Source organism: Pseudomonas sp. CF161 (genome assembly GCF_000416215.1).
GTDB lineage: Bacteria > Pseudomonadota > Gammaproteobacteria > Pseudomonadales > Pseudomonadaceae > Aquipseudomonas.
In genome coordinates this window covers 1-56,591 of the sequence record NZ_ATLP01000089.1, presented here as the reverse complement: position 1 = coordinate 56,591, position 56,591 = coordinate 1, and the positions used below count along the sequence as shown (strand labels likewise).

Below are 56,591 nucleotides of genomic sequence, written 5' to 3'. Positions count from 1 at the left end.
GCCGACGACGACAGCCGCCAGGCGTTGGAACTGACGTTTTTCGATTCCTTGCTGGCGACCCCGATTCTGCAAGCGCTGGCCCAGCAGCAGGGGGTGGATGTGAGCGTGCTGGCCAGTGGCGTGGAATCGATCGGCGGGCAGCGGGTAGGGCGCCTGCGCGTCGCATTTCGCCAGCCCCACGATGCGCTGAAGCTGGCGCAGGTGGTGGACTTTCTCAAGCAACGCGGGGTCAGGGCTGAATCCTCATGAACAAAACCACTGACTGGAATGAAATCGCCCAACTGCTGTTCAACGCCACCGGGGAAACCCTGTACATGGTGTTGCTGGCCGGGCTCTTTACCCTGCTGATCGGCCTGCCGCTGGGGGTGTTGCTGTTTGTCAGCCGCGCCCGCGGCCTGTATCCGCTGCCCCGGCTCAACAATGCCCTGGGGGCGCTGGTCAACCTGGGGCGCTCGCTGCCGTTCGTGGTGATGCTGATTGCCCTGATCCCCCTGACCCGGCTGGTGGTGGGTACGACCCTGGGCAGCACGGCGGCGGTGGTGCCGATCACCATTGGTGCCTTTCCGTTTTTTGCGCGAATCGTCGAGAACGCCCTGGATGAAGTCGACAAGGGGCGCATTGAAGCGATCCTGGCCATGGGTGGTGACATTCGCCATGTGATCTTCAAGGTGCTGCTGCCCGAAGCGCTGCCGGCACTGCTGGCGGGGATCACCCTGACCCTGGTGATGCTGATCGGCTTTTCCTCGATGGCCGGGGTGATTGGCGGCGGTGGCCTGGGCGACCTGGCGATTCGCTACGGTTACCAGCGTTTCAACAACCAGATCATGGTCGCCACCGTGGTGGTGCTGGTGATTCTGGTGCAGGGCGTGCAGAGCCTGGGGGATCGCCTGGTGCGCTCGCTGGCTCACCGCCGCTGAAACCGTCACGCCGCACAGCAAGCCCGGAGCGAAGGGTCGCGCCGGGCTTTTTCGTGGGTGCCTGGATCTGCCCCCTGGCTGCCGCAGTCGCTGCAATCAGCCCCTCGTGGCGCGGTGAAAAGCGCCGTAACAATCAACGGGCTTTGCAGGGCGGCTGATTGGAACTATGCTTTTTCGACATTTTAGTGACTGTTTTTCATGTGCGGGCCAAATGAAAATTGATGATATCGATGCCTTTGTCGAAGTGATTCGTTGCCAATCGATCAGCCATGCGGCCGAGTCGCTGCAACTGACTCAACCGGCGATTACCCGGCGTGTACAGAACTTCGAGCAGGCCCTGGGGGTGGAGCTGTTCGACCGCAACACCAAACCCCTGAAACCCACCGTGATCGGCACCCGAGTCTATGAGCAGTGCCGTTCGATCCTGCGGGAAATGGACGCCCTGCGTGAGCTGGTGGCCAGCGACACGCCGCCCACCGGGCTGTTTCGCCTGGGCGTGCCACAAACCATTGGCGATGTGGTGCTGCTCGATGCGCTCAAGCACCTGCGCAGCGAATACCCCGACCTGCGGGCCCAGGTCGCCACCGGCTGGGGTGGCCAGTTGGTGGGCAAGATCGAAAGCGCCGAACTCGATGCGGTGGTGGCCTTGTTCCCGGCGGGCAAGGTGTTCCCGGAAAACATCATTGGGCAATCCATCGGCAAGATCGAACTGGTGGTGGTCTGTGCCCGCGATCTGGTGCCCAAGCGCCCCTGCAAGCTTGCCGACTGCTACCACAACGGCTGGGTGCTCAACCCCGATGGCTGCGGTTTTCGCGCCGGCCTGCAACGCACCTTGTCGGACCAGGGCCTGGCCTTGCGCGTCAACCTCGAAACCTTCGGCACCGAGTTGCAACTGGGCCTGGTGGCCGACGGCCTGGGTCTGGGCCTGGTGCCGCGACCGTTGCTGGAGCGCAGCGTCCACCGCGACCAGTTGGCGGTGGTGCCGCTCAAGGACTTCAAACCGGTGATGGACCTGTGGCTGGTGTACCCGCACTTTTTGGGCAATCTGCAGGGGCCGGTGGAATCCTTTGGCCGGCTGGTGGCCGCGTCATTGAAGAAGATCGGCGACGCAGCCTGAAGCTCGCCGCAGAGCTCGGGGCAGGGTGCCTGCCAGCAGCGAAGGGGCAGGGCCGGGCGAGGGCGCGGAGGAATAAACCTGAGCCTAAGCTAATTCCTAAATGATATTGGATTGTAGTTTTTAAGATCGTTTAGCTTTATGTCGCAAGGGCCGGGGCCTGCGTACCAGCGCAGCCCCCGGCCTTTGCGTCAGGCGTCCGTCTACAGGAGTTGGCCTGATGTTCAGTCCATTTTTCCAGCCCCGGCGCCCAGGCTCACATGAGCGGCGCCGCCGGGGCCGCTTGGCGGAGCTGTCGTGTCAATCATTCAAACTTCTGTGGCGCAATCGCGGCTCGCTTCCGGGCTGCCGATCTCCCTCGACGATCCCGCCGGGGCGACCGACGTGGTGCTCGAACTGCGTGATATCACCAAGGCCTACGGGCGTGATCACGCCGGGTCGAAAGCACCGGCGGTGAGCAACGTCAGCCTCAAGGTGCGGCGCGGTGAAGTGCTGTGCCTGATGGGCACCTCCGGCAGCGGCAAGTCCACCTTGCTGCGCCATATCAACCGCTTGATCGAACCCAGCAGCGGCGAGGTGCTGATCGATGGCCAGGCCATCAGCGGCCTGAGCCCCCAGGGCCTGCGTGAGCTGCGCTCGCGGCGCATCGGCATGGTGTTCCAGCACTTCGGCCTGCTGCCCCATCGCAGCGTGCTCGACAACGTGGCCTTGCCCCTGGAACTGCGTGGCGAACCCGAAGCCCTGCGCCACGCCGCAGCCGCCGTGCAGTTGCAGGCCGTGGGCCTGGAAGGCTGGGGCGAGCATTACCCCCATGAGTTGTCGGGCGGCATGCAGCAACGGGTCGGCCTGGCACGGGCACTGGTCAGCGAGCCGGACATCCTGCTGATGGACGAACCCTTCAGCGCCCTGGACCCGACCATCCGCCGCGACCTGCAAAGCCATTTCCTGTCCCTGGTGCGCGAGCGGGGTATCAGCACCTTGCTGGTCACCCACGACCCGGTCGAAGCGGTGCGCCTGGCGGACCGGATCGCCGTGCTGCGCCATGGCCAACTGGTGCAGGTCGGCACCCCGCAGCAGTTGCTGGAACAACCGGCGGATGCCGAAGTAGCAGACTTTTTCCGTGATTGCGGCCCGTCGCCAGTGGCCGCGCCCAAGGCCGCCGAGCCCCCTCGGCCGGTCGCCAACAGCGCCGGCGCAGTGGCCTACACCCAGGGGCTGCCCGGCTGGCAAGCCTTGCTCCTGGGGCCCGCAGCCCTGGCTGCCCGTGGCCGTGGCGGGCTGTTCTGGTTGACCTTCGGCGCTGAGCTGGCGGCCCTTGCGACCTTGGCCCGCGGGGTACTCCAGGGCGCCTGGCTGCCGGCGCTGCTGGCCGTGGCGATACTGGCCGTCAGCCGCTTTATTGCCATCAGCCAGAGTGCCAAGCCGCTGCGTCGGGCCCAGGCCGGCTGGGGCCTGGCGCTGCTGGTGCTGCTGATCAGCCAGGCGCTGGTGATATGGCGGGTGGTGACGCCGGACACCAGCGGAGCCCTGTTGCAGTTCCCGGCCAACCGCCAGGCGCTGCTGCTGACCGCCGACAGCATCGATCAATTCATCAGTTGGTCCCAGGTCAACTTCGAAAGTGCCTTTGTCGGGGTGATAGTCGCCGTGCGCAGCGTGATCGAGGGCGTGGAAAACGTCCTTGGCTGGCTGCCCTGGCCGGTTGCGGCCCTGGCCCTGGTGTTGCTGGCCTGGCGCTCGGCAGGCACCGCCCTGGCCCTGACCAGTGCCGTGGCCCTGCTCTATATCGGCCTGTTCGGTTTCTGGGAACGCACCATCGCCACCCTGGCTCTGGTTGGCTCCTCGGTGCTGATTGCCTTGGCCATCGGCGTGCCCACCGGGATCATCCTGGCCAAGCGCCCCCTGGCCCGACGCCTGATCACCCCCTTGCTGGATGTGATGCAGACCCTGCCGACCTTTGTGTACCTGATTCCGGCCGTGGCGTTTTTCTCGGTGGGCAAGACCCCGGCGGTAATCGCCACGGTGATTTTCGCCCTGGCGCCGATGATCCGCCTGACCTCCCTGGGCATCCAGGAAGTGCCCAAGGACGCGGTTGAAGCCGCCGTCGCCCACGGCGCCAGCCCCTGGCAGACCCTGCTCAAGGTGCAACTGCCCCTGGCTCGCCGCTCGCTGCTGCTGGGGGTCAACCAGACCATTGTCATGAGCCTGTCGATGGTGGTGGTCGCGGCGCTGATCGGCGCCGGCGGCCTGGGCTACGACGTGATGACCGCGTTGCGCAACATCAAGGGTGGCGAAGGCATGTTGGCCGGCGCGGCGATTGTGCTGTGCGCGCTGATCCCGGACCGAATCATTCAGTCGAGCCTGCGCAAGCAAGGCTCCACCTCTAACCAAAAGTGAGACATACCGTGAACACACGCCTTTCGCGCACCCTGGGTGCGGCTGCATTACTGGCTACCCTGAGCCTGCCGGCCACCGTGCTGGCCAAGGACAAAATCGTCATCGGCGAACAGAACTGGACCGGCGCCATCGCCATCCAGCACATCCTCGGCGAGGTGATCAAGACCCGCCTCGACGGTGATGTGTCCTACCTGGCCGGTGACGTCGCGGTGCTGCTCAGCGCCGCTGCCAAGGGCGACGGCTCGGTGGATGTGCTGACCGATATCTGGATGCCCAATCAGTCGGCGGCCTGGGCCAAATATGTGACCGGCGACAAACATTCGCTGGTGCCCAACAAGCAGCCCTATGCCGGCGAACAGGGCTTCTACATCCCGGGTTACCTGCAAGACAAATACGGGGTCAAGAGCGTCTACGACCTGAAGAAACCGGAAGTGGCCAAGCTCTTCGAGCCCCTGGGCGGCGGTGAAGCCCAGTTGCTGGTGGGCCCGGCAGGCTGGGAGTCGACTTACATCGGCCAGGTCAAAGCCAAGGATTACGGGTTTGCCGACAAGTTCGAGGCCGTGTCCACCGAAGCGTCGGTGACCTACGCCAAGCTCTCGGCGGCCTACAAGGCCGGGCGCGGCGTGGTGTTTTATGCCTACACCCCGGACTGGATCTTCTCCGCCTTCGACCTGCGCCGCCTGGAAGAACCGGCATTCGACGGCTATGCCCAAGACAACAAGAAGGGCGACCCGCTGTACAAGGCCGACGGTTGCTGGAAGTTCATCAGCCCGACGGTGGACCCGGACTGGCTGAACAAAAGCACGATCACCTGCGCCTTCCCGGATGCCAGGGTCTACGTCCTGGCCTCTGCCTCTTTGCAGCAACGCGCGCCACGCATCGCCAGCTTCCTGCATAACGTGGCCCTCGACTCGGCCGTGCTCAATGGCCTGATCCTGCAGATCGAAAAAGAAAAGCAACCGGCTGACGTCGCCGCCAAGGCCTGGGTCGATGCCAACCGGGCAACGGTCGACCAATGGCTGGCCGAGCCGCAGCAGACCGTAGGGGCCATTCAATGACCACTGCCAGCCTGCGTCTGCTCGATGGCGGCATGGGCCGCGAGCTGCAGCGTATCGGCGCGCCGTTTCGCCAGCCGGAATGGTCTGCCCTGGCGCTGATCGAAGCCCCCGAGTTCGTGCTCCAGGCCCACCGCGCCTTTATCGAGGCCGGGGCACGGGTGATCACCAGCAACAGCTACGCCCTGGTGCCTTTTCATATCGGCGAACAACGCTTTAACCAACAGGGCCGGGCCCTGGCCGAGCGTGCCGGGCAGGTGGCGCGCCAGGCCGCTGCCGACAGTGGGGAAACGGTGATTGTTGCCGGTTCCTTGCCACCGGCCCTGGGCTCCTATCGCCCGGACCTGTTCGATCACTCGCGCTCGGTGGCCATCCACCGGGTACTGATCGACGGCCTGAGTGCCCACGTCGACCTGTGGCTGGCGGAAACCCAAAGCTCGATCGCCGAAGTCCGCGCCGTGGCCGAGGCCCTGGGCGGCGACGGCAAGCCGTTGTGGCTGTCGTTCACCTTGCTCGATGTGCCGGGCGCCGACGGCGTGGCGCGCCTGCGCTCCGGCGAAGCGGTGGCCGACGCGGTGCAGGTGGCGGCGCAACTGGGGGCCAGGGCGGTGCTGTTCAATTGCAGCCAGCCCGAGGTCATGGCCCAGGCCTTGCGCGATGGGCGGCAGGTGCTCGACGCCCTGAGCCTGGACCTGGAGCTGGGGGTGTATGCCAACGCGTTCCCGGTGGTCAGCAGTGATGCCAAGGCCAACAGCACCTTGTTGCAGATCCGCGATGACCTGGGCCCGGAGTCGTACCTGCACTGGGCGCGGACCTGGGTTGAGGCCGGGGCGAGCATTGTCGGCGGTTGCTGCGGCATTGGCCCGGAACATATCGCGGCGCTGCACCGGCACTGGTTCGCCGCAGAGGTGCAGCAGGCGACCTTTGGTGCCGGGTGTTTCTGGGGCGCCGAAGCGGCCTTTCGGCAATTGCCCGGGGTGCTCGACAGCCGCGTCGGCTTTGCCCGACCTGCCAGTGGCGAAGCACTGTCGATAGAGGTGGTGCAGGTTGATTTCGACCCCACTCAGATTGCCTACAGCCGCCTGATCGAGGCGTTCTGGACCCTGCACGACCCGACCTCGGTCGACCGTCAGGGGGCGGATGTCGGGGTCAAATACCGCTCGGCGCTGTTCGTCAACGGTCCCGAACAGGCCGCCACTGCCGAAGCTGCCCGCGAGCAACTTGACGCCAGCGGGCGCCTGGCCAAACCGGTGGCGACCGTGGTGCTGCCCCTGGGCGAGTTCGAACGGGCCGCAGAAGAACACCAGCGTTACCTGGAAAAACACGGCGCCAGCGCTTGCTCGCTCTGACCCTTGAGCCGGTCGCGGTCAGCGTGCCGCGCCCGACTTGCCCTTGATGATTGTTGCGAGGTCTGCATGAAATTCTCCCGACACCTGCGCGCGCTGCTGGCCGGCGCCGTACTCGCCGCGCCCCTGGCGCACGCGGCCGACAAGCCGGTGCTGCATATCGGCGATCAGAACTACTACAACATCCGCGCCTCGGTCGAAGCCTCCGGAGTGCTGGAAGGCGCGCCCTATAGCGTGGACTGGAAACACTTCCAGGCCGCCGCACCCCTGGCTGAAGCCCTGAATACCGGAGCCCTGGACCTGGGCTTTCTCGGGGATTCCGGGTTCCTGTTCCTGGCGGCCAAGCAGGCGCCGGTAAAACTGATCGGTGTTTCGCGGCAAAACCCCGACACCATTGCCTTGCTGGTGGGCAAGGACTCCACCGCCAAGAGCATCACCGACCTCAAGGGCAAGAAAGTCGCCTACTGGCCCGGCGCCTGGAGCCAGCAGCTGACCTTGCGCGCCCTGGAGCAGGCCGGGCTGCCGGAAGATTACGTGCAGTGGGTCAAACTGATGCCGATTGACGCCGCGGCGGCCTTGCCCCAGGGCAGCATCGATGCGTTTCCGGTGTGGGAGCCCTATATCTCGCAGCAGATCCTGTTTTCCGGCGCGCGTCCGATTGTCAGTGCCAACGGCCTGATGCCCGGTCTCAGCGCAATTGCCGCCTCCACGCCGTCCATCGACAGCAAGCGTGAGGCCATCGCCGACTTCCTGCAGCGCCTGAAAAAAGCCCGGGCCTGGGTCGATACCCACACGGACGAGTACGCCGATCTCTGGGCGAAAAAAGCCAACCTCGACCAGGGCGTGTCGCGCCACTGGTTGCGCCAGGCGCACCTGACCCTGGGCCCGGTGGATGCCCAGGCCGCCGCTGACCTGCAAGGCACGGCGGACTTCCTGTTCAAGGTCAAGACCCTGCAGGCGCCCTTGAACACCGCGCCAATCATCGATCAGTCGTTCCAGAAGGCCTTGGCCGACTGAGCCCTCGCGCACGGCGCGGTCAAGCAACGGCAGACAAGGAAAGGTCCCGATGCAACAGCTCAGCCCGGATCCCGGCGCCCGTCAGCGCTGGGCAGCCCTGACCCGGATCAACCTGTTGTCGGTGCTGTCGCAGATCGTGCAGATCGGCACCGTCACGCCGCTGCTGTCGTTGTCCCTGGAGCAGCGCGGCGTTGGCGCGACCGGGATCGGCCTGATCGTCAGCGCGGCCTGGCTGGCGATCCTGCTGCTGTACAAGCAGGTGCCGAGGATCCTCGCGCGGCTCGGGCTGGTCCGGGCCAACCTGCTGAGTGCCCTGCTCAGCGTGCTGGCCCTGGTGGGCATGGCCTTCAGCGAGCACCTGGTGCTGCTGTTTGTGTTGAATTTCCTGTTGGGCATCGGCCTGATCCTGCGCTGGATCGCCTGCGACACCTGGATTGTCGCGGTGGCCAGCCGCAGCGAACGCGGCCGGGCGATTGGCGTGCACGAAACCCTGATGGGCCTGGGTATCGCCGCCGGGCCGTTGCTGCTGGTGGCGCTGGGGGTGGAGGGGAGGCTGCCGTACCTGGCCTGTGCCGCAATCATTGCCCTCAGCGCTGGCCTGGCCCTGAGCCTGCTGGGCCATGACGGTCGCCCGCAAACGCCCCTGGCCAAACACCATGCGCGGTTGTTTGCGCTGATCCCCCTGGCCCTGTGTGGGGCCTTCGTCGCCGGCTTCTGCGAAACCTCGTCGGTGGCCTTTCTGGCCGGTTACAGCGTGTCCGTCGGTTATCTGCTGACCGCCGCCACCTTGTTTATCGCCGTGTTCGGTGCCGGCGGCACCCTGTTGCAACTGCCCCTGGGCTGGCTCGCCGATCGCACGTCCAGCCGCAGCGCACAACGGGCCTGTGCGCTGCTGGTGCTGGCGGGCACCCTGGCCATCCCCTTGAGCCAGCCGTGGCCGTGGCTGGCGTCGTTGCTGGTGTTTGTCTGGGGCGGGGCCATCGGCGGCCTGAATACGCTGGCGGTGATGGAAGCCGGCGAGCGGGTGGCGGAGCATCAGGTGTCGACCGCCATGACCGCGATTGCGCTGTTCTACACCCTGGGCAGCGTCCTCGGACCCATTGCCACGGGGCTGGCGGTGTCCGGCATCAGCGCCAGTGGCTTGATGCTCACGGTGGGGGCGGTGGCCCTGTTGTTTCTCGGCCTCCTGGCCTGGCACCGGGCGCCGCGCCCCTAACTCCTTGGCGTGTGATGCACGGCTGGGGTCAATGCCCCACCAACTCTTCGAGCAACTGCTCCTTGTAGCCTTGCAGCACGCTTGAGGAACGGTCCCGCGGGTGCGGCAGGTCGACTTCGATCTGGTGCTTGATCCGCCCCGGGTGAGCGTCCATCACGATCACCCGGTCACCCAGGTACAGCGCTTCCTCGATGTCGTGGGTGACCATGATCACTGTGCAGCGCTGCTGGACCCAGATGCGTTGCAGCTCGTGTTGCAGGTGCACCCGGGTCAGGGCGTCGAGGGCGCCCAGGGGTTCGTCCAGCAGCAGCACCTTGGGTTTGTTGATCAGCGCCCGGGCGATGGCCGCGCGTTGCGCCATGCCGCCGGACAACTGATGGGGGTAGGCATTTTCAAAGCCCTGGAGATTGACCAGGGCAATGTGCTCGGCCACCAGTCGGTCTTTTTCCGCCTGGGGCAGGGGATGGTTCTTCAGGGCCAGGGCGATGTTCTTGCTCAGGGTCATCCAGGGGAACAGGCGATGGTCCTGGAACACTATGCCTCGTTCCAGGCTGGTGCCGGAAATGGCCTGGTCGTCGAGCAGGATCTGGCCCTGATACTCGGCTTCAAGCCCGACAATCAGCCGCAGCAGGGTGGATTTACCGCAGCCGCTGGCGCCCAGGATGCTCACGAATTCCCCGGGGCGAACCTTCAGGTTGATCTCTTGCAGCACCGGCAGGGGTTTGCCTTCGATCTTGTAGGCCTTGCTCAGGCCGCGGATCTCAAGGGCGCCGCTCGCCAGTTGCTGGCTACGGGACGGGGCGTGTTGGGCGATTGCGTTCATGGGGTGGCCTTTCAACGAATGGAGCGCCAGCGCAACAGGTGGCGGCTCAACAGGGTAAACAGCAGGTTCATCAGGTAGCCGCAAAGGCCGATGCACAGCACGCTGAGCACAATCACTTCCATCCGCGAGCCGGCCTCGGCGTTCATCATCAGGTTGCCCAGGCCAGCCCCGGAAGACAGGAACAATTCACTGCCCACCGCCGTGACCCAGGCGAATGCCAGGGCGTGCAACACGCCGGTGGCGATGCTCGGCACGGCGGCCGGCAGCAGCACATGGCAGAACTGCTGCCAGCGACTGAGCACCAGCACCTGGCCGACCTCGCGGTAGCGCTGCTCGACGTGACTGAAGCCCTGGTAGGTGTTGAGCACCATCGGGTAAAAGGCGGCGAGGCTGACGATCAGCACCTTGGAGAACTCGCCATTGCCGAACCACATGGCAATCAGCGGGATCCAGCCCAGCATCGGCACCTGGCGGATCGAATGAAACAGCGGGCCGATCAGGCGGTTGGCCAGGCTCGACAGCGCCATCAGCACCCCCAGCAGCACACCAAACACAATGCCCAGGGCCAGGCCGCTGCTGGTGCGCGCCAGGCTCGCCAGCAGGTTGACCAGCAACTCGCCGTTGCCCAGCAGTTCGAGCAGGGCGCTGCCGATGGTCGACAGTGGCACAAAGGCATAGGCGCCGGCGGCGTCCTGGCGCGACAGGTACTCCCAGGCGCCGATCAACAGCAGCGGCAGCAACAGGCCACGGGTTTTTCCGAGCAATTGCAACATGGGCGGCTCCTAGCGGGTCTGCCAGCGGAACAGGTGCTGTTCTAGGCGGCGAAAGGTGAAGTCCAGGGCAAAGCCGATGACCCCGGTGACCAGGACCCCGACCATCACCACGTCAATGCGCAGCATTTGCCGGCCCATTTCAATCATCTGCCCCAGGCCGCTGTCGGCTGCCAGCAACTCGGTGGCCACCAGCACCACCCAGGCCCGGGTCAGGCTGATGCGAAAACCGGTGATGATCGGCGGCGTGGCAGCCGGCAGGGCGATTTCGCGGACCAGGGTCGGCCAGCGCAGGCGATACACGTCGGCCACCTCGAAATAGCTGCGGGGGATGGCCTTGACCCCTTCGCTGGCAGCCAGGGCCACGGGGAAAAAGGCGGTCTTGGCGACGATGATGATCTTGAAGGTTTCGTCGATGCCAAACAGCAGCACGAACATCGGGATCAGGGCGATGCTGGGAATCTGGCGCAGGGTATGGAACAGCGGGCCGCAATACACCTCGACCTGCCTGGACAAGGCCATCAACACGCCAAAGGCCAGGCCGCTCAGGGAACCGATGGCAAACCCCAGGCCCAGGCGCGACAGGCTGTTGCCCAGGTGCTCATACAGTTCGCCACTGGCCAGCAGCCCGGCAAACGCCTGCACCACCTGGGCCGGCGGGATCAGCAAATTACGCGGGAAAATCCCGGCCGCGGCCACCGCCGCCCAGACCGCCAACAGCGCGATGGGCGAGATGAGCCAGGTCAGGGCAGTCAACACAGAACGGGTACGAAAGGCCATGGCGAGTCTTAATTCAGCGAAGTACCCCAGTGCCTTCGCAAGACCTGTGCCACCACGCTCCGAAGGCTGCGCTGGCCTCTGAGAGCAGCGTGGTTTTCGGAAATGCAGAGAAGGGGTGGTGCCTGGCCAGCAGTGACTGCTGCCTGGGCAACACCCCGTCAGCAGTCAGAACTCGTAGCTGACGCTGGTGTAGTAGAACGCGCCCTGGGCGCCTTCGGGGCTGGTGGTGGAATACTTGGGAACGCCGTACAGCTGCACGCCATCGGACTTGTCCGGGTGGCTGTCGAACAGGTTGATCGCCCCCACCGACACTTTCAGCGCCTTGTCGAAGGTGTAGGACAGGTCGAGGTCAGTGACCCACTGCGGGCTGTAGGTCTGGTCCAGGGTCGGGTTGGTCGCGTTCAGGCTTTTCCATTCGCCGTAACGCCGCTGGGCCAGCGTCAGGCCCCAATTGTCATACAGCCAGTTGGCGCTGAGGATCAGCTTGTTTTTCGGCGTGCCGTCTTCGATCAGGCCCTGGGTGGTGCGGCCGATGATCTGCGAGCCCTGGATACTGCCGACATCGCGCAAGGCGGTGATTTTGGTGTTGTTCTGGCTGATCCCGCTGCTCAGGTTCAGGCGCCCCCATTGCGCCAGGTCCAGTTGATAGTTGCCGGTCAGCTCGACGCCATCGGTGCGGGTATCGGCCACGTTGGTGTAAAAGGCGGCGCTCTGGATATTGGCGTAGGGCGTGCCGGCGAAGATCGGCGAGACCACCGAGGCCGGTAGCTGGTCGGAGAGGGTGATGCGATTGTCGATGTTGATCCGGTACGCGTCCAGGGTCACCGAGGCGTTGGGCAGTGGCCGCCAGACCAGGCCCAGGGAGTAGTTGGTGGACTCCTCGGGCTTGAGCGCCTTGCCCCCGAGCAGCGCGGCTTCCGGGCTGTTGGCGCGCAGGGTGCGTTGCTGCACCTCGACATAGTTGCCGCTGCCCGGCGGCTGTTCGACCACCTGCACGCTGAACGAGGACATGCCGCTCTGCACCAGCGACGGCGCCCGGTAGCCGGTACTGGCGGTGGCGCGGGCGGCGATCTGCGGGGTGAAGTCGTAGCGCAGCGACAGCTTGCCGTTGGTGGTGTCGCCAAAGTCCGAATAATGCTCGGTGCGCACCGCGACACCGGCCTGGAACTTCTCGGTGACCTGGCCCTCGACGTCGATGTAGGCCCCCAGCACCTTGCGGTCCAGGGACGCGGCGTCGACCTGGGTGATCCCCGAGTAGTAACCCGGAATTCGCCGGCCGGTGATCGGGTCGATGCTGTTGAACAGCGGGCCGTTCTGCCAGCCCGCGGCTTCACCGGCGCTCAGCTCGTAGTTCTCTTTGCGCCAGGCCAGGCCGGCGGACAGGGTCAGCGGTTTGAACAGCAAATCGGTGGGGAAGTCGCGTACCCAGTCCAGGGTGATGTTGGTCTGGTCGGCCTCGCGCTCGCCGGTGTAGATCTTCTCCGGGCTGTTGACCCCCCAGCTCGGGTTGATCGCATTGCGGTCGGTGGATTTGACGCTGTTGTCACCGTGGTTCAGCGCCAGGTCGAACTTGCCCAGTTGCTCGGTTTCATAACGCAGGCCGCCGGTGACCGCGTAGTCCTCAAGGGTGTAGCGGGTAATGGGCACGCGGCCGTCGGGGAAGCGCGCCAGGGCGACGCTGCCGTAGTTGTTGCGCAGGCTGGTGGGCGGGTCGAAGAAGTTCTCGGCGTCGCTGTTTTTGTGGGAATAGGTGGCAAAACCGTAGGCGGTCAACCCTTCGCCCACGCCGATTTCGCTGTTGGCGGTGAAGTTGTACTGGTCCGAGATATTCGCCGCGCCCCAGCGCCAGGTGCGGTTCGGGTTGTTCTGCTCGCGCGGGGTGTTGATGCTGGTGGAGCCGGGGTAAAAGATCCGGTTGTCGGGGTTGGTGTCACTGGCCGGGTCCTGGCTGCCGGCGTCGAAACTCAAGGTCAGGAAGCCGTCGTTGGGCAGGGCGAAGCCTTTCCAGCCGCTGAGCTTGCGCTGGATGCCGTCGCCCTTGTCATAGCCGCCAAAGCGATAGCCGAGGTTGCCACCGTCGTCCTTTTCCTTGAGCACGATGTTGATCACCCCGGCAATCGCGTCGGAGCCGTACTGGGCGGCCGCACCGTCCCGCAGGATCTCCACCCGCTGGATGGCGCTGATGGGGATCAGGCTGAGGTCGACCGCCGCCGCGCCCCGGCCGTTGACCAGGCTTTGACGGGTGACGTTGGCACTGGTGTGGCGGCGCTTGCCGTTGACCAGCACCAGCACCTGGTCGGAGGCCAGGCCACGCAGCGAGGCGCCCTGGGCGATGGACCCGGCGAAGGCGCCCTGGGGCGACTGCGGGAAGCTGAAGGACGGCGACAGTGCGGTCAGCGCTCCGGACAGATCGCTGGCCCCGGTCTGCTGCAGTTGCTCGCCGGACAGCACGTCCACCGGCGCTGCGCTTTGCAGGGCGGTGAGGTCGCTGCGGCGGGTGCCCAGCACCACCACCGTGTCCAGGTGGTCGCCGCTGGCGGCGGGTTTACTTGAGGTTTCGGCAGCGAAAGCAGGCACGGCAAGGCTGCCGATGACCAGCGCCACGGCGCCGGCCAACGGATTGCGATGGAACATGGAAAAATTCCTTTTTGCTGAGAACGGGCGTGTGCAGGAACCGGCCGTCGGTAGCGGCCTTGCGAGCGGCATCCCGCCCGGCTGCTCCTGCAGGGTTATGTGGATGCCGGTGGCCCGGAAATCGCGGTGTGCTGCTGGAGCGGGCAGGCCTTCAAGCCGATGCGCGACGTGAGGGCCCGCTCCAGCGGGGTGTATCGCCGCCGAATCAGAAGCGGCTGGTGACGCTCAGGCCGACGGTGCGTGGGTCGCCGTAGGTGATGACGTATTGACCCAGGGTGCCGTTCGGCCGGCCATGCACTTGGTAGCGGCGGTCGGTGAGGTTGTTCACAAACCCGGTGACGCTGAGTTTTTCATCCGGGCTGTACCAGGTCAGGCGGCTGTTGGCCAAGGTGTAGTGAGGCTGGCTCAGGGTCTTGTCGGCGCTGCTCTGGCGATCCGCGAGGAAGTACTCCTTGTCACGGAAACTCACGTCGCCACCGGCCACCAGCTTGCCGCCGATTTCCAGGGGGAAGGTGTAGTCCGCGCCCAGGGACACCACGTTGCGCGGCGAGCGCACGAAGCTGTTGCCGCTGTAGTCGCCAGTGACCGCGCCGGTGGTGGGGTTGGTGTTCTTGAAGTCGGTGTATTGGGTGTCGAGGAACGACACCGCCGCCCGCAGGTGCAGGTAATCGGTCGGCTGGCCTTCGAGTTCGAGTTCGGCGCCCTTGACCTTGCCCGAGGCGCCGTTAGTCAGGGCGGTGGTCAGCACCCCGTTGTTGACGGTCAGCAGATTGACCTGAATATCCGAGTAGTCGTAGTAGAAAACGTTGGCGTTGGCGGTCAGGCGGTGGTTGAACCACTCCGACTTGAGGCCGATTTCATAGGCGTCCAGTTGTTCCGGATCGACCGTGGTCAACTGCGCCAGGCTGGTGGAAAGGCCCGTGTTGAAGCCGCCCGAGCGGAAGCCATGGGCATAACGGAAGAACACCCGCACATTGTCATTGATCCGGTATTCCGGGGTCAGATCGTAGGTCCAGGCTTCCCAGGTCTTGTCTTCCTGGCGGTTGCCGTTGGTGCCGCTGCCGCCCAGGGCAATCAGCGGGCCGTTGGCGGTGGCGCGGGTCAGCTGGGTCAGGTCGAGGTCGATGTTTTTCTTTTCCTGGGTCCAGCGCAGGCCGCCGGTGACGCTGAAGTTGTCGGTGAAGTCGTAGGTCAGGTTGCCGAACAGCGCGTAACTGTCGGTCTTGTGGTCGTAGTTGAGGTCGCGGAAATCGGTGACGCCGCCGGTCTGGTTCGAGCCGCTGCCATTGGGCGTCGGGCCCGGGGTGATGATGCGCTGGGCCGAGCTGTCGAGGTCTTCGTGGAAGTAGTGCGCACCGAGCAGCCAGCGCAGGGTTTCCTGCTGGGGCGAGGCCAGGCGCAGCTCCTGGGAATACTGGGTGTACTTGTTGTCGGAAATCGCCGCGCCGTTGACCTCGTAGGGCGTGTAGTCGGCGTCGCTGGTGGAACGCCCGCGAATGTAGTCATAGGCGCTGATCGAGGTCAGGGTGTAATCGCCCAGGTGCCAGTTCAGGGTCAGGGACGTGCCGTCATGATCGAGCTTGGCATCTTCGTGGGTATTGAGCGCGATATTGCGCCCGTTCGGCCGCTGATAGCCGACGTTGTAGTAACGCCCGACCGGCAGCGAACCGTTGCTGCCGTCGCCCTTGAACTCGCGGCTGTGGATCTTCAGCAAGGCGTCGAGGTCAGGGTTGAGCTGGGCCAGGAACTGCAGGCGCACGGCTTTCTTGTTGACGTCGCCATAGGTGTGATCGTCGGTGAGGTTTTTCTGGAAACCGTCACGCTCCTCGGAGTACAGCGAGATCCGCGCCGCCAGCTTTTCGTCCACCAGGGCACCGCCCAGGGCGCCGCTGAGGATGCGTTCGTTCTTGCTGCCAAAGCCGATGGTGCCGAAGCCATCAGTGTCGAACGTCGGCTTCTTGGAAATCACGTTGACCGCGCCTGCGGTGGTGTTCTTGCCATACAGCGTGCCCTGGGGCCCGCGCAGGATCTCGATGCGCTCCAGGTCGAACAGCGGGCCGCCACCGGCAATCGGCGCGTTCAAATACACGTCGTCGGCATAGATCCCCACCGGGAATACGGTGGCGGCGCCGGTATCGCCGGTGCCCAGGCCACGGATGTACCAGCGCGGACGGCCGTCGCCATCGGGGTTCTTGGCCGAGGCGTTGGGAATAAAGGTGGTGATGTCGCCCATGGCGCGCACGCCGTCGGCGGTGATGCTGGTGCCCTGGACCGCCGACACCGCCACCGGAACCTCTTGCAGGGTTTCTTCCCGGTGTTGGGCGGTGACGGTCACGGTCTTCAGCGCAGGTTCGCTGCTGGTCTTGCTGTCGGCCTCGGTGCTCTCGGCCGCCAACGCCAACTCGCTGACAGCACCGCCTGCGAGCCATAACGCAAGCCCGATGCTCTTGGTAAGCGGATGAAGTTTATGCATGTGAATCTCCCCCGAAAAAGTTGTGCTACAGGGGCTAGAGCAGAGATCGTGCCAAGAGATTTTTGAGACCGGTTAGTTTTAATAAGCTATTGATAATTAAGGGTTTAAATATTCTGTCCGGGGCTTTAAACGTTGTTTTTCAATAGCCGGATCAGGGCGATCCAGTCAGGCCGAAACAGCATGCCGATTAATCAGCAGAAGTTGCGTGGAGGCTGCTGCTGGGGCAGCAGCAACCGCGCTCGAGAATGCTGCTCCAGCAACAGCCGAGTCGGCAGCGGAACAGCAGGCAGGCCAGTCATCTTTGCGGGGGCGTTACATAAGCAACAGGTCAATGGTTGCCGGAAAACCACCGGAGCGCCTTGCGCGCACTCCGGCAGGGGGGAGGGGGTCAGACGGCGACGCGGGAGGTGGAGCCTATGACTTTTTCCAGGACGCTGAAGTCGATCCAGTCGCGGACGTCGAAGCGGCGCGGGATGAAGTCCCAGCGGTGGAGGAAGTCGGTGAAGTCTTGCAGTGCCTCGATCGAGCGCGCATCCAGGGTGGTGCGCAGGCGCCGGTGTGCATCTTCGCCGTAGGCTGCGGCCACCCAGTATTCGCTGGTGTTCAGCTCGCGAGCGAGAAAACGCCGGGTTTCCTCGGGGTTGGCCCAGGCCCATTGCTCGGTGCGCAGCACGGTGTCGACGATTTTCACGCTGGCATCGAAGTGTTCCTGCAACAGGTTGATGTCCACGGTCAGGGTCCGTGGCGTGCCGTTGTTGCTGCGGATCAGCGGGTCCGGGTGGGAGCCGGTGTCGACCACCACTTGCAAGCCGAACTCGTTGGCCAGGTGCACGGCATGGGCGCCCTTGAGGAAGATCGCGTCGATATCGCCGCGCAGCAGGCCGATCAGCTCGTTGTTGCGCCGGCTGAAGCGGCTGACCCCGAGGCTGACTTCCGAGCCATACACATGCTGCTTCTGCTCATCGCTGTAGGTGCCGCCGTAGGGGTAGTCCACCCGTTCGACGTCGGACACGTTCAGGCCTTCGAGCTTGAGCGCGTTTTCCAGGCCGCGCAGGGCCTGGGCACGGGTGAAGTCGATCTGCACGTTGGCCCATTTCGGCAGGCCGAAGCGGCGGTTCTTCAGGTCGCGGATGCTTTTGACCCCGCTTTCGGCGGTGGTCAGGATCAGCTGCACCTCGTCGCTCCAGGACAGCCCCAGGACCCGGGTCTGCACGCCGCTGGCGTAGGCCCAGATCGCCGGGATATTGCCGCCGTGGCGCACCGAGTTCTGCAAGTGGTGGTCGTAGTGCGCTTCGCGAACTTCCCGTTCGCTGGATTCACGCAACGACTGGATATTGGTGCCGAACGGCAGGAACGCTTCCGCCAGGCGGCCGGACTGCACCGCGATGCCAAGCCCGGTGGGGACCGGGCTGTGGGTGTACCAGAGGGTATCGAGTGGTTTGCTCATAAGGGTCTTCAGTTCGAATCCATGAAACCCGGCGGGTTAGCCCGCCAGTGCGGTAGGGGTGGCCAGCAACGCTTCCAGCGGCCGACGGTCGATCCAGTCGCGAACATCGAAGCTGTGGGGGATAAAGCGCCAGCGATGCAGGAACTGGGTGAAGTCCTGCAACGCGGCGATGGCCTGTTCATCGAGGGCGGTGCGCAGGCGCAAATGGGCGTCTTCGCCGTAGGCGGCATTCACCCAGTACTCGCTGCTGTTGGTTTCCCGGGCCAGGTAGCGCCGGGTCTCTTCGCCGTGGGTGTGGGCCCACTGCTCGGCGCGCAGCACCGAATCGAGAATCGCGCTGGCCACCTCGAAATGCTCGTCGAGCAGGGCCAGGTCCACCGCCAGGGTGCGCGGCGTGCCGTTGTTGCTGCGGATCAGCGGGTCGGGATGGGAGCCGGTGTCGATCACCGTGTGCAGGCCGAAATCATGGGCGTGCTGGGCGGCGCTGGCGCCCTTGAGGAAGATCGCATCGACCTCGCCACGCAGCAGCCCCACCAGCTCCAGGTTGCGCCCGTTGCCCGGCTGGGCGCCGACCAGGGTGCCGCTGACGGTGCGCACCGGGGCGTCGCTGAAGGTGCCGCCGTAGCGGAAGTTCACCAGTTGCAGGTCGCCGACTTGCAAGCCTTCGAGCTTGAGCGCGTTCTCCAGGCCGCGCAGGGCCTGGGCCCGGGTGAAGTCGATCTGCGCACCGGCCCAGTCCGGCAGGCCGAAACGCCGGCCCTTGAGGTCTTTGACGGTTTTGATGCCGCTGTCAGGGCGGGTCAGAATCAATTGCACTTCATCGGCCCAAGACAGGCCGATCACCCGGGTCTCGCGCCCCTGGGCCCGGGCCCAGATTGCCGGGATGTTGCCGCCATGGCGCACCGAATGGCGCAGGCTGTGATCGAAGTGGGATTCGCGTACCGCCTGGTCGCTGGACTCGCGCAGCGACTGGACCTGGGTCCCGAGGGCGCCGAGGGTGTCTTGCAGCCAGCCTTTCTGCACGGCGATGCCCAGCCCGGTGGGGACCGGGCAGCGGGTGTACCAGAGCGTATCGAGGGGTTGGGTCATTGCGGGCTCTCCGGTGGCGCTCAGGCGCTGGCTTTAAGGTGGGGGGCGGGCGCGGGTTGCGCGACCGGGCGCTGGTGCACCAGGGGCAGGACTTCCTGGCCGATGCGCAGGGCTTCTTCCAGGTGCGGGTTGCCGGCCAGGATAAAGGTCGAGAACCCGGCATCGCGGTACTCCACCAGGCGTTCGGCGATGTTCTGGTGGCTGCCCACCAGGCCCACGGTCGGCCCCGGCTTGGCCTTGGCGAAACCGGCCCAGAGGTTGGGGCCGATGATCAGGTCGTCGAAGCGGTCGATGTTCTGGTGGTAGGCGGTCTGGCGCGCGGCACCCACCGAGTCGGAACCGCTGGTGAAGCCCTTGGCCACCACGCTGCTCTTGCCTTCGAGCTTGTCGAACTGGCGGCGCAGGTCGGCCCAGGCCTGTTCTTCGGTTTCCCGGGCGAACAGGTCGACCCGCAGGCCGAAGCGCACGCTGCGTCCCTGTTTGTCGGCCAGCTCGCGTACGCGCTCGATGTGCGGCTTGAGCTTGTCCACCGGCTCGGCCCAGTTCAGGTACACATCGGCGTGCCTGGCGGCCACGTCCAGCGCGGCGTCGGAGAACCCGGAGAAGTACACCCCCGGCTTGCGTTCATGTTGCAGGCCCGGGGGCAGGGCGCCGTTTTCCAGCTGGAAGATATCGCCGTCATAGGAGAAGCGTTCGTTCTCCCACAGGCCCTGGATGATGTCGAGGAACTCGCCGGTGCGCTTGTAGCGCAGGTCATGTTCGAGGAAGTCGCCATTGGCGCGCTGGCTCGCCGGGTTGCCGCCGGTGATGATGTTCCACTCCAGGCGCCCGCGGCTGAGGTTCTGCAGGATCGCCGCTTGCTGCGCGGCGTAGGCCGGCAGGGTCCAGGTGGCCTGAAAGGCGATCAGGAACTTGATGCGGCGGGTCTCCCGGGCCAGGGCTGCGGCCACCACCCAGGGCTCGGGGCCGGTGGGCAGCAGGGCGCCTTCGAAGCCGGCCAGTTCAGCGGCCTTGGCCACCTGGGCGATGTAGTCGATGTAGGTGAAGTCGTCGGGCTCGCCATTGGGCAAGCGGCCCGGGGCAATATTGCCGGGGCGATACTGCGCGCTGCCCCGGTTGTGTTTGTCGGTGCTCAGCTGTGGACCGTCGGTGCCCAGCGGCAGGCGCCAGAAAAATTCAGTGCTCATGGATGCTCCTGATTCAGTAACGCGTTGCGCCGCGCGGGTGCGAGGTCGCCGTGCCAGGGTGAGTGCAACGGCCATGCCATGGGCTGCCCGTAGCGGTTTCGGCCAGCAGGGCCGTAGGTTTCAAGGCCGTGCCGGCAACGCCTGCCGGCCGGGGTGCGTCTGTAGCAACAGCCCGTCAGCAATCGCTGCTGGGCGTGCAACAGCCTGATCAATCCTCGCCGCAGATGCGGACAGCGCAGCCTGCGGCAGCGATTACAGCTGTAGCCGCTGCCGAGCCCGCGAGGCTGTGCTGGCCCGAACAGGCGCCTTGCATCAGCGGCTACGGGGTTTCAGGCGGTACTGGCGCTGATTTCGTCGATGCTGGCTCCGGTTTCGGCGCTGCGCAGGTAGGTCTGGTACAGCGCCGCGTAGGCGCCGCCCTGGTCGATCAGTTGGTGGTGGGGGCCTTGTTCCACCAGGCGCCCATGGCGGATCACGGCGATGCGGTCGGCATCGCGGATGGTCGCCAGGCGGTGGGCGATGATGATGGCGGTGCGCCCCTGGCACAGGCGGCGAAAGGCCCGCTGGATGCGGCGTTCGGTGTGGATGTCGACCGCCGAGGTGGCCTCGTCCAGCACCAGCACCGCCGGGTCTGCCAGGTAGGCGCGCACCAGGCACACCAGTTGCCGCTGGCCATGGCTCAGGTGGCTGCCCAGCGGCCCGACTTCGGTCTGGTACTGATGGGGCAAGCGCTCCAGCACCTCGTCGGCGCCCAGCTCCCGGGCCGCGGCAATCAGCGCGGCATCGTCGGCATGGGGCGCGGCCAGGCGCAGGTTGTCGAGGATGCTGCCGCTGAACAGCACGTTGTCCTGCAACACCACGCCCACGCTGCGCCGCAGCTCGTGCTGGGCCAGGTCGCGAATGTCGATGCCATCGAGTTTCACCGCCCCCGACTGGACCTCGTAAAAACGCGTCAGCAACTGCACCAGGGTGCTCTTGCCATGGCCCGAGGGGCCGACAATCGCCAGCACTTCGCCGGCCGCAATCTCCAGGTCCAGGTCATTGATCACCGGGTTTTTGGCCCCAGGGTCATAGGCAAAGCACACGCGCTCGAAACTCACCGCGCCCCGGGCCCGGCCCAGGTTGCGCGGCTCCGGGAGGTCGTTGATCTGCGGCTGGGTGTCGAGCAGCAGGAAGATGCGCTGGGCCGAGGCTGAACCGGTGGCGTAGCGTTCGAACAGGTCCGACAGCTCCTGCAACGGCCCCAGAAACAAGAACACGTAGAACAGGCTTTCCGCCACCTGGCCCACCGTCACATCCGCCTGCGCCAGGCCGTAGCCGCCCACCAGCAACAGCACGGCCATGCCCGCCGAGCTGAGCAGCGCGGTAAACGGCGCGAACCAGCTGGAGCGCAGGCTGCCGCGAATCAGCGCCTGGTTGAAGTCGTCCAGCAGGCCACGGTAGCGCCGCAGGTTCGGTGTTTCCTGGGCGCACTGTTGCAACATGCGCGCGCCGCTGACGCTTTCCACCAGGTGCGCGGTAAAGCGGCTGCGGTTTTCCGCGACCTTGGCCCAGTTGCGCTGGGAAATCCGCTTGAAGCTCCAGGTCGCCAGCACCAGCAAGGGCACGGTGGCCGCCAGGCTGAGGAAGAACCGCGGCTCGATGCGCCACAACATGATCGAGGCCAGGCCGCAGCGCAGCAGGGCCCCCAGCAGCTCCGGCGGGCCCTGGATCAGCAGCGGTTCGAGGGCGTCAACATCGCGGTCGGCGCGGGAAATGATGCGCCCGGCCTTGGTCCGGTCGAAGTAGCTGACGCTCAGCGACTGCACATGGGCAAACACCCTGACCCGCAGGTCGTTGAGTACGCGGATCGCCGCGCTGCCGGCCACAAACTGCGACAGCCCGGCCAGCAGGAAGCGCCCGAGCCAACTGGCCGCCAGCCCCAGGCCGAGCCACAGCACCAGGCGCTCATCGAGCAACCAGTGCTGCTCGTGCAGCACCAGCCCCCGGTCCAGCAGTTCGCGCACGAACCACGGCCGCAGAAACACCGTGAGCACCAGCAGCACTTCGATGCCGATCACACTGAAGATCTGCCCACGGATCGGCCCCAGCAATGGCAGCAGCCGACTGAACATGCTGCGGTCCAGGGCTTTCCTGGCCAGCAGTTCTTCGATTTCGATATCGCTCAAGGCCTTGCCGGCGATTGGATTAGCCATGGTCGATCCCCAACAGGTCGCGGTAGTCCGGATTGCTGCGCAGCAGTTCGGCGTGGGTGCCGCTGGCGGCTATTTTGCCGTGTTGCAGCATCAGCACCCGGTCGGCCAGGAGAATGGTCGACAGCTTGCTGGAAATCACCAGCAGGGTGGTGGCACGCCCCTGGTCGCGGCGCAACTGACGGATATTGTTCAGCACCTGGCGCTCGCTGATGGCATCCAGGGCACTGGTGGCGTCGTCAAGGCAGAGAATGTCCGGGGTGCCGAGCAGGGCCCGGGCCAGGCTCAGGCGCTGACGCTGGCCGCCGGACAAGGTCACCCCGCGATCGCCCAGGGGCGTGGCCAGGCCCTGGGGCAGGCGTTCCAGCACATCTTCGGCCGCGGCCAGGCGCAGGCCGTGGCGCAGCTGCTCGTCGCTGGCCTGGGGCGCACACAGGCGCAGGTTGGCAGCCAGGGTGTCGGAAAACAGAAAGCTTTCCTGGGGCACCACGTGCACCCGCCGGCGCAGCTCACTCAGCTCGAGCTGGCGAATGTCGTGCCAGCCGGCGCTGTCGGAGCCCAGCAGCAGGCGCCCGGCGCTGATGTCGCTGAGGCGCGGCAACAGGCTGGCGAGCAGGCTCTTGCCAGTGCCGGTGGCGCCGACCAGGGCCACGATCTCTCCCGGCTGCAAGGTCAGGCTGCACTGCTCGAGGATGTTCAGCCCGCCCCCCGGGGCGCTGACGCTGACCTGTTCCAGCTTCAGGCCCAGGGCGCTGTCGGGCAGGCGCGCGCTGCCGCTGCGGATGGCCGCGGGCTCGTCCAGCAGTTGCCAGATGCGTTCGGCGCTGGAGCGGGCGTCGGCGAAGGTCTGCATTACCCGGCCGATGCCTTCGATGCGAAACACCAGGGTGGTGGCGATCAGCAGCGAGGTCACCAGCTCGCCGATCCCCAGTTGCCCGGCGGCCACCAGGTGCGCGCCGTAGACCAGGATCCAGACATGGCCCAGGGCGACCACCGCCTGGGGCAGGGGGATGCGCGAACTGGAGTAGGCCAGGGCCTGGCGCGCATGCCCGGCAAACAGCGCCACCTGGCCGGCGAAGCGCTGCACACGGCTGTGTTCGAGGCCGAACGACTTGATCACCCGCACCCCGCCGATGCCTTCGCTGAGGTCCTGGTTGACCCGGTCGTAAGCGGCGCCCACTGCACGGTCCAGGCTGACCAGGCGCTCGGTCTGCAACACAAAAATCCCCAGGCCGAACACCGTCAGCAACAGCGGCACCAGCCCCAGCAGCGGGTTGTACCAACTGAGCAGGCCGACCGTGGCCAGCACCACCAGCGGGGTTTCCACCACCTGGCGCCAGAAGCTGATCAGGGCATCACGCACCTTGTCGGCGTCACGGGTGGTGCGGGTGATCATCTCGCCCATGCCGTGCTGCCAGTGATAACCCAGGTGCAGGCCCTGGACCTGGGCCAGGATCCGCTCGCGCAGGCGGGTCAGCAGTTCCTGGCTGAGCACCAGGGACAGCACGCTGGCGGCGTATTGCAGCACGCCACGGCCCAGGGCCACCGCCAGCATCAGCCACAGCCAGTACCAGCCAAGGCTGGCGTCCAGGCTGCCATCGGCCTGGCGCAGCACCGCACGCCCGGCGCTGACGTCATTCACGGCATGGCCGATCAGCCATTGCTGCCAGACCAGTCCCAGGTTGACGGCGATGTACAGCGCGGCCACCAGGGCAAAGCGCCAGGGCATTTCCCGGTAGATCGCCAGGCTGCGCAAAAGAGGGTGTTTTTCGATCATGAAAGGCTCGTTGCAAGGAGGAGGGGCAAAATCGGTGGCCAGGCGTGACGCGGGCCGGATCCCGCGCCACACAGGGTCGGCAGGTCAGCTGCGGGTGGCGCCCTGTTTTTCCTTGGCATTGAGGATTGCGGTGTATTCGCCAGGGTCGACGCCGTTGAGGTAGTAGTTGCCCACATGGTGCAGGCGCCAGCGGATCGGGTCATGGGTGGTGTGGACCCGGGCGTTGCGCCAGAAGCGGTCGAGGTTCCATTTGCTCAGTGAAGAACTGGCCCCGAGCAGCGAGAAGATGTCGCTGGAGATCTTCAGCGAGGCGCTGTCGGAATGGGCACGAGCGGTGGCCACGGAAAGAATCAGCTCGTCTTGCAGCTCTTTGTTGTCCGGGTCCAGCTCATGCTGGTCGAAAACCCGCGCCGCATCGCGCAGCAGGGATTCGGCAGCGCGCAGCGCCACGGCGTATTCACCGACCTGCTTGATGATGTGCGGCTCTTCATTGGCGAAATCCACACCGCTCTCGACCCAGGGCCGGGCGTGGTGCTTCAGGTACTCCACCGCTGCGCCCAGGGCGCCGGCGGCGATCCCGGTGTCGATGGCCGCGTGCAGGATCTGCGGGAAGGTCAGGCCCGTGCGTTTCATCGGCCCCTTGCGCTGGGAAACGAAGCGCTCGTCCAACTCGATGTTGTCGAAAATCACCGTGCCGCTGACCGAGTTCTTCTGGCCGAAGGCGTCCCAGTCGTCGACCAGGGTCAGGCCCGGGGTATTGCGGTTGAGCAGCACCCCGGCGCCGCCGTCTTCGCTGGCGGCGGTGAGGGAGATCCACTCGGCCAGGTACGAGCCGGTGGAGTAGAACTTGCTGCCATTGAGGATCAGCTTGCCGTCCGCGCGGCGCTCGACCCGGGTCTTGAGCGCAAACTTGTTCTTGCCGCCGATTTCCGCCAGGGCGTTGCCAAAGCGCTTGCCGGCCAGCACATCGCTGATCAGGCGGTCTCGGACCTCATCCGGGTAGCCGTTGAAGATCCCCCGTAGCATCACGTTATGGATCTGCAGCAACTGGCCGACACCGCCGTCGGCCACGGAAATCAGGCGCACGGTTTCCACGATGGTCTGCACCGAGGCGCCCAGGCCGCCAAAGGCCTTGGGCACGCCGATGGCGGTCAGGCCGCTTTCCGACAACAACTGGGCCTGGCGCCGTGGCAACTGGCCGTTGGCCTGGCTGTCGGCGGCGATCTCGGCAATTTCCCGGGCAATCTCCCGGGCCACGGCAATGGCCTCGGCCTCGCTGTGCAGGAGGCGCACGGGGGCCTGTTCTTGCAACGGTTGCGTGGCGGGGTTGGGTTCGACGGTGCTCATTGCATTACCTCTGTTAAGGGATCTGATGCCGCCCTGCGGGCGCTTGATGCCTGCGCCCGCCCAGGGCGGCTGGGTGAAACAGCCTTGAGCAAGTTCTGCGCCAGGGCGTTTTTAAAGCCCCGAAAAACCCCTGCAAGCCACGGCCAGCGGGGCCTTGAGCCTGGGCCCAGGGCGCCTGTCGGGCCTCGGTTGCTGCTGGAGCAGCAGTGCCCGGCCGGCTGCTGCTCCGGCAGCAGCAGTCGGTATGCAAAGCTGCTGGCAGACCAGCAATCGGCAACCGGGAGTGCCCGGGGGCAGGGCGCCAGGCCTTGTAAACCGGGGCTTTGCGCTCTTGGCACGGGCGCTGCAATAGCCCTGGCAAGCCATCCACCTTGGCCAGCAGTCACCGCGACTGCCTTGACCCGCCACAGGAGCTCGCCATGACGCTTGCCGCCACACTCGCCGAACCCGTTGCCCAGTCTGCCCTGGAACAGATCTGGTTCACCCGTTGCCCGGTGCCGACCGCCTCCGGGATCGCCTACAAACTGGGCTGGCTCAGCGAAGAATTCGCCGCCGACGGCCTGCCGGTCTCGACCCTGCAGGAGGCCCGCCAGCTGGGCCATCACCACTACGATCACCAGTTGCCCGGGCTGTTTCGCGAAGGCGGCAATGTCCCGGCCCTGGCCGCGCGTGCCGCCGGTTCACCGAGCCGGCTGATCGGCCTGACCTGGATCGAGGAGTGGCAGACCATCCTCGTGCGCCCCGACTCCGGGATCCGCAGCGCCCAGGACTTGAAGGGCAAGCGCCTGGCCCTGCCGGCGTGGGGCGATAGCCGTCCGGGCAGCATCGCCCGGGCCATGAGCCTGCACGGTTACAAAGGCGCCTTGAGCCTGGCCGGCCTGGGTTTCGACGACGTCGAGCTGGTGGAAGTGGCGTTGCAGAACCAGGAGCAGGCCGCCAACCCCCAGGAAGGTTTGCAGCGCCTGTGGTCAGGCCTGGACTACCTGGTGCGCGGTGAAGTCGACGCGGTGTACGTCAAGGGCGCTTCGGCCGCCGACGCCGCGCGGCGCCTGGGGCTGGTGGTGGGCATCGACCTGGACCTGATCGCCGACCCGCGCTACCGCATCAACAACGGCACGCCACGGCCAATCACCGTGCACCAGAGCCTGCTGGACAACCATTTCGAGCTGGTGGTGCGCTTTCTCGCGCAGACCCTGAACGCCGCCGACTGGGCCGCCAACAACCGTGAAGCGCTGAACGCGATTCTCGAGGAAGAAACCCGCGCCGGCAGTGCCGGGGTGGCCGAGGCCTATCGCGGCGCCTTCCACACCACCCTGGCCCCGGACCTGTCGCCCCAGCGCCTGGAGTTCCTCGGGGTGCAAAAAGACTTCCTGTACTTGCACGGCTTCCTCGAACGCGATTTCGCCATCGCCGACTGGGTCGACCCGCGCCCGCTGCAAGCGGCCCATGCACTGCTGGCCAAACGCCGCGCCTGACCCTGAACCCAGCCTTCACCTCAATCCCTATTGGAGAACTGCCATGACCGTGCTTATCCATGAACAACCCATCAGCCAGGAACTGCAGAGCTTTATCGATCAGGTACTGATCGACGCCGAAGAAGCCTTCACCGTGTTCCGCGAAACCCAGACCATCACCGCCAACGGCACCGTGGGCTTTATCGAGCGGGTGCCGGGCCAGGAATTGCTGGTCTCGGTCAACTACGGCGGGCCGTGGAACTACCGCAAGCCGCTGCAGGCCACGGTCACCGACTTTGCGGGCAAGGTGATTTCCGGCAAGGGCAAGGGCGGCCTCGGGCGCTACACCAAGCTGTTCCAGACCCACCCGGACGTGACCACCGTGTCCCACGTGCACTCGCCGTACCTCGGCGCCTGGGCCCAGACCCACCGCACCCTGCCATTCCACTACGTGCCGGTGCAGCGCTACCAGTTGGCCCGGGAACTGCCGGTGTACATCGATCGTCGCCAGCCGGAGGTGGATTTCATCCTCGACAAGATCGCCGAGAACCCCTTCAACCTGGCGATTCTCGAAGCCAACGGCGGCTCCACCGTGTGGGGCAAGCAGGGCCTGCGCGCCACCGCCGAATTCATCCTGTTGCTGGAGGAGGGCGCGCAACTGCAACTGCTGGCCGATGCCCTCGGCGGCTCGCGCCCTTACGGCCCCGGGGTGCTGACCCAGCAATGGAAAATGAGCGGCCTGTTCGAGCGCGCCACCGAACTGGGCCTGGTGCCGGCCATCGACCGCCGCAACTGATCGCGGTCGTCCACTCACTTCAAGGAAGCATGACCATGGCGGTAAAGATTCTCTGGTACCTCACCACCCCTGACGGCCCCTATCCATGGGAGCCCGAAGGCCGTTGGAAGACCGATTTCGAACACCTCAAGCAACTGGCGGTGGCCAGTGACCGGCTGGGCTACTACGGCTCGTTGCTCGGCTCCAGCCCCAATGAAAGCCTGGCGGTGTCGGCGGCCCTGATCGACGCCACCCAGCGCCTGCGTTTTCTGGTGGCGCAACACCCGGGCGAGCTGTCGCCGGCGGTGTTGGCCAAGTGGGCCCTGACCTTTGATCAGTTCTCCAACGGCCGCCTGCTGTTCAACGTGGTCAATGGCAATGACGCGGGCCTGGCGACCCTGGGCGTGCATTACCCCCATGACGAGCGCTACGACTTCAGCCTCGAATACTGGCGTGCTTTCCAGAGCATCTACGCCGGTGAAACCGCAGGCTACGACGGCCGTTACGTGAAACTTGCCCCGCGCGCGCCAGGCGCCGCCAGCCATCCCCTGGGCGGCTGGCATCCGCCCCGGCAGAAGCCGGGCATCCCGTTGTGGGGCGCCGGCACCTCCGGCCCCGGGGTGGCGCATTCGGTGCAGTTGCTCGACGTCTACCTGAGCTTTGCCAACACCCCGCCCAAGCTCGGCGACAAGTTCCGCAAAGTGGCTGCCGAAGCGGCCAAGATCGGCCGTGAGCTGACCTTCGGCACCCGCCTGCAAATCATCGTCCGCGAAACCGCGGAAGAAGCCTGGGCCCACGCCGAGAAACTGCTGCAACGCACCTCGCTGCAAACCGCGCGCAACGCCATCGAGCGCCAACTGCCGCCCGGTGAAACCCTGGACAGCTTCCACAGCGACGACCCGCAGACCCAGCGCAATGTCGAGACCATCCGCGCCGGGCGCCTGCCCAAGGCCCGGGACCTGGAGATCTACCCCAATGTCTGGCTCGGCCCGAGCCTGTTCGGCTTCAACATCCTTGGCCCGGCCGCCGGCACTTACCTGGTGGGCAGCGCGGAGCAGGTGGCTGAGCGTATTCGCGAATACGAGGCCCAGGGCACGTCGGCCTTTATTCTTTCGGGCTTCCCGTTGATCGATGAAGCGCACCGGGTGGCGGACCTGCTGTTCCCGCTGCTGGACCTGGACCACGGCTTCGAGGTGCCGCGACTGGGCGTCACCCCGCGGGCCAAGGCTCAGCCCAGCGCCGTCGAAGCGGTATAGGGGAGAGGGCCATGAGTGAGGCATTTTCGCGGCGGATTTTTCTCGGCAACAGCCTGGCCGTGGGTGGCGGGCTGCTGCTGGGCAGCAGTCTGCTCAGCGGTTGTGACGGCGGCGCGGCACCTGCCGATGGCGCGGCGCTGCTCAGCAGCACACCGGTCCAGGGCGGGCGCTTGCGCATCGGCATTATCGATGGCGACCAGTCCGGCAACCTCGACGCGCACAAGCCGGTGGGCGGCGGGATCATTCGCGGCTGGGCGCTGTACAGCAAGTTCTGGGAGTGGAACCGCGACGTCAGCACGCGCCTGGCCCTGGCCGAGTTCGCCGAACCCAATGCCGATGCCAGCGCCTGGACCATTCGCATCAAGCCTGGGCTGGAGTTCCACCACGGCAAGAGCATTGGCGCCGATGACATGCTGTTTTCGATTCTGCGCCTGACCGACCCGAAACTCGCCTCACCCTTTGCCGGGCTGGTGGGGGCCATCGACCGCACGGCCCTGCGCAAGCTGGATGCGCGCACCATCGAGATCCGCTTCAAGCAGGGCCAGAGCTTCTTCCCCCTGGATGAAACCCTGATCAGCTTTGGCGGCATCGTGCCCACCGACTATGACCCGGTGACCAACCCGGTGGGCGCCGGGCCGTACAGGCTCAAGAGCTTTATCCCGGGCCAGCGCTCGCTCTACAGCCGTTTCGAGAACTACTACAAACCCGGCCAGCCCTATGCCGATGAACTGGAAATCATCGAATTCAAGGACCAGGTGTCACGCGCCGCCGCCCTGCGCGCCGGGCAGATCGACGTGGCCAGCGGGGTCCAGGCCGAGCACAGCGCGCTGCTCAAGGCCGATACCCGGCTCAAGCTCTACGTGTCACCCAGTACCTCATTCACCGGCTTCAACCTGAACCTGGCCAAGGCGCCGTTCCAGGATGAGCGGGTGCGCCAGGCATTCCGCCTGCTGGCCGACCGCCAGGAACTGGTGGACCGCGGCCTCAACGGCTTCGGGCGGATCGCCAACGACCTGTATTCGCCCCACGACCCGACCTACAACCATGCCATCGCCCAGCGCCCCCATGATCTGGACCAGGCGCGCTCCTTGCTGCGCCAGGCCGGGCAGGACGGGTTGCGGGTCGAGCTGACCACCACCCCGGGGCCAGGGGTCAATGCCGCGCTGGTGTTCGCCCAGCAGGCGAAAAAGGCCGGCGTCGAGATCAAGGTGACCCAGGTCGACGGCTCGGTGTTCAACGGCCCGCAGCGGGAAAACTGGCAGCTGTCGCCCGGTGCTACGCCGGCCCGGGGCTTTCTCGCTTCGGCGTTGCACAACGATGCCCCCCAGGCGATCTACAACCGCAGCAACTTCCACGACCCGCGCTTTACCGCGCTCTACCAGCAAGCCCTGGCTCAGCCCGACCTGGAACTGCGCAAGCAGTTGGTGCACGAGGCGCAGGGCATCCAGCACCAGCGCGGCGGCCTGCTGATCTGGGGCTTCAATGATGTGCTGGATGCAGCCTCGACCCGGGTCGGCGGCTTGCAGCCGGAACAGACCACCTTCGCCTCCTGGCGTTTCGACGAGTTGTGGTTGAACCATGCCTGAGCCGACTGTTGCCAACGCTTCCTGCAAGCCCCCACGCACCCCGGCCTGGCTGGCCTGGTTTATCGGGCGCCTGGGCTATGGCCTGCTGACCGCCTGGGTCATCAGCCTGGTGGTGTTTATCGCCACACAGGCGCTGCCCTCGGACCCGGCACGGGTAATCCTCGGTCCCGATGCGCCCCTGGAGAGCATCCTCACCCTGCAACGCCAACTGGGCCTGGACCGGCCGATTCTGGAGCAGTACCTGCGCTGGCTGGGCTCGGCCCTGAGTGGCGAACTGGGGGTGTCTTTGGATTCCAATGCGCCGGTGGCCGATATCCTGTTCGGGCGCTTCGGCTACACCCTGGCCCTGCTCGCCGGGGTCATCGCCCTGGTGGTGCCCCTGGCGTTGCTGCTGGGGGTGGCACTGGCCTTGCGCCGGGACAGCCGGGTCGATCGCTGGAGCCTGTCGCTGCTGATCTTTCTCAAGGCCACCCCGGGCTTTCTCTTGGCCATCGGCCTGGTGCTGCTGTTTTCCATGCCGCACATGGACCTGCTGCCGGCGGTGTCGATCCTCGACCCGGACCAATCCCTGCTGCGCCAATTGCAGTTCCTGGTGTTGCCGGTGCTGGCCCTCGGCCTGTCCGCGCTGCCGTACCTGACGCGCATGGTGCGCGCCTCGATGATCGAGGCCCTGGAGTCGGACTACGTGGTTGCCGCGCGGCTGCGGGGCATTCCGGAGTGGCGCATCGTCTGGCGCCATACCTTGCCCAATGCCCTGATCCCGGCCATTCAGGGCGTGGCCCTGACCCTGCGCACGCTGATTGGCGGCGCGTTGCTGGCCGAGGTGATTTTCAGCTACCCGGGGATTGGCACCTCCCTCAACTCGGCGATCCAGATGCGCGACCTGCCGATGATCCAGGCCATCGTGCTGCTGATCACCCTCGGTGTGGTGCTGATCAACCTGCTGGCCGACCTGTTGACCGTATTGCTGACCCCGAAACTGCGCACCGCGCGCCGGGTGACCATGATTCGCCGCAATCGCCGGGGCATTCAGCCCTGGTGGCGGCGTTCGCCCTCCAAAGCGCCTTGAGAGGTGACCCATGACTGACGTATCAAGTGCCCGCTGGCAGCGCTGGCTGGCCGAACCGCAGACCCGCAAGGGCGCGCTGATCACCCTGTTGCTGGTGGCCCTGGCCTTGTTCGGCCCCTGGCTGGCGCCCCATGCGCCGACCGACATGCTCGGCCAGGTGTACGGCGCGCCGTCGGTCGCGGCGCCCCTGGGCTATGACTTTCTGGGGCATGACGTGCTGTCGCGGCTGCTCAGCGGCGGCCTGTCGGTGCTGTGGATGTCCCTGGCCGCGGCAGCCATCGCCTTGCTGGTGGGCAGCGCCCTGGGCCTGCTGGCCGGCTTTTCACGGCGACGCCTGGACCAGTTGATCACCTGGCTGGCGGATGTGTCCCTGGCGTTTCCGGACCTGATCCTGGTGCTGTTGATTGTCTCGATGCTGGGCCGCGCGCCCTGGCTGATTGTGCTCACCGTGGCCATTGCCTTCACCCCCGGGGTGATCCGCCTGGCCCGGGGCAGCGCGGTGGCGGTGGCCGGCCAGGAGTTTGTCGAGGCGGCGCAGATGATGGGGTATTCGCGGCGGCGGATTCTGCTGCGCGAGATTCTGCCCAACATCCTCACGCCGCTGCTGGTGCATTTCGGCAACATGCTGACCTGGGGCGTGGGCATGCTCTCGGGCTTGAGTTTCCTGGGTTACGGCGTGGCTCCGCCCACCGCCGACTGGGGCTTGATGATCAATGAAAACCAGGCCGGGCTGCTGGTCCAGCCCTGGGCGGTGCTGGCGCCGGCGGTGCTGATCGGGATCTTCGCCTATGGCACCAATATCCTCGCCGAAGGCATCGGCCGCAGCAGCTCACGGATCGGAGACAAACAACCATGAACGCCATCGCCGGGATCGAGACGCCGCGCAGCCTTGTCAGCACCCGAGTGCTGCACGTCACTCAACTGCGGGTCGAACTGCGGGACCAGGTGGACGTGCTGTCGGGGGTGTCCTTCAGCCTCGACGCCGGGGAGATTGTCGGGCTGGTCGGGGAGTCGGGGTCGGGCAAGACCACCCTGGCCACCGCCTTGCTGGCCCATGCCCGACGCGGCGCGCGGATTGTCAGCGGGCGGGTTGAAGTGGCCGGGCAGGCGCTGCTGGAACTGCAGGGCGAGGCCCTGCGCCAGGCCCGGGGCAGCCTGATCGGCTACGTCGCCCAGGACCCGGCCACCGCGCTCAATCCGGCGCTGCGCATTGGCGGCCTGCTGCGCGAAACCCTGGCCGTGCACCAGGTGCGTCTGGACCGCGCGGCCCAGCAACAGCGGATCGTCGAGACCCTGCGCGATGTCGGCTTGCCGGATGACCCGGAGTTTCTGCGGCGCTTTCCCCATCAACTGTCCGGCGGCCAGCAGCAGCGGGTGATGCTGGCCCTGGCATTTGTCCTGCGGCCACGGCTGATTGTGCTGGACGAACCGACCACGGCCCTGGACGTCACCACCCAGGCCCATATCCTCGCCACCCTGCGTCGGCTGTGCAAAAGCCTGGGGGTGGCGGCGGTGTACGTGTCCCACGACCTGGCGGTGATCAAGGACCTGGTGGACCGGGTGATGGTGATGTACGCCGGCCGCCTGGTGGAAATCGCCAGCCGCGAGGCGCTGTTTACCCGGCCCGCGCACCCGTACACCCGGGGGTTGCTGGCGGCGATCCCGGATGTTGCCCAGCGCCGCGAGCTGCTGGCGATTCCTGGGCACGCCCCGGCACCTGGGCAGCGACCGGCCGGTTGCGCCTTCGCTCCCCGCTGCTCGCGGCGACGGGCCGAGTGCAGCGCAGCCGAGCCGCCGCTGCGCGAGCTGTTGGCGCAGCAGCAGGTGGCCTGTGTCGAACCCTATGTGCAGGGCCTGCAACTGACGCCCCAGTTGCCGCTGCTGGCGATTGACGAGCGTGCGCCGCGCCCGGCGTTGCTGGAAATCAACGGCCTGAACCTGGCCTACGACCGCCAGGTGCTGTTCGACGTTTCGCTGCGCCTGCTACCCGGGGAATGCCTGGCGCTGGTGGGCGAATCCGGCTCGGGCAAGACCAGCCTGGCGCGGGCGGTGGCCGGGCTTGGGGAAAATGCCGAGGGCGAGCTGCGCTACGCCGGGCAGCCGCTGAAACTGGCGGCGCGCCAGCGGGCTGCCGGGTTGCGGCACCAGATCCAGTACATCTTCCAGAACCCGTACCGCGCGCTGAACCCGCGGCAAAGCGTGTACCAGACCCTGAGCGCACCCTTGCAGCACTTCTTCGGCATCAAGGGCGCGCCAGCCCGGGAACGGGTCGAGGCGGTGCTCAAGCGGGTGTCGTTGCCGGCCTCGGTGGCCGACCTGTATCCCCACAGCCTGTCCGGTGGCGAGCGGCAGCGGGTGGCCATCGCCCGGGCCCTGATCTGCGAGCCGAAGCTGCTGATCTGCGATGAAATCACCTCGGCCCTGGACGTCTCGGTGCAAGCCTCGATCCTGGCCCTGTTGCGCGAGTTGCAGGCCCAGGGCCTGACCCTGCTGTTTGTCACCCACGACCTGGGGGTAGTGCGGGCCATTGCCGACCGGGTGTTGGTGCTCAAACTCGGGCGGGTGGTGGAGCAGGGCCGGGTGGACGAGGTGCTCGACCGGCCCCAGGCGGCCTACACCCAGACCCTGCTGGAGAATTCGCCGACCCTGGCCTGAGGCGCGCGCCGGGGTCGCCGCCTTGGCCAAACCAGTCACACAACTTGATGGCTTTGACCATTGCCGCAGCAGGCCTGCAGCGCCAGTATTTCCTCGCTTTTATGGTGTTCCCATCCTAATAAGAACAGCGAGGGATTCTGGCGATGCGCGATTACTTGTCTGCCACAACACAGTTCAACTACCAGCACACCGTCGACGCTGCCCTGGCGGGCAACCTGTCGGCACTCAACGCCTGTATCGAATGTTGTGACCGGCATGCCTTGCCGGGCCGCATCGCCCTGTTCTGGGAGGGCCGCGACGGCGCCAGCGCGACCTACACCTTCAGCGAACTGCAAGACAAGGCCGCGCGTTTCGCCAACTTTCTCGTGGCCCAGGGGGTGGGCAAGGGCGACAAGGTCGCCGGCCTGTTGCCACGCAACGTCGAATTGCTGATTACCGTGCTCGCCACCTGGCGCATCGGCGCGGTCTATCAACCGCTGTTTACCGCTTTCGGCCCCAAGGCCATCGAACATCGCCTGAGCAGCTCCGGCGCCGCCCTGGTGGTGACCGATGCGGTCAACCGGCCCAAACTTGCGGAAGTGACCGGCTGCCCGACCATCGCCACCGTCGGCGGGGCCAAGGGCCAGGGCATCGTGCGCGGCGATTTCAGTTTCTGGGCCGAACTGGCCAATTACCCGGCCCGGCATGAGCCGGTGATGATGACCGGCGAGGACCCGTTCCTGCTGATGTTCACCTCGGGCACCACCGGCCCGTCGAAAGCCCTGGAAGTGCCGCTCAAGGCCATCGTCGCGTTCCAGAACTACACCCGCGACGCGGTGGACCTGCGCCCCGAGGACGCGTTCTGGAACGTCGCCGACCCGGGTTGGGCCTATGGCATTTATTTTGGCGTCACCGGGCCCCTGGGCCTGGGCCATCCGATCACCTTCTACGATGGCCCGTTCACCCTCGAAAGCACCTGCCGGGTGATCAACAAGTACGGCATCAGTAACCTCACCGGTTCGCCCACCGCTTACCGCCTGCTGATTGCCGGCGGCGACGACTTTGCCCGTTCGATCAAGGGCCGCCTGCGCATTGTCAGCAGCGCCGGCGAGCCGCTGAACCCGGAAGTGATCCGCTGGTTTGCCGACAACCTGGGGGTGGTGATCCACGACCATTACGGCCAGACCGAGCTGGGCATGGTGCTGTGCAACCACCACGGCCTGGACCATCCGGTGCATGTCGGCGCTGCTGGCTTCGCTTCGCCGGGGCACCGCATCGTGGTGCTGGACGACGATTACCAGGAGCTGGGCGTCGGCCAGCCGGGGATTCTCGCGGTCGACCGCACGCAGTCGCCGATGTGCTGGTTCGCCGGCTACCAGGGCGCGCCGACCAAGGCCTTTGTCGGCAACTATTACCTGAGCGGCGACACCGTTGAGCTCAACCCCGACGGCAGCATCAGCTTTGTCGGGCGCAGTGATGACGTGATCACAACCTCCGGTTATCGGGTGGGCCCGTTCGACGTCGAAAGCGCGCTGATCGAGCACCCGGCGGTGGTCGAAGCTGCGGTGGTGGGCAAGCCGGACCCGGAGCGCACCGAACTGGTCAAGGCCTTTGTCGTGCTCAGCAATCAGTACCGCGCCGCGCCGGAGCTGGCCGAGGAACTGCGCCAGCATGTGCGCAAGCGCCTGGCCGCGCACTCGTACCCCCGTGAAATCGAATTTGTCAGCGAGTTGCCGAAAACCCCAAGCGGCAAATTGCAGCGCTTTATCTTGCGCAACCAGGAGATCGCCAAGGCTCAAGAGGCCGCGGCGCACAACGCTCAAGCTTGAACCCAAGGAAATAATGATGCAGATCGAAAACAAGGTTTTTCTCGTCAGTGGCGGTGCTTCCGGCCTTGGCGCCGCCAGCGCCGAGATGCTGGTGGCCGCGGGTGCCAAGGTGATGCTGGTGGACCTCAATGCCGAGGCCGTGGCGGCCCAGGCGCAGAAGCTCGGCTGCCACAGCGTGGTGGCCGACATCAGCCAGGAAGCCGCTGCCGAAGCGGCGGTGCAGGCGACCCTGAAAGCCTTTGGCGCGCTGCACGGCCTGATCAACTGCGCCGGCATCGTGCGCGGCGAGAAGATCCTCGGCAAACACGGGCCCCATGCCCTGGCCAGCTTCAGCCAGGTGATCAACGTCAACCTGATCGGCAGCTTCAACCTGCTGCGCCTGGCCGCTGCCGCCATCGCTGAAAGCGAAGCCAATGCCGATGGCGAGCGTGGAGTGATCATCAACACCGCCTCGGCCGCCGCCTTCGACGGCCAGATCGGCCAGGCGGCCTACGCGGCCTCCAAGGGCGCGATCGCCAGCCTGACCTTGCCCGCCGCCCGCGAATTGGCGCGCTTTGGCATCCGGGTGATGACCATCGCCCCGGGCATTTTCGAAACCCCGATGATGGCCGGCATGAGCGATGACGTGCGCGCCGGCCTGGCGGCGGGTGTGCCATTCCCGCCACGCCTGGGCAAACCCGCGGAATACGCGGCGCTGGCCCGGCATATCATTGAAAACAGCATGCTCAACGGTGAGGTGATCCGTCTCGACGGTGCCTTGCGCATGGCCGCCAAATAAGCAGGAGATTGCCCCATGAACACCTCTCAGGATCCCATTGTTATTGTCAGCGCCGTCCGCACCCCCATGGGCGGCTTTCAAGGTGAACTCAAGAGCCTGACCGCGCCGCAACTGGGCGCTGCGGCCATCCGCGCCGCCGTGGAACGCGCCGGCGTGGCCAGCGACGCAGTGGACGAAGTGCTGTTCGGCTGTGTCCTGCCGGCCGGCCTCGGCCAGGCTCCGGCGCGCCAGGCAGCCCTGGGCGCGGGGCTGGATAAAGCCACGCGCTGCACCACCCTGAACAAAATGTGCGGCTCGGGCATGGAGGCCGCGATCCTGGCCCACGACATGCTCCTGGCCGGCAGCGCCGAGGTGGTGGTGGCCGGGGGCATGGAAAGCATGTCCAACGCGCCATACCTGCTGGACCGCGCCCGCAGCGGCTACCGCATGGGCCACGGCCGGGTCATTGACCATATGTTCCTCGATGGCCTGGAAGACGCCTACGACAAGGGCCGGCTGATGGGCACCTTTGCCGAAGACTGCGCCCAGGAACACGGCTTCAGCCGTGAAGCCCAGGACGCGTTCGCCATTGCCTCCACCACCCGCGCGCAACAGGCGATCCAGGACGGCAGCTTCAAGGCCGAGATCGTGCCGCTGAGCGTCACCGTCGGCAAAGAGCAGGTGCTGATCAGCCATGACGAACAGCCGCCCAAGGCCAAGCTGGACAAGATTGCCTCGCTGAAACCAGCGTTCCGCGACGGGGGCACGGTCACCGCCGCCAACTCCAGTTCGATCTCCGACGGCGCGGCGGCCCTGCTGTTGATGCGTCGCTCCCAGGCGCAGAAACTCGGGCTCAAGCCGCTGGCGGTGATCCACGGCCACGCGGCATTTGCCGACACCCCGGGGCTGTTCCCGGTAGCCCCGGTGGGTGCGATCAAGAAATTGATGCAGAAAACCGGCTGGTCCCTGGATCAGGTCGACCTGTTTGAAATCAACGAAGCCTTTGCCGTGGTCAGTCTGGTCACCATGAGCAAGCTGGAAATCCCCCACGACAAGGTCAACGTGCACGGCGGCGCCTGCGCCCTGGGCCACCCGATCGGTGCCTCGGGGGCGCGGATCCTGGTGACCCTGCTGTCGGCCCTGCGCCAGAAAAACCTGAAGCACGGCGTTGCGGCCATCTGCATCGGCGGCGGTGAAGCCACGGCCATGGCCGTTGAATGCCTGTATTGAGGACGTGCCATGTTGCCCAATGACGAACAACTGCAGATCAGCGAAGCGGCCCGGCAATTTGCCCAGGAACGGCTGAAACCGTTCGCCGCCGAGTGGGATCGCGAACACCGCTTCCCCAAGGAGGCCATCGGCGAGATGGCCGAGCTGGGCTTTTTCGGCATGCTGGTGCCGGAGCAGTGGGGCGGTTGCGACACCGGCTACCTGGCCTACGCCATGGCCCTGGAAGAAATCGCCGCTGGCGACGGTGCCTGCTCGACCATCATGAGCGTGCACAACTCGGTGGGTTGCGTGCCGATCCTCAAATTTGGCAACGATGAGCAGAAGGAGCGTTTTCTCACGCCCCTGGCCAGCGGCGCCATGCTCGGCGCCTTCGCCCTCACCGAACCCCAGGCCGGCTCCGATGCCAGCAGCCTGAAAACCCGGGCCCGGCTGGCGGGCGATCACTACGTGCTCAACGGCTGCAAGCAGTTCATCACCTCCGGGCAGAACGCCGGGGTGGTGATTGTGTTCGCGGTCACCGACCCGACGGCGGGCAAGCGCGGGATCAGCGCGTTTATCGTGCCCACCAACTCGCCGGGCTATAAGGTGGCGCGGGTCGAGGACAAACTCGGCCAGCATGCCTCTGACACCTGCCAGATTCTGTTTGAAGACGTGAAGGTGCCGCTGGCCAACCGCCTGGGCGAGGAGGGCGAGGGTTATCGCATCGCCCTGGCCAACCTCGAAGGCGGGCGCGTGGGCATTGCCTCGCAATCGGTGGGCATGGCCCGCGCCGCCTTCGAAGCGGCCCGGGACTACGCCCGGGAACGGGACAGCTTCGGCAAGCCGATCATCGAGCACCAGGCGGTGGCGTTCCGCCTGGCGGACATGGCGACCCAGATCGCCGTCGCGCGGCAGATGGTGCATTACGCCGCCGCCCTGCGCGACAGTGGCAAGCCGGCCCTGGTCGAGGCGTCGATGGCCAAGCTGTTCGCCTCGGAAATGGCCGAGAAAGTCTGTTCCTCGGCATTGCAAACCCTGGGCGGTTACGGTTACCTGAGCGACTTTCCGCTGGAGCGCATCTACCGCGACGTGCGGGTTTGCCAGATCTACGAAGGCACCAGCGATATTCAGCGCATGGTCATTTCGCGCAATCTTTGAGAAGGAGCTGCTTCATGAGTTACGAAACGATTCTGCTGGACGTCCAGGGCCGCGTCGGCCTGATCACCCTCAACCGTCCGCAGGCGCTGAACGCGCTCAATGCGCAGATCGTCAGCGAACTGAACCAGGCCCTGGACAGCCTGGAGGCCAACCCGGGTATCGGCTGCATCGTGCTCACCGGCTCGAAAAAAGCTTTTGCCGCCGGCGCCGACATCAAGGAAATGGCCGAGCTGAGCTACCCGCAGATCTACCTCGACGACCTGTTCAGCGACAGCGACCGCGTGGCCAACCGCCGCAAGCCGATCATCGCTGCAGTCAATGGCTTCGCCCTGGGCGGTGGCTGTGAACTGGCGCTGATGTGCGACTTTATCCTGGCCGGCGACAACGCCAAGTTCGGTCAGCCGGAAATCAACCTCGGCGTGCTGCCGGGCATGGGCGGCACCCAGCGCCTGACCCGCGCCGTGGGCAAGGCCAAGGCCATGGAAATGTGCCTGACCGGACGCTTTATCGACGCCGTGGAAGCTGAACGTTGCGGCATCGTCGCGCGCGTCGTGCCCGCGGATGAACTGCTGGATGAAGCCCTGAAAGTCGCCACCCTGATCGCCGGCAAGTCCGTACCGATCAGCATGATGATCAAGGAAAGCGTCAACCGCGCCTTTGAAGTCAGCCTTTCCGAAGGTGTACGCTTCGAGCGCCGGGTGTTCCACGCGGCGTTCGCCACCCAGGACCAGAAGGAAGGCATGGCGGCGTTTATTGCCAAGCGCACGCCTGAGTTCAAGGACCAGTAACCCACGCCACCGCTCAAGCCGGGGGCAGACGAGCCCCCGGCTTGAGCGTTTGTGGCCAGGCAGTGGCAGCGCTAAAGGCCTTCAAACGCAAGTACAAGGAGAGCATGGATGAGCGCTACCGCCCCCCAATCCTTCGCTTTCGCCGTGCGCTCCTATTCCGGTCAGGTGGAGCTTCACCAACACGATTTTCATCAAATCGTCCTGCCGCAGTCCGGCTCGATGGAAATTGAGGTCGATGGACGAGGAGGCAAGGTCGATGCAAGCCAGGGGGTGGTGATCGCCGCGGGCGCCCGCCATACCTTCCTGGCCAACCACTGCAACAGCTTCCTGGTACTGGATGTGCTGACCCAGGAGTCCCAAGGGCCGAAAAGCGCCGCGCCATTGTTTGACCCGCTCAGTGACAAACGTTTTTTCGCCGTCAGGCCCGATATCCGGCATCTGCTGGATTACGCGAGCAGCTACGGCGCAGGGTTAACCCGTTCGCCGGCGATGGTCGAGCCATGGAGCCGATTGCTGCTGTGCTCTTTGTTGCAGCCCGATGCGGCACCGAACAATCCCGGGCAATTCATCCTCGCCAGGGCGCAGGCCTACATTGAGCGGCATCTGAGCACCCCCATGACGGTGCGTGACATCGCCCGAAATGCAGGCGCCAGCGAGCGGCGCCTCTATGTCCTGTTCGGCCAGCACCTGAAAACAACCCCGTTTGCCCATATCGCGACGCTGCGCCTGAACCTGGCCATCGACCTGCTGCGCCAGACCTCGTTGTCGATCATTGATATTGCCCATCGCGCGGGTTATGCCGACCAGAGTGCGCTGACCCACGCCCTGAAAAAAGCCCGCAACCTGACCCCCGCCTCGGTGCGTAAACAAGCGCGCGAGCACTGAAAACGGCAGCCCCGAACAAATTGCTGGCAGCCTCTATCAATACCCAGTCGCGCAACCTCTCTATTGTTCGCCGATGAGGATCATCCGCAGACGGGGCTTGCATGAACACTTCCAATCCATCCATCACCCTCGCCAAGGGGGCCGCAGGTGCCACCTTGATTGGGGTGATTGCCGTGTTTTTATGGGCGTGCCTGGCGCTGCTGACCACCCTGACCGCAGGTATCCCGCCGTTTCAGCTGCTGGCATCGAGCTTCGCGGTCGCGTTCCTGGCCAGCCTGTGCATCCTCGGCCTGCGCGGTGCGGGAGGATTCAGCAGCTGGCGCCAGCCTGGGTCTGTGTGGGCAACGGGGTTCGCCGGGATTTTCGTCTATCACGCCTTGTATTTCTTTGCCCTGAAAGTCGCTCCCGCTGCTGAAGCGAGCCTTATCGCCTACCTGTGGCCGCTGCTGATGGTGTTGCTGTCGAGCTTTTCAAGCGGCGAGTCGCTGGGCAAGCGCCAACTGCTGGGCGCCTTGCTCGGCCTTGGGGGAACCGCCTTCATCATGCAACAGCGCGCCCACAGTGAAAGCGTGGCGATGCCGGTTCTCGGCTACGCCGCGGCCTTTGCCTGCGCCTGGGTCTGGTCGATTTATTCGGTCGTCAACCGACGTTTCAGCGATGTCCCGAGCAGCATCATCGGTGGTATCTGCGGTTTGGTAGCGGTCGCCGGGTTGCTCTGCCACCTGGCCTTCGAAACCACGGTCAAGCCTGATGCGGCCCAATGGGCGGCGACTATCGCCCTGGGGCTGGGCCCGGTAGGCCTGGCTTTTTTTGCCTGGGATCACGCCACCAAGCACGGCCACCTGGCGATGCTCGGGGCCTTGTCTTACCTGGCGCCATTGTTCTCCACGCTGCTGCTGATTGCCGTGGGCCAAAGCGATGCCAAGCCGATCCTGATAATCCCTGCGGTGCTGATCATCACGGGGGCGGTCATTGCCACTTCACGCTCAGGCAAGACCTCGGGGTGATTTTGAGCGCTGGTTGGATAGCGGCCCCCATGAAAAATCGCAGCCGTGGCTGCGATTTTTTTGCTTCGGGGATGGCCGATTACAACTGATAGTGCTTCAACTCCCGGGCAATCAGCATGCGCTGAATCTCGCTCGAGCCTTCGTAGATCTGGGTAATCCGTGCATCGCGGTAGTAGCGCTCCACCGGATAGTCCTCCAGGTACCCGTAGCCACCATGGATCTGCATCGCCGAGGAGCAGACTTTCTCGGCGATTTCCGAGGCGAACAGTTTGGCCTGGGACGCTTCCGACAGGCACGGCTTGCCGGCGCTGCGCAACCGCGCGGCATGCAGGATCAACAGGCGCGCCGCGTTGAGGCGGGTCTGCATGTCGGCCAGCATATTGGCGATGCTCTGGTGTTCGATGATCGGCTTGTCGAACTGCACCCGGTCGCGGGAGTAGGCCAGGGCGGCTTCAAAGGCGGCGCGGGCGATGCCCAGGGCCTGGGCGGCAATGCCGATGCGGCCGCCTTCAAGGTTGGACAGGGCAATGGCCAGGCCCTTGCCGCGTTCTCCCAGCAGGTTGGCTTCGGGGATGGTGCAGTTGTTGAGGGTCACGGCGCAGGTGTCGGAGGCGCGGATGCCCATCTTGTGTTCGGTGCGATCGACGATAAAACCCGGGGTGTCGGTGGGCACCAGGAACGCCGACAGGCCTTTCTTGCCCAGTTCCGGGTCGGTCACCGCAAACACGATGGCCAGCTTGGCGCGCTTGCCATTGCTGACGAACTGCTTGGCGCCGTTGATCACCCACTGGCCGTCGCGCAGTTCGGCGCGGGTGCGCAGGTTGTGCGCTTCGGAGCCGGCCTGGGGTTCGGTCAGGCAAAAGCAGCCAATGCTCTGGCCGCTGGCCAGTTGCGCGAGCCAGGTCTGCTTTTGCGCTTCGCTGCCGTAATTGAGGATCGGCCCGCAGCCCACCGAGTTGTGGATGCTCATCAGCGCGCCGGTGGCGCCGTCGCCGGCGGAGATTTCTTCGACCGCCAGGGCATAGGCCACGTAGTCGACGTACGTGCCACCCCATTCCTCGGGCACCACCATGCCCAACAGGCCCAGCTCGCCCATCTTCGCCACCAGGGCGTCGTCGATCCAGCCGGCCTTTTCCCAGGCTTGGGCGTGGGGGGCGATTTCACCGCGGGCAAAATCCCGGGCCATGTCGCGGATCATCACTTGTTCTTCGGTCAGTTCAATGTCGTGCATGGCTCAGCTCCCGCTGGTGTCGAAGCCGCTGAAGAAACTCGCCACGTGCCCGGCGTCGAGCGCCTGCAGGGTCGGCGGGTTCCAGCGCGGAGTCTTGTCTTTGTCGATCAGCAAGGCGCGCACGCCTTCGATCAGGTCGCCGCGCTCGAACCACTGACGGTCCAGGTGCAGTTCCAGGGCGAAGCAGTGTTCCAGGCTCAGCTGGCGGCCGCGGCGCAGCATCTCCAGGGTCACGGCCATGGCCAGGGGCGAGCGGCTTTCCAGCAGGTCGGCGGTGGCGTGGGCCCATTCGCGGCTGTCGCCGAGGCTGACCTCGCGCAGTTGCTCGACGATGCTCGGCACGTCGGGCAGGGCGAAGTAATGGTCGATGGCCGGGCGCAGGGCGGCCAGGGGCGCATCCGGCAGTTGCTGCACACCGAGCTTGGCCAGCACCCCTTGCAGGTCCTTGAGCGGCATATCGCTCCATTGCAGGTGGTCGAGGCGCTGGTCAAGCAGGCCCAGCCGGTCGCTGTCCAGGTGCCAGTCGGCGAGCCCGCAGTACAGGGCATCGGCGGCGCGAATCTGCACACCGCTCACGCCCAGGTACAGGCCCAGCTCCCCAGGAATGCGCGACAGGAAGTAACTGCCGCCGACGTCAGGGAAGTAGCCGATGGCCACTTCCGGCATCGCCAGGCGGCTGCGTTCGGTGACCACCCGCAGATCGGCGCCTTGCACCAGGCCCATGCCGCCGCCGAGGACAAAGCCGTCCATCAGCGCCAGCACCGGCTTGCGGTAATGGTGGATTGCCAGGTCCAGGGCATATTCCTCGACGAAGAAGTCCTGGTGCAGGGTCTGGCCGTTCTTGAAGCTGTCGTACAGCGAGCGGATATCGCCGCCGGCACAAAAGGCTTTTTCCCCGGCGCCGCGCAAGACCACCGCGTGCACCTGCGGGTCCTGGGCCCAGGCATCGAGTTGCTGCTGCAAGGTGCGCACCATCTGCAGGGTGATGGCGTTGAGACCGGCGGGGCGGTTGAGGGTCAGGTGGCCGATGTGGTTGCGGACCTCGACCAGCACTTCGTTGCACGTGCTGTCGATGTCCCGTGTCGCCTGGGATGAAACCTGAGCAGTCATCACTAACTCCCTGCTTTTATTGTTCTTTATAGGACGCTCGCGCGCGAGCGATGGCGGATCGTAACAGTGCAAATTTGCCAAGTACAACCGGGATAACTGCAGGTTGCCTGTGCATTTTTACCTTATGGGTGCGCCCGCAACCCGCCAGCCGACGTCTGCTGCGCAGGGCACAAAAAGCGACGCATTCTTGATTTACAAGCCCGATCCTGAGCCATGACGACAGAATCGGCTGTCAGACGGCTGCGTTCAGCATGGTTCGGCTGTCTGGGCGGGGCCTTACGACACCTGGCCGACCCCGGCTATTGGCATTCTGGCGGTCCGTTACAGCGCACCCAGGTGGTGACTGAGGACGGATGGCACGTTCGACGACCGGTCACAGCCGGTCGAAAACAACAATAAGACACCCCTGCGATGGACCTCGCAATAACTCTCTGCCCCTGTCGAAAAGTGTGGTTCGGTGCCTGCGCCGGCCGCGATAAATCCAAATACTCCGGGACTCTGAAGATGAACAATAAATGGCTGGCTTTGCCTGCACTGGCGTTGGCGTTGTGCGCGACCAGTGCCAGCGCCAAGGAATGGAAAGAATTGCGATTCGGCGTCAACCCCAGCTACCCGCCGTTTGAATCGACCACCGCCGATGGCGGCGTGCAGGGCTTCGGCGTCGACCTGGGCAATGCCATCTGCGCCGAGCTCAAGCTCAAGTGCGTGTGGGTCAGCAATGACTTCGACGGCCTGATCCCGGCGCTGAAGGTCAAGAAAATCGACGCCATCCTGTCGTCGATGACCATCACCGACGACCGCAAGAAAAACGTCGACTTCACCATCAAGTACTACCACACCCCGGCACGCTTCGTGATGAAGCAGGGCATCGAGATCAAGGACCCGCTGACCGAGCTCAAGGGCAAGAAAGTCGGTGTGCTGCGCGCCAGTACCCACGACCGTTTCGCCACCGAAGTGCTGGTCCCGGCCGGGATCAGCCTGGTGCGCTACGGCTCGCAGCAGGAAGCCAACCTGGACATGGTCTCCGGCCGCATCGACGCGCTGCTGGCCGACTCGGTCAACCTCGACGACGGCTTCCTGAAAACCGACGCCGGCAAGGGCTTCGCGTTCGTCGGCCCCGAGTACAACGATCCGAAATACTTCGGTGGCGGCGCCGGTATTGCCGTACGCAAGGGGGATACCGCCCTGGCCGACAAATTCAACACGGCCATTACCCAAGTGCGCGCCAACGGCAAGTACAAGGCCGTGCAGGACAAGTACTTCAAGTTCGACGTTTACGGTGAGTAATCGCCCGCAGTGAAAAAAAGGTGGCGCCGGTTGATACGGCCGCCACCTTTTTTATGCGCCGCTGTTTTATCCTGCGCCACCCCATTTTCCTCAGGGAGCTGCCATGCAACGTATTGACCACCCCTTGCCCTGGAGCCACCTGGGCAGCGAGCGCCAGCTCAGCGTGTTCCGCTTTGGCGCAGGCTCGCGCAAGGTGTATATCCAGGCCAGCCTGCACGCCGATGAGCTGCCGGGCATGCGCACCGCCTGGGAGCTGAAAAAGCGCCTGGGCGAACTCGAAGCCAACGGCCAGTTGCACGGCGTGATCGAGCTGGTGCCGGTGGCCAATCCCATTGGCCTGGACCAGTACGTGCAAAGCAGCCACCTGGGGCGCTTCGAGCTGGGCAGCGGGAAGAATTTCAACCGTGCGTTCTTTGAACTCAGTGGCCCGGTGGGCGACCTGATCGGTGGCCAGCTGGGCACTGACGCTGCGGCCAACGTGGCGCTGATCCGACGCACCATGGGCCAGGTGCTGGACCAGTTGCCGGCACCGGGTTCCCAGCTCGAAGCCTTGCACCGCCTGCTGTTGCGCCATGCCTGCGAGGCCGAGATCACCCTCGACCTGCACTGTGATTTCGAAGCGGCGATCCATCTCTACGCACTGCCCCAGCACTGGCCCCAGTGGCAGCCCCTGGCCGCGCGCTTGAAGGCGGGCGTGGCCTTGCTGTGCGAGGACTCCGGCGGCAGCTCGTTCGATGAATCCTGCTCCGCGCCCTGGTTGCGCCTGGCCCGGGACTTTCCCCGGGCGGCCATTCCCCCGGCCAACCTCGCCACCACCCTGGAGCTGGGCAGCATGGGTGATACCCGGGTCGAGCAGGCCCAGGCCAACTGCGAGGCGATATTGGGGTTCCTGGCCGAGCAGGGCTTGATCAGCGGCGACTGGCCGCCCGCGCCCGAGGCGTGTTGCGAAGGCATGCCGTTCGAAGGCACCCAGTACCTGTTCGCCCCTCACCACGGCGTGGTCAGCTTCCTGCGCGACGCCGGCGAGTGGGTCGAGGAGGGCGATGCGCTGTTCGAGGTGGTCGACCCGCTGCAGGATAAAGTCAGCGTGGTACGGGCCGGCACCAGTGGCGTGCTGTTTGCCCTGGACCGTGGGCGCTACACCCAGCCGGGTATCTGGCAGGCCAAGGTGGCCGGGCGCGAGGCGATTCGCGCGGGCAAGCTGATCAACGACTGACGCGGCTCCCGATCTCTTGAAGGCGAATGGCTCCATGTATCGATGTTCTCTGCTGATTCGCCTGCTGTTCGCCCTGTGCCTGTTGGTCGCGACCGCCAATCACCTGCGGGCCGTGCTCGATCACGGCTGGCTCTGGGATTACGGCTATGGCCCCCAGACCGTGCTGGCCAGCCGGGTGTTCTGGGGCGCGTTGACCGTGCTCGATCCGCTGGCGGCGCTGTTGCTGTGGTTCAGGCCGCGCTGGGGCCTGCTCCTGACCCTGGCGATCATTGCCTGCGACGTGCTGCACAACAGCTTCTACGTCGCCGCCCATGGGCAATGGACGCAGACCTTTTACCTGTCCCAGCTGGGTTTTTTACTGGCGGTGCTGGTGCTGTCACCCCTGGCCTGGCGCGGAGTGCGCAAGCCGCTTGGGCCGGTTGGCTGAATCTCATCGCTGTTTGTCGGTCCGATCCTCAGTCACCCGCCTTGTGGCTAGCTGCCGCGCCGTGAAAGGAAAACGCCTCATGTCCAAGACCTCGATGCTCAAGTGCTGGCTGGTGCCGTTGCTGCTGGCCTGCGCCTCAGCCCAGGCCCAGCCCGGCTCGCCCACGCTGCACAGTGACCTGCCGTTGCAGTACCTGGAGCAGGCGGGCGCCGATACCCGCAACCAGCCGCTGGTGATTTTCCTGCATGGCTACGGCAGTAACGAGGAGGACCTGTTCGGGCTCAAAGAGCAGCTGCCGGCTGGCTACACCTACCTTTCGGTACGGGCACCCCAGGTGCTGGAGGAGGGCAGTTACCAGTGGTTTCACAAGAAGGGTAACGGGGCCTATGACGGCGTGACCGAGGAACTGACCAGCAGCGCCCAGGTGATCGAGGCCTTTGTGGCCAAGGCTGCGGCCAAGTACCAGACCCGGCCTGACAAGGTGTTTTTGCTGGGCTTCAGCCAGGGCGCGATCATGTCTTATGAAGTCGGCTTGCGGCACCCGCAGGCGGTGCGTGGGATTGCGGCATTGAGCGGCAGTGTGCTGCCGGTGCTGAGGTCGCAGCTCAAGCCCGATCCCCAGCTGCAGGCGCTGGCGATTTTCATCGGCCATGGCACCGCCGATCAGCGCCTGCCCTACAGCGATGGTTCAGAGGCCAACAGCCTGTTGCAGGGCCTGGGCCTGGCGCCGGAATTTCATGCCTATCCGGGCCTGGGGCACAGCATCAGCGAGCGTGAAGTCCACGACCTCAAGGACTGGTTGCAGCGGCTCAACCCCTGACAACCTGTTCACGAGCTGTTGCGCTTGGCGCATGGGGCATTAACACTGCCCGAGCGTCGCTGGCTGGATCGTGAACAGGATCGTTGCCAGGCCTGCTCAGCGGCCGAGGATCTGCTTCATCAGGGCCTCGTGACCGGCCTTGTCGCTGATCCGCGACACCACCTGGATCACCGCAATGCGCCCGCCGGAAGCGGCCAGCAGGGTCGAATTCAGGGTCTTGCCGCCGCCCATGGTGGCGCTGCTGTCGATCTGGCGTACGCCCAGGCCCTTGAGGGTCAGGCTCTTTTCACTTTGCTTGGTGAAGTCCGGCAGGGCCGCGGCCTGTTGCTTGAGGAACCCCGCCACCGCTGCATCGAGGAACGGTGCGTCGTTGTCCTTGGCCTGCTGCCCGTTGGGAATGGTGTTTTCCGCCGCGATCACCGCCGTCTTGGTGTCGTTGTTGGAGTACAGGGTGCCGGTTGCTCCGGCGGTGCCGTTGGCCGCGCTGCCGGCGGGCAGCACCGTGGCCGTGAAGCCTTTGGGCAGGCTGAAGGCAAGTTTGCCGCCCAGCATCGAGACTTTTTGCGCCGTGGCGCCAGCGGCACTTGGCTGGGCCGCATAGACGCTCGCCGCGCCCAGACCGAGCAAGGCGACCAGGGCCAGGCCCAGGGCTTTTTTACCGAACAATGACATGCAGCTTCTCCAGAGTGATCGCGTCAGGCGCGCATCATCCCACGGCCCCCGAGCGACACTCCAGCGGGTTATGGCGGTTCGGATAAAAGGCTGGGGCCGACCTCGACGCGACGGCGGATGCATTGGGTTTCTTGGCGGCTCCCTGTCGGGTAGGTCGCCGGTCTGCATGAAGGTTTTTTCGTCGGGGGTGCATCCAGTCCGCAGTTTGCTGCGTATGCCGTGAATGGCCTGGTGTATTGCGCGGTTCGCCTTGTACAGGAAATGAAGTGTTAGCCGGGGTTTCCGTCGTATCTGTACAACTATTGGCGGTATTTTTAGCTATTTTTTCGTAAAAAGTTGTACAAAATAAAAATTGTCGTATAAGTTTTTATCAGGTCGACGCAGTGCAGGCCTCGGGGTTTTTCCGGGTGCGCTGGCGGCGCTGACCCTATTTTTTGGAACTGAGGTCAAGCCTTTGGTTGTACCAAGGCGTGCCAGTTGAGCGGTCGGCAGCCTCAGCTCCATTTTTATTGCGGTTCAGTGCGCAACGACGCCAAGGGCTGAACGCGTTTGCCGGGACGTACGTGAATGAGTGACCTGCTGCCAGAACATTACCGTGACATCCTCGCCGCAATTGGTGAAAACCCTTTGCGAGAGGGGCTGCGCGACACGCCGACGCGGGCTGCCAAGGCGATGCGCTACCTGTGTCGAGGGTACGAACAAAGCCTGGAGACGGTGGTCAACGGCGCCTTGTTCAGTTCCACCAGCGATGAAATGGTGATCGTGCAAAACATCGAGCTGTACTCGCTGTGCGAACACCACCTGCTGCCCTTTATCGGCCAGGCCCACGTGGCTTACATCCCCACGGGCAAGGTGCTGGGGCTGTCGAAAGTGGCGCGTATCGTCGACATGTTCGCCCGCCGCTTGCAGATCCAGGAAAACCTCACCCGCCAAGTGGCCGAGGCCATCCAGGAAGTCACCCGGGCCTCCGGGGTGGCGGTGGTCATCGAAGCGCGGCACATGTGCATGATGATGCGCGGCGTGGAGAAGCAGAATTCGCTGATGAACACCTCGGTCATGCTGGGGGCCTTTCGCGAATCCAGCAGCACCCGCCAGGAGTTCCTGCAACTGATCAGAAGGCATTCCTGAGTGAGCCGCTGGCTGGCGTTGCGCCTTTGCATGCTGGGGCTGCTGGCGGCGCTTGGCACCAGCGCCGCGGCTGGCTGGCAACAGGCGCTGCCCGCGGCGCGGGTGGTGGGCAGCGGCGAATTCAGCTGGTTCGGTTTCAAGCTCTACAACGCCCGGCTCTGGAGCCCGGTCACACCACTGGCGGCGGACACCCCGTTCGCCCTGGAACTGACCTATCGCCGCAGCATCAGCCGCGACGATCTGGTGCAGGCCAGCCTCGACGAGATCAAGCGCCTGTCCGGCCCGGCGGTCAGTGCCGAGCAATTGAGCCGCTGGCAGGCGCAGATGCAGCAGTCGTTTGTCGATGTGCAGGCCGGCACCGTCATCACCGGGGTGTTTCTGCCCGGGCAGGGCGCGCAGTTCTTTGTCGACCAGCAGCTGCGGCATGAGGTCAGGGACCCGGCCTTTGCCCGGGCCTTTTTCGATATCTGGCTGGACCCGCGCACCCGCAACCCCCAATTGCGCCGGCAGTTGCTGGGTCAGGCACAACCCTGAACGGCCGAGGGCCATGAGCATGTGGAAAACCTGGATTCTGTTGTTGGGCCTGGGCGCCAGCCTGGCCGGTTGCGGCGGCATCGATGTCACCCACTACCGCGAACAGACGCCGCCCCTGGAACTGCGGCAGTTCTTCAGCGGACGGGTCGAGGCCTGGGGGCTGTTTCAGAAGCGCTCGGGGGAGGTGATCAAGCGCTTCCATGTCCTGATCGACAGCCACAGCGAGGGCGACACCTTTGTCATGCATGAAGCCTTCACCTACAGCGACGGCACCCGCCAGACCCGGATCTGGACCCTGCGCCCGGACGGCCCGGGTATCTGGCGCGGCACCGCGGGCGACGTGGTCGGCGAAGCTCTGGGCGAGGTGTCCGGCAATACCTTGCGCTGGCGCTATGTGCTGAACCTGCCGGTGGACGGCACCACCTATCAGGTGCACTTCGACGACTGGATGTACCTGCTGGATGAAAATACCCTGGCCAACCGCTCCTACATGACCAAGTTCGGCCTCGAACTGGGGCAGGTCACGCTATTTTTCCGCCGCCAGCCGGGTCAGTCCTGAGGGTTGAGAAAGCGTCCGCGATGCTCGGCGCTGGGCAGCAGGCACTGGTCGTAACGGCCGAACAGCCGATAGCGGTTGCGGGCGATGAGGTCGTAGCCCCAGTCGCGCAGCGGTCGCGGCACCCGGCGTAAAACCCCGAGCCAGGACCAGGGTCGCGGCAGGTGGCGCATCAGCTGGATAAAGGCCCCGGAGCGGGTATACAGCTGCTGATCGTCGATAAAAGCCACGGTGTCGAAGCGCTCGGTGGGCAGGCCGAACCAGGCAAGCAGGGCCTGGCCTTCCACCGACTGCACCGAGGCCAGTTTGATCCGGCGCCGGGTGTCGTGGCGGATGACGAAGCCGACCGAGGCATTGCACAACTTGCACACACCGTCGAACAGCAGCACCCGGTCACCGGGTTGCAAAAAAGGGGGGGAGCTGGAGTTCATGCCGATCCTTGGGTGCCGGGGTTGAAGTGCCAGCAGCATACGCGCCTGGACCTCGGTTTTCAGGCTTGGGCGTGGCGGCGCAAACGTCTAAGCTGGGCCATTGTTTCATGTTGCTGGATGTGTCCGTGAAATTGACCTTGCCGAAAATCGCTACCGCTCCCTTCTGCCCACCGGAAGTGGCGGGCAGCATCAGCGTTGACCCCACTGCCTCGTTGTTCAAGCGTGTCCTGCGTTTCGCCGGCCCCGGGCTGCTGATATCCATTGGCTACATGGACCCCGGCAACTGGGCCACGGCCATCGAGGCCGGCTCGCGCTATGGCTACAGCCTGTTGTTCGTGGTGCTGCTGGCGAGCCTGGCGGGGATGGTCGTGCAATGCCTGTGTTCGCGCCTGGGCATCGCCACCGGGCGCGACCTGGCGCAACTCTGTCGCCAGCGCTACAGCCCCCGCGCGGCGCGCACCCAGTGGCTGCTGGCGGAGATCTCGATCATCGCCACCGACCTCGCCGAAGTGCTGGGCTGCGCCCTGGCGTTCCACCTGTTGCTCGGGGTGTCGCTGAGCACCGGGATCATCATTACCGCCTTCGACACCTTGCTGATCCTGGCCCTGCAGAACCGGGGCTTTCGCCGCCTGGAAGCGATCATGCTGGTGCTGGTGGCAACCATCGGCGTGTGTTTTTTCATCGAGTTGCTGCTGATCAAACCCTACTGGCCGGACGTGGCTCGCGGTTTTGTCCCGTCGCTGGCGGCGGTCAGCGATGCCGCGCCGCTGTACCTGGCCATCGGTATTCTCGGCGCCACGGTGATGCCCCATAACCTGTACCTGCACACCTCGATCGTGCAGACCCGGCTGGTGGGGCACGACCAGGCCAGTCGCGAGGATGCGATCAAGCTGTCGCGCATCGACACCATCGGTTCCCTGGCCCTGGCGCTGCTGGTCAACGCGGCGATTCTGGTCCTTGCTGCGGCGGCGTTTCATCAGACCGGGCATACCGATGTGGTGGAGATTCAGGATGCTTATCACCTGCTTGATCCCCTGGTGGGTGGGGCCCTGGCCAGTGTGTTGTTTGGCGTGGCGTTGCTGGCGTCGGGGCAGAGTTCGACCTTCACCGGCACCATTGCTGGCCAGGTGATCATGGAGGGTTACCTCAATCTGCGTCTGCCGTGCTGGCAGCGGCGTTTGATTACCCGTGGCCTGGCGTTGATTCCGGCGTTTATCGGGGTCTGGTTGTTGGGGGATGGGGCGGTGGGGCAGCTGTTGGTGTTGAGTCAGGTGGTGTTGAGTCTGCAATTGCCGTTTGCGTTGTATCCGTTGATTCGTATGACTAACGATCGGCAATTGATGGGGGTGTTTGTTAATCAGTGGCCGACTCGGGGGCTCGCTTGGGGGCTGTTTGTTGTGATTAGTGGGGCTAATGCGTGGTTGGTTGGGCAGTGGTTGGTTTGAGTGTTGTGTAGTGGGGGGGCGGTTTTGTGGGGGGGCTTTGGATGTGGTTCCGGGGGCGCACATTCTGTGGCGAGGGAGCTTGCTCCCGCTGGGCCGGGCTGGCGCTCCAGCGCGCAGCGGCCCCAAGAACTGACGCCTCGGGTTTGTGGGTGTACATATCCATTGCTGAGGGTGTGGCTGCTATAGGTTCCGCTCTTACAGCGGGTCACTTTGGAAAAGCCCCAAAGTAACCAAAGGGCTCTTGCCCCACCACTTGGTGCCTCGCCTAGGCTCGGCATGCCCTCGCTCCGGCAGTGATCCGTGGGCCGCCGCGATGGGCCATCCCTGGCCCAGCGCGGCTAACCCGGCGTCCTGCCGGGTTGCCCACGGCTCACTGCCTGCGTTCGGCCATCGTGGTTAACGGGCCGCTTAGATCAAAATCAAAATCAAGAGCAAGACGGCGGCCCTGCGGCCGGCCTGGATTGGCACCTGAGCGTTCTCGACACACGGCCAGCGAGCGGCTACACCCGACCTGTAGCTGCTGCCGAGGCACGAGGCTGACGCCCAATACATCCGGATAAAACACGGCGCCCATCTCGGCCAGCGCAGTCTCGTGCCTCGGCTACGGTCATTGGTCCCAATAGGGCTCGGGGCCGAATTTTTCGACGAAGAAGTCGATCACGGTGCGCACTTTTACCGACAGGCGTCGGCTGCCGGGCCACAGGGCGGCGATTTGTTGGGGTTCCAGGCTGGTGGCTACCTGGTAGTCGCCGAACAGCGCCACCAGCCGCCCTTCGCGCAGGGCTTCGCCAATCAGCCATGACGGAAACAGCACCAGCCCCAATCCTTGCTCGGCGGCCTGGGTCAGGGTGTCGGCGTGGTTGCCGGTGATCGCGCCCTTGACGCTGTAGGGCGTCCAGTCCCTGTCGCCCTGGCGAAAGAACCAGCGTTGCTGGCCGGTCTCGCCCTTGTAGGCCAGGCACTGGTGCGCCGCCAGTTGTTCGGGGTGGTGCGGTGTGCCGTGTTCGGCGAGGTAGGCCGGGCTGGCGGCGATGCGGTAGCGGTGCGGGGCGAAGATTCGTGCCTGCATCCCCGAATCGTTGAGGCTGCCGATGCGAAACAGCAGGTCGGCGCCTTCCTGCAAGGGGTCGACGTAGCTGTCGGTCTGCTGGATATCCAGCTGCAATTTCGGATAACGCCGACACAGTTCGCCCAGCCACGGCGACAGGTGGCGCTGGCCAAACACCACTGGCGCGTTGATCCGCACCAGCCCGCTGGGCTCGCTTTCCTGTTCTTGCAGCGCCTGTTCGGCTTCTTCCCACTGCGCCAGCACCCGCCGCGCGTGGTAGCCCAGCAGGCGCCCGGCCTCGGTGGGGCTGACTGCCCGGGTATGGCGGTAGAGCAACTGCTGGCTCAGGGCCTGTTCCATCAGCTGGATCTGCCGCGAGATCGACGACGGCGCCAGGCCCTCGCGCCGCGCCACCGCAGAAAAGCTGCCAAGGTCGAGCACCGCCACAAACAGGCGCAGTGCCTTGAAACCCAGTTCATTGAAGCCGTGCATGATCGGTCCTTGCTGTGCGTAATACGCAAAGGTGTTGTCGGCATGCTCCCATTTATCGCAAAGGATCGGCAATCGATAATGGGCGCATTCCCTTACTCCTTGATGCAGGTTTCCCATGCAGGCTTCTTCCCTTGATCACGTCGCGGCCCCCCCGACCCCGGCCGTGGCGGCCCCCGTTCCCAACCCCTGGCTGCGCCTGTTGCTGCTGCCGCTGGTGATTCTCGCCGGCATGGGCCTGTCGGTGGAGGCCGGGTTGCTCGGGCCGCTGGGGGTGCAGGTCGGGCACCTGTGGGCGACGTTGAGCATCTTCGGCGTCGGTGCGGCGCTGCTGTTTCTGCTGTTGCTGCTCAGCGGTCGCCAGCAGGGGCCGGCCTTCAGCGAGCTGCCGCGCTGGCAGTTGATCGGCGGCTTTCTGGGGCCGATCTACGTGGTGGTGCTGACCCTGGCCACGCCCCATATCGGCATCGCCATGACCATGATCGCGATCCTCTCCGGCCAGGTCGGCAAGAGTGTGCTGATCGACCATTTCGGCTGGTTCGGCAGTGCCCGCAAGCGGGTCAACGGCGAACGCTGGCTGGCCCTGGCGCTGATTGTCGCCGCCCTTGTCCTGATTGCCCGAGGTTAAGCATGAGCCTGATTCTATTGTTGGTTGTGGTGGTGGCCGCCGGTGCGGTGTTGAGTGTGCAGGCGGCGATCAATGGGCGCCTGGGCGAGACGGTCGGGGTCCTGCGCAGCAGCCTGCTGACCTTTGCCGTGGGCGCGGTGGTGACGGCGCTGCTGATTGTGTTTTTCGAGCCGGCGCACGCCGTGAGTCTGCTCGATGTGCCCAAGTGGCAACTGGGCGGCGCGCTGTTCGGCGTGGTGTACATGATGGTCATGGTCGGCGCGGTGCCCAGGGTTGGCACGGCGGTGGCCACGGTGGCGGTGATTGTCGGGCAACTGGGCATGGGCATGCTGATCGACAACTTCGGCTGGCTCGGCAACCCGGCCATCGAGTTGTCGGGCAGCCGGGTGCTGGCGATGGTCTGCCTGGCCCTGGCGCTGCTGTTCATGTACCGCAGCAGCACCCGCCAGGCTTGAGCCACGGGGGATTCAGCCCAGGCTTTGGGCGCCACGGCGGGCGACCTGGGCGTCCTGCTCGGACTTGACCCCCGACACCCCGACGGCGCCGACCACCTGGCCCTCGACGATGATCGGCACCGCGCCTTCGAGGCAGACCAACAGCGGCGCCGAGAGAAACGCCGTGCGCCCGCCGTTGACCATTTCTTCATAGAGCCGCGATTCGCGGCGACCCAGGGCCGAGGTTCGGGCCTTTTCGGTGGCGATATAGGCACTGGCCGGGGAGGCGCCGTCCAGGCGTTCGAAGGCCAGGGGATGGCCGCCGTCATCGACGATGGCGATGCTCACCGGCCACTGGTTGGCCTGGGCCTCGTCGCGCGCGGCGGCAAGGATCTGGCTGACTTCGGTCTGGCTCAATACGGCTTTGCTGTTCATGGGGTTCTCCGGGGAGCAGGGGGCTGATGGGGCAATGCGCCGTCCACCAGTTCGATCCAGTGCCGGACCGGCGTGCGGCCGGCGCCGTCGAGGTGGGTCTGGCAGCCGATATTGGCGGTGACGATGACATCGGGCTGGCCACTTTCCAGGGCGCTGAGTTTATTGTCACGCAGTTGTCGCGCCAACTCCGGCTGGGTCAGCGAATAGGTGCCCGCCGAGCCGCAACACAGGTGGCTGTCGGGCACCGCCGTGAGGTTGAAGCCCAGGCGCACGAGCACCGCCTCCACCGCGCCGCCGAGTTTTTGCGCATGCTGCAAGGTGCAGGGGCAGTGGAAGGCCAGGCGTTGCTCGCCATGGACGCCGAGCTGTTCCAGGGGCTCGGCGCCCAGGACCTGCACCAGGTCGCGGGCCATGGCACTGACCCGTTCGGCCTTGGCCGCGTAATGCGGATCATGGGCCAGGAGATGCCCGTAATCCTTGATGAAGGCGCCGCAGCCGCTGGCGGTCTGGACGATGGCTTCGGCGCCGTTTTCCAGCAGTGGCCACCAGGCGTCGATATTGCGCCGCGCCCGATCCAGGCCGGCTGCCTGGGCGTCCAGGTGATAGTCGACGGCGCCGCAGCAGCCGGCCTGGGGCACGGGCCGGATGCCGATCCCCAGGCGGTCCAGGACCCGCGCCGTGGCGGCGTTGGTATTGGGCGACAGCCCCGGCTGCA

The 56,591-nt window shown here is 65.3% G+C and carries 50 protein-coding genes and 1 pseudogene (1 of these 51 running past the window's edge); 33 read left to right on the top strand and 18 right to left on the bottom strand.

Features of this window, described 5'->3' with window-relative positions; genetic code table 11:
* The 9 genes and pseudogenes from CF161_RS17575 to CF161_RS17540 all read left to right on the top strand — a co-directional run.
* On the top strand, window positions 1-249 hold the 3' end of the coding sequence (locus tag CF161_RS17575) for a methionine ABC transporter ATP-binding protein (protein WP_020297931.1). The gene continues 741 nt to the left of window position 1, outside the view; 249 of the gene's 990 nt are visible here — the last part of the coding sequence; its start codon lies off the left edge, out of view; it ends in the stop codon at window positions 247-249.
* A complete protein-coding gene (locus CF161_RS17570; protein ID WP_020297930.1) occupies window positions 246-917 on the top strand; it encodes a methionine ABC transporter permease in 672 nt (223 codons plus the stop codon). Before CF161_RS17575 ends, CF161_RS17570 begins: the two co-directional genes overlap by 4 nt.
* Window positions 918-1,128: 211 nt before the next feature.
* The gene (locus CF161_RS17565; RefSeq protein ID WP_020297929.1) at window positions 1,129-2,034 is read left to right on the top strand and encodes a LysR family transcriptional regulator; all 906 of its coding nucleotides are present in this window, start codon (window positions 1,129-1,131) and stop codon (window positions 2,032-2,034) included.
* A gap of 342 nt (window positions 2,035-2,376) precedes the next feature.
* Entirely contained in the window at window positions 2,377-4,425 is a 2,049-nt protein-coding gene (locus tag CF161_RS17560; protein WP_256206423.1) for an ATP-binding cassette domain-containing protein, read from the top strand.
* Window positions 4,422-5,483, top strand: a complete 1,062-nt coding sequence (locus tag CF161_RS17555) for a glycine betaine ABC transporter substrate-binding protein (protein WP_043229723.1) — start codon at window positions 4,422-4,424, stop codon at window positions 5,481-5,483. The genes CF161_RS17560 and CF161_RS17555 overlap by 4 nt, the downstream gene beginning before the upstream one ends.
* A pseudogene (locus tag CF161_RS17550) lies at window positions 5,480-6,373 on the top strand (homocysteine S-methyltransferase family protein); the annotation flags it as partial. The gene CF161_RS17555 and the pseudogene CF161_RS17550, both read left to right, overlap by 4 nt.
* A gap of 15 nt (window positions 6,374-6,388) precedes the next feature.
* Window positions 6,389-6,829, top strand: a complete 441-nt coding sequence (gene msrA / locus CF161_RS33435; protein WP_256206421.1) for a peptide-methionine (S)-S-oxide reductase MsrA — start codon at window positions 6,389-6,391, stop codon at window positions 6,827-6,829.
* Between the two features lie 66 nt (window positions 6,830-6,895).
* Window positions 6,896-7,843, top strand: a complete 948-nt coding sequence (locus tag CF161_RS17545; RefSeq protein ID WP_020297925.1) for an ABC transporter substrate-binding protein — start codon at window positions 6,896-6,898, stop codon at window positions 7,841-7,843.
* Between the two features lie 49 nt (window positions 7,844-7,892).
* Window positions 7,893-9,059 carry an MFS transporter gene (locus CF161_RS17540; protein ID WP_020297924.1) on the top strand — a complete coding sequence of 389 codons (1,167 nt, stop codon included), beginning with the start codon at window positions 7,893-7,895 and terminating at the stop codon, window positions 9,057-9,059.
* A 28-nt stretch (window positions 9,060-9,087) separates the two neighbouring features.
* On the opposite strand, the gene CF161_RS17535 is transcribed toward CF161_RS17540, so the two are convergent.
* The 11 genes from CF161_RS17535 to CF161_RS17485 form a co-directional block, all read right to left on the bottom strand.
* Window positions 9,088-9,882, bottom strand: a complete 795-nt coding sequence (locus tag CF161_RS17535) for an ABC transporter ATP-binding protein (protein ID WP_020297923.1) — start codon at window positions 9,880-9,882, stop codon at window positions 9,088-9,090.
* 11 nt (window positions 9,883-9,893) lie between these two features.
* Window positions 9,894-10,655, bottom strand: a complete 762-nt coding sequence (locus tag CF161_RS17530) for an ABC transporter permease (protein WP_020297922.1) — start codon at window positions 10,653-10,655, stop codon at window positions 9,894-9,896.
* Between the two features lie 9 nt (window positions 10,656-10,664).
* Entirely contained in the window at window positions 10,665-11,432 is a 768-nt protein-coding gene (locus CF161_RS17525; protein ID WP_020297921.1) for an ABC transporter permease, read from the bottom strand.
* 165 nt (window positions 11,433-11,597) lie between these two features.
* Window positions 11,598-14,066 (bottom strand): TonB-dependent siderophore receptor, encoded by a 2,469-nt coding sequence (locus CF161_RS17520; RefSeq protein WP_020297920.1) that lies wholly within the window; start codon window positions 14,064-14,066, stop codon window positions 11,598-11,600.
* A gap of 205 nt (window positions 14,067-14,271) precedes the next feature.
* The gene (locus CF161_RS17515; RefSeq protein ID WP_020297919.1) at window positions 14,272-16,539 is read right to left on the bottom strand and encodes a TonB-dependent receptor; all 2,268 of its coding nucleotides are present in this window, start codon (window positions 16,537-16,539) and stop codon (window positions 14,272-14,274) included.
* A 388-nt stretch (window positions 16,540-16,927) separates the two neighbouring features.
* Window positions 16,928-17,986: an ABC transporter substrate-binding protein gene (locus tag CF161_RS17510; RefSeq protein WP_020297918.1), complete on the bottom strand. Its 1,059-nt coding sequence runs from the start codon at window positions 17,984-17,986 to the stop codon at window positions 16,928-16,930.
* A 36-nt stretch (window positions 17,987-18,022) separates the two neighbouring features.
* Window positions 18,023-19,075, bottom strand: coding sequence for an ABC transporter substrate-binding protein (locus CF161_RS17505; RefSeq protein WP_020297917.1), 1,053 nt, complete (start codon window positions 19,073-19,075; stop codon window positions 18,023-18,025).
* Window positions 19,076-19,095: 20 nt separating this feature from the next.
* Entirely contained in the window at window positions 19,096-20,262 is a 1,167-nt protein-coding gene (locus tag CF161_RS17500) for an LLM class flavin-dependent oxidoreductase (protein WP_020297916.1), read from the bottom strand.
* 329 nt (window positions 20,263-20,591) lie between these two features.
* A complete protein-coding gene (locus CF161_RS17495) occupies window positions 20,592-22,457 on the bottom strand; it encodes an ABC transporter ATP-binding protein (RefSeq protein WP_020297915.1) in 1,866 nt (621 codons plus the stop codon).
* Entirely contained in the window at window positions 22,450-24,231 is a 1,782-nt protein-coding gene (locus CF161_RS17490) for an ABC transporter ATP-binding protein (RefSeq protein WP_020297914.1), read from the bottom strand. The genes CF161_RS17495 and CF161_RS17490 overlap by 8 nt, the downstream gene beginning before the upstream one ends.
* Before the next feature lie 84 nt (window positions 24,232-24,315).
* A complete protein-coding gene (locus CF161_RS17485; protein ID WP_020297913.1) occupies window positions 24,316-25,578 on the bottom strand; it encodes an acyl-CoA dehydrogenase family protein in 1,263 nt (420 codons plus the stop codon).
* Window positions 25,579-25,997: 419 nt separating this feature from the next.
* Between CF161_RS17485 and CF161_RS17480 the strand changes: the two genes are divergently transcribed.
* From CF161_RS17480 to CF161_RS17415, 14 genes are all read left to right on the top strand, one after another.
* The gene (locus CF161_RS17480; protein ID WP_020297912.1) at window positions 25,998-27,053 is read left to right on the top strand and encodes an ABC transporter substrate-binding protein; all 1,056 of its coding nucleotides are present in this window, start codon (window positions 25,998-26,000) and stop codon (window positions 27,051-27,053) included.
* 43 nt (window positions 27,054-27,096) lie between these two features.
* The gene (locus CF161_RS17475; protein ID WP_020297911.1) at window positions 27,097-27,828 is read left to right on the top strand and encodes a class II aldolase/adducin family protein; all 732 of its coding nucleotides are present in this window, start codon (window positions 27,097-27,099) and stop codon (window positions 27,826-27,828) included.
* 35 nt (window positions 27,829-27,863) lie between these two features.
* Window positions 27,864-29,063, top strand: coding sequence for an LLM class flavin-dependent oxidoreductase (locus CF161_RS17470; protein ID WP_020297910.1), 1,200 nt, complete (start codon window positions 27,864-27,866; stop codon window positions 29,061-29,063).
* A gap of 11 nt (window positions 29,064-29,074) precedes the next feature.
* Window positions 29,075-30,649 carry an ABC transporter substrate-binding protein gene (locus tag CF161_RS17465; protein WP_020297909.1) on the top strand — a complete coding sequence of 525 codons (1,575 nt, stop codon included), beginning with the start codon at window positions 29,075-29,077 and terminating at the stop codon, window positions 30,647-30,649.
* Window positions 30,642-31,718, top strand: coding sequence for an ABC transporter permease (locus CF161_RS17460; RefSeq protein WP_020297908.1), 1,077 nt, complete (start codon window positions 30,642-30,644; stop codon window positions 31,716-31,718). The genes CF161_RS17465 and CF161_RS17460 overlap by 8 nt, the downstream gene beginning before the upstream one ends.
* Window positions 31,719-31,728: 10 nt before the next feature.
* Window positions 31,729-32,574, top strand: a complete 846-nt coding sequence (locus tag CF161_RS17455) for an ABC transporter permease (RefSeq protein WP_020297907.1) — start codon at window positions 31,729-31,731, stop codon at window positions 32,572-32,574.
* The gene (locus CF161_RS17450) at window positions 32,571-34,373 is read left to right on the top strand and encodes an ABC transporter ATP-binding protein (RefSeq protein WP_020297906.1); all 1,803 of its coding nucleotides are present in this window, start codon (window positions 32,571-32,573) and stop codon (window positions 34,371-34,373) included. The genes CF161_RS17455 and CF161_RS17450 overlap by 4 nt, the downstream gene beginning before the upstream one ends.
* 143 nt (window positions 34,374-34,516) lie before the next feature.
* Window positions 34,517-36,181, top strand: a complete 1,665-nt coding sequence (locus tag CF161_RS17445; protein WP_020297905.1) for an AMP-binding protein — start codon at window positions 34,517-34,519, stop codon at window positions 36,179-36,181.
* A gap of 16 nt (window positions 36,182-36,197) precedes the next feature.
* Window positions 36,198-36,959 (top strand): SDR family NAD(P)-dependent oxidoreductase, encoded by a 762-nt coding sequence (locus tag CF161_RS17440; protein WP_020297904.1) that lies wholly within the window; start codon window positions 36,198-36,200, stop codon window positions 36,957-36,959.
* Window positions 36,960-36,974: 15 nt separating this feature from the next.
* Window positions 36,975-38,168: an acetyl-CoA C-acyltransferase gene (locus tag CF161_RS17435; protein ID WP_020297903.1), complete on the top strand. Its 1,194-nt coding sequence runs from the start codon at window positions 36,975-36,977 to the stop codon at window positions 38,166-38,168.
* Between the two features lie 9 nt (window positions 38,169-38,177).
* Window positions 38,178-39,305, top strand: a complete 1,128-nt coding sequence (locus CF161_RS17430; RefSeq protein WP_020297902.1) for an acyl-CoA dehydrogenase — start codon at window positions 38,178-38,180, stop codon at window positions 39,303-39,305.
* A gap of 14 nt (window positions 39,306-39,319) precedes the next feature.
* Complete coding sequence (locus tag CF161_RS17425; RefSeq protein WP_020297901.1) at window positions 39,320-40,093, top strand: enoyl-CoA hydratase; 774 nt, start codon at window positions 39,320-39,322, stop codon at window positions 40,091-40,093.
* Between the two features lie 108 nt (window positions 40,094-40,201).
* Window positions 40,202-40,978 (top strand): AraC family transcriptional regulator, encoded by a 777-nt coding sequence (locus CF161_RS17420; protein WP_020297900.1) that lies wholly within the window; start codon window positions 40,202-40,204, stop codon window positions 40,976-40,978.
* A gap of 101 nt (window positions 40,979-41,079) precedes the next feature.
* The gene (locus CF161_RS17415) at window positions 41,080-41,985 is read left to right on the top strand and encodes a DMT family transporter (protein WP_020297899.1); all 906 of its coding nucleotides are present in this window, start codon (window positions 41,080-41,082) and stop codon (window positions 41,983-41,985) included.
* Between the two features lie 79 nt (window positions 41,986-42,064).
* Here the strand turns inward: CF161_RS17415 and CF161_RS17410 are convergent, their stop codons facing one another.
* Window positions 42,065-43,216 carry an acyl-CoA dehydrogenase family protein gene (locus CF161_RS17410; RefSeq protein WP_020297898.1) on the bottom strand — a complete coding sequence of 384 codons (1,152 nt, stop codon included), beginning with the start codon at window positions 43,214-43,216 and terminating at the stop codon, window positions 42,065-42,067.
* Window positions 43,217-43,219: 3 nt separating this feature from the next.
* Entirely contained in the window at window positions 43,220-44,326 is a 1,107-nt protein-coding gene (locus CF161_RS17405) for an enoyl-CoA hydratase/isomerase family protein (protein WP_020297897.1), read from the bottom strand.
* 504 nt (window positions 44,327-44,830) lie between these two features.
* Between CF161_RS17405 and CF161_RS17400 the strand changes: the two genes are divergently transcribed.
* The 4 genes from CF161_RS17400 to CF161_RS17385 all read left to right on the top strand — a co-directional run bounded on the left by CF161_RS17400 (window position 44,831) and on the right by CF161_RS17385 (window position 48,076).
* The gene (locus CF161_RS17400; protein ID WP_020297896.1) at window positions 44,831-45,613 is read left to right on the top strand and encodes an ABC transporter substrate-binding protein; all 783 of its coding nucleotides are present in this window, start codon (window positions 44,831-44,833) and stop codon (window positions 45,611-45,613) included.
* A 103-nt stretch (window positions 45,614-45,716) separates the two neighbouring features.
* Complete coding sequence (locus tag CF161_RS17395; RefSeq protein WP_020297895.1) at window positions 45,717-46,829, top strand: succinylglutamate desuccinylase/aspartoacylase family protein; 1,113 nt, start codon at window positions 45,717-45,719, stop codon at window positions 46,827-46,829.
* A gap of 34 nt (window positions 46,830-46,863) precedes the next feature.
* On the top strand, window positions 46,864-47,256 hold the full coding sequence (locus CF161_RS17390) for a hypothetical protein (protein ID WP_020297894.1): 393 nt from the start codon (window positions 46,864-46,866) through the stop codon (window positions 47,254-47,256).
* A 94-nt stretch (window positions 47,257-47,350) separates the two neighbouring features.
* Entirely contained in the window at window positions 47,351-48,076 is a 726-nt protein-coding gene (locus CF161_RS17385) for an alpha/beta hydrolase (protein ID WP_043229789.1), read from the top strand.
* Between the two features lie 96 nt (window positions 48,077-48,172).
* Here CF161_RS17385 and CF161_RS17380 read toward each other — a convergent pair whose 3' ends face one another.
* Entirely contained in the window at window positions 48,173-48,748 is a 576-nt protein-coding gene (locus tag CF161_RS17380; RefSeq protein WP_020297892.1) for a hypothetical protein, read from the bottom strand.
* Between the two features lie 567 nt (window positions 48,749-49,315).
* Here CF161_RS17380 and folE point away from each other — a divergent pair.
* Genes folE through CF161_RS17365 form a run of 3 tightly spaced genes read left to right on the top strand, consistent with a single transcriptional unit; the run spans window position 49,316 to window position 50,969 of the window.
* Window positions 49,316-49,876 carry a GTP cyclohydrolase I FolE gene (gene folE / locus CF161_RS17375; RefSeq protein ID WP_020297891.1) on the top strand — a complete coding sequence of 187 codons (561 nt, stop codon included), beginning with the start codon at window positions 49,316-49,318 and terminating at the stop codon, window positions 49,874-49,876.
* A 30-nt stretch (window positions 49,877-49,906) separates the two neighbouring features.
* Complete coding sequence (locus CF161_RS17370) at window positions 49,907-50,410, top strand: chalcone isomerase family protein (RefSeq protein WP_052027218.1); 504 nt, start codon at window positions 49,907-49,909, stop codon at window positions 50,408-50,410.
* Between the two features lie 19 nt (window positions 50,411-50,429).
* Complete coding sequence (locus tag CF161_RS17365; RefSeq protein ID WP_020297889.1) at window positions 50,430-50,969, top strand: DUF3833 domain-containing protein; 540 nt, start codon at window positions 50,430-50,432, stop codon at window positions 50,967-50,969.
* Here CF161_RS17365 and CF161_RS17360 read toward each other — a convergent pair.
* A complete protein-coding gene (locus CF161_RS17360; RefSeq protein ID WP_020297888.1) occupies window positions 50,960-51,397 on the bottom strand; it encodes a thiol-disulfide oxidoreductase DCC family protein in 438 nt (145 codons plus the stop codon). The genes CF161_RS17365 and CF161_RS17360 overlap by 10 nt on opposite strands.
* 125 nt (window positions 51,398-51,522) lie before the next feature.
* Between CF161_RS17360 and CF161_RS17355 the strand changes: the two genes are divergently transcribed.
* Complete coding sequence (locus tag CF161_RS17355; RefSeq protein WP_043229788.1) at window positions 51,523-52,842, top strand: Nramp family divalent metal transporter; 1,320 nt, start codon at window positions 51,523-51,525, stop codon at window positions 52,840-52,842.
* A gap of 607 nt (window positions 52,843-53,449) precedes the next feature.
* Here the strand turns inward: CF161_RS17355 and CF161_RS17350 are convergent.
* Window positions 53,450-54,382 carry a LysR family transcriptional regulator gene (locus tag CF161_RS17350; RefSeq protein WP_020297886.1) on the bottom strand — a complete coding sequence of 311 codons (933 nt, stop codon included), beginning with the start codon at window positions 54,380-54,382 and terminating at the stop codon, window positions 53,450-53,452.
* Window positions 54,383-54,497: 115 nt separating this feature from the next.
* Between CF161_RS17350 and CF161_RS17345 the strand changes: the two genes are divergently transcribed.
* Both CF161_RS17345 and CF161_RS17340 read left to right on the top strand, forming a co-directional pair.
* Entirely contained in the window at window positions 54,498-55,007 is a 510-nt protein-coding gene (locus tag CF161_RS17345; protein WP_020297885.1) for a DMT family transporter, read from the top strand.
* A gap of 2 nt (window positions 55,008-55,009) precedes the next feature.
* Window positions 55,010-55,462: a DMT family transporter gene (locus CF161_RS17340; protein WP_020297884.1), complete on the top strand. Its 453-nt coding sequence runs from the start codon at window positions 55,010-55,012 to the stop codon at window positions 55,460-55,462.
* 12 nt (window positions 55,463-55,474) lie between these two features.
* On the opposite strand, the gene CF161_RS17335 is transcribed toward CF161_RS17340, so the two are convergent.
* The gene (locus CF161_RS17335; protein WP_020297883.1) at window positions 55,475-55,876 is read right to left on the bottom strand and encodes a heme-binding protein; all 402 of its coding nucleotides are present in this window, start codon (window positions 55,874-55,876) and stop codon (window positions 55,475-55,477) included.
* Window positions 55,873-56,591, bottom strand: a 719-nt coding sequence (gene glcF, locus CF161_RS17330) for a glycolate oxidase subunit GlcF (RefSeq protein WP_020297882.1), incomplete at its 5' end; no start/stop codon positions are given. The genes glcF and CF161_RS17335, both read right to left, overlap by 4 nt.

Excerpts from the sequence above, each read along its gene's own strand:
- CF161_RS17445 (WP_020297905.1), top strand. The coding sequence starts at position 34,517 with ATGCGCGATTACTTGTCTGCCACAACACAGTTCAACTACCAGCACACC.
- CF161_RS17390 (WP_020297894.1), top strand. The coding sequence starts at position 46,864 with ATGTATCGATGTTCTCTGCTGATTCGCCTGCTGTTCGCCCTGTGCCTG.
- folE (WP_020297891.1), top strand. The coding sequence starts at position 49,316 with ATGAGTGACCTGCTGCCAGAACATTACCGTGACATCCTCGCCGCAATT.
- CF161_RS17515 (WP_020297919.1), bottom strand. The coding sequence starts at position 16,539 with ATGCATAAACTTCATCCGCTTACCAAGAGCATCGGGCTTGCGTTATGG.
- CF161_RS17470 (WP_020297910.1), top strand. The coding sequence starts at position 27,864 with ATGGCGGTAAAGATTCTCTGGTACCTCACCACCCCTGACGGCCCCTAT.
- CF161_RS17420 (WP_020297900.1), top strand. The coding sequence starts at position 40,202 with ATGAGCGCTACCGCCCCCCAATCCTTCGCTTTCGCCGTGCGCTCCTAT.
- CF161_RS17340 (WP_020297884.1), top strand. The coding sequence starts at position 55,010 with ATGAGCCTGATTCTATTGTTGGTTGTGGTGGTGGCCGCCGGTGCGGTG.
- CF161_RS17485 (WP_020297913.1), bottom strand. The coding sequence starts at position 25,578 with ATGAGCACCGTCGAACCCAACCCCGCCACGCAACCGTTGCAAGAACAG.
- CF161_RS17385 (WP_043229789.1), top strand. The coding sequence starts at position 47,351 with ATGCTCAAGTGCTGGCTGGTGCCGTTGCTGCTGGCCTGCGCCTCAGCC.
- CF161_RS17460 (WP_020297908.1), top strand. The coding sequence starts at position 30,642 with ATGCCTGAGCCGACTGTTGCCAACGCTTCCTGCAAGCCCCCACGCACC.
- CF161_RS17345 (WP_020297885.1), top strand. The coding sequence starts at position 54,498 with ATGCAGGCTTCTTCCCTTGATCACGTCGCGGCCCCCCCGACCCCGGCC.
- CF161_RS17425 (WP_020297901.1), top strand. The coding sequence starts at position 39,320 with ATGAGTTACGAAACGATTCTGCTGGACGTCCAGGGCCGCGTCGGCCTG.
- CF161_RS17530 (WP_020297922.1), bottom strand. The coding sequence starts at position 10,655 with ATGTTGCAATTGCTCGGAAAAACCCGTGGCCTGTTGCTGCCGCTGCTG.
- CF161_RS17510 (WP_020297918.1), bottom strand. The coding sequence starts at position 17,986 with ATGAGCAAACCACTCGATACCCTCTGGTACACCCACAGCCCGGTCCCC.
- CF161_RS17450 (WP_020297906.1), top strand. The coding sequence starts at position 32,571 with ATGAACGCCATCGCCGGGATCGAGACGCCGCGCAGCCTTGTCAGCACC.
- CF161_RS17545 (WP_020297925.1), top strand. The coding sequence starts at position 6,896 with ATGAAATTCTCCCGACACCTGCGCGCGCTGCTGGCCGGCGCCGTACTC.
- CF161_RS17350 (WP_020297886.1), bottom strand. The coding sequence starts at position 54,382 with ATGCACGGCTTCAATGAACTGGGTTTCAAGGCACTGCGCCTGTTTGTG.
- CF161_RS17380 (WP_020297892.1), bottom strand. The coding sequence starts at position 48,748 with ATGTCATTGTTCGGTAAAAAAGCCCTGGGCCTGGCCCTGGTCGCCTTG.
- CF161_RS17465 (WP_020297909.1), top strand. The coding sequence starts at position 29,075 with ATGAGTGAGGCATTTTCGCGGCGGATTTTTCTCGGCAACAGCCTGGCC.
- CF161_RS17335 (WP_020297883.1), bottom strand. The coding sequence starts at position 55,876 with ATGAACAGCAAAGCCGTATTGAGCCAGACCGAAGTCAGCCAGATCCTT.
- CF161_RS17540 (WP_020297924.1), top strand. The coding sequence starts at position 7,893 with ATGCAACAGCTCAGCCCGGATCCCGGCGCCCGTCAGCGCTGGGCAGCC.
- CF161_RS17455 (WP_020297907.1), top strand. The coding sequence starts at position 31,729 with ATGACTGACGTATCAAGTGCCCGCTGGCAGCGCTGGCTGGCCGAACCG.
- CF161_RS17400 (WP_020297896.1), top strand. The coding sequence starts at position 44,831 with ATGAACAATAAATGGCTGGCTTTGCCTGCACTGGCGTTGGCGTTGTGC.
- CF161_RS17520 (WP_020297920.1), bottom strand. The coding sequence starts at position 14,066 with ATGTTCCATCGCAATCCGTTGGCCGGCGCCGTGGCGCTGGTCATCGGC.
- CF161_RS17475 (WP_020297911.1), top strand. The coding sequence starts at position 27,097 with ATGACCGTGCTTATCCATGAACAACCCATCAGCCAGGAACTGCAGAGC.
- CF161_RS17435 (WP_020297903.1), top strand. The coding sequence starts at position 36,975 with ATGAACACCTCTCAGGATCCCATTGTTATTGTCAGCGCCGTCCGCACC.
- CF161_RS17415 (WP_020297899.1), top strand. The coding sequence starts at position 41,080 with ATGAACACTTCCAATCCATCCATCACCCTCGCCAAGGGGGCCGCAGGT.
- CF161_RS17395 (WP_020297895.1), top strand. The coding sequence starts at position 45,717 with ATGCAACGTATTGACCACCCCTTGCCCTGGAGCCACCTGGGCAGCGAG.
- CF161_RS17370 (WP_052027218.1), top strand. The coding sequence starts at position 49,907 with ATGCTGGGGCTGCTGGCGGCGCTTGGCACCAGCGCCGCGGCTGGCTGG.
- CF161_RS17505 (WP_020297917.1), bottom strand. The coding sequence starts at position 19,075 with ATGACCCAACCCCTCGATACGCTCTGGTACACCCGCTGCCCGGTCCCC.
- CF161_RS17480 (WP_020297912.1), top strand. The coding sequence starts at position 25,998 with ATGACGCTTGCCGCCACACTCGCCGAACCCGTTGCCCAGTCTGCCCTG.
- CF161_RS17410 (WP_020297898.1), bottom strand. The coding sequence starts at position 43,216 with ATGCACGACATTGAACTGACCGAAGAACAAGTGATGATCCGCGACATG.
- CF161_RS17525 (WP_020297921.1), bottom strand. The coding sequence starts at position 11,432 with ATGGCCTTTCGTACCCGTTCTGTGTTGACTGCCCTGACCTGGCTCATC.
- CF161_RS17430 (WP_020297902.1), top strand. The coding sequence starts at position 38,178 with ATGTTGCCCAATGACGAACAACTGCAGATCAGCGAAGCGGCCCGGCAA.
- CF161_RS17565 (WP_020297929.1), top strand. The coding sequence starts at position 1,129 with ATGAAAATTGATGATATCGATGCCTTTGTCGAAGTGATTCGTTGCCAA.
- CF161_RS17490 (WP_020297914.1), bottom strand. The coding sequence starts at position 24,231 with ATGATCGAAAAACACCCTCTTTTGCGCAGCCTGGCGATCTACCGGGAA.
- CF161_RS17495 (WP_020297915.1), bottom strand. The coding sequence starts at position 22,457 with ATGGCTAATCCAATCGCCGGCAAGGCCTTGAGCGATATCGAAATCGAA.
- CF161_RS17365 (WP_020297889.1), top strand. The coding sequence starts at position 50,430 with ATGTGGAAAACCTGGATTCTGTTGTTGGGCCTGGGCGCCAGCCTGGCC.
- CF161_RS17440 (WP_020297904.1), top strand. The coding sequence starts at position 36,198 with ATGCAGATCGAAAACAAGGTTTTTCTCGTCAGTGGCGGTGCTTCCGGC.
- CF161_RS17535 (WP_020297923.1), bottom strand. The coding sequence starts at position 9,882 with ATGAACGCAATCGCCCAACACGCCCCGTCCCGTAGCCAGCAACTGGCG.
- CF161_RS17570 (WP_020297930.1), top strand. The coding sequence starts at position 246 with ATGAACAAAACCACTGACTGGAATGAAATCGCCCAACTGCTGTTCAAC.
- CF161_RS17500 (WP_020297916.1), bottom strand. The coding sequence starts at position 20,262 with ATGAGCACTGAATTTTTCTGGCGCCTGCCGCTGGGCACCGACGGTCCA.
- CF161_RS17360 (WP_020297888.1), bottom strand. The coding sequence starts at position 51,397 with ATGAACTCCAGCTCCCCCCCTTTTTTGCAACCCGGTGACCGGGTGCTG.
- CF161_RS17405 (WP_020297897.1), bottom strand. The coding sequence starts at position 44,326 with ATGACTGCTCAGGTTTCATCCCAGGCGACACGGGACATCGACAGCACG.